Annotated in this window: 59 protein-coding genes, 2 tRNA genes, 1 other RNA gene, 1 pseudogene and 1 other annotated feature; of the genes and pseudogenes, 32 read left to right on the top strand and 31 right to left on the bottom strand. The window is 39.4% G+C overall.

The genetic code is table 11. The annotated features are described in order from the left end of the window. Positions 1 to 448: 448 nt before the first annotated feature. The 3 genes from SPD53_RS07160 to SPD53_RS07150 all read right to left on the bottom strand — a co-directional run bounded on the left by SPD53_RS07160 (position 449) and on the right by SPD53_RS07150 (position 2,137). Complete coding sequence (locus SPD53_RS07160; RefSeq protein ID WP_336252097.1) at positions 449 to 892, bottom strand: VOC family protein; 444 nt, start codon at positions 890 to 892, stop codon at positions 449 to 451. Positions 893 to 1,018: 126 nt separating this feature from the next. Next, the gene (locus SPD53_RS07155; protein WP_336252133.1) at positions 1,019 to 1,843 is read right to left on the bottom strand and encodes a helix-turn-helix transcriptional regulator; all 825 of its coding nucleotides are present in this window, start codon (positions 1,841 to 1,843) and stop codon (positions 1,019 to 1,021) included. A 171-nt stretch (positions 1,844 to 2,014) separates the two neighbouring features. Then, positions 2,015 to 2,137, bottom strand: coding sequence for a nucleotidyltransferase domain-containing protein (locus SPD53_RS07150; RefSeq protein ID WP_336252096.1), 123 nt, complete (start codon positions 2,135 to 2,137; stop codon positions 2,015 to 2,017). A gap of 213 nt (positions 2,138 to 2,350) precedes the next feature. Between SPD53_RS07150 and SPD53_RS07145 the strand changes: the two genes are divergently transcribed. Next, complete coding sequence (locus SPD53_RS07145; protein ID WP_336252095.1) at positions 2,351 to 2,920, top strand: Uma2 family endonuclease; 570 nt, start codon at positions 2,351 to 2,353, stop codon at positions 2,918 to 2,920. A 355-nt stretch (positions 2,921 to 3,275) separates the two neighbouring features. On the opposite strand, the gene SPD53_RS07140 is transcribed toward SPD53_RS07145, so the two are convergent. From SPD53_RS07140 to dnaX, 4 genes are all read right to left on the bottom strand, one after another. Continuing rightward, the gene (locus SPD53_RS07140; protein ID WP_156855300.1) at positions 3,276 to 3,500 is read right to left on the bottom strand and encodes a YaaL family protein; all 225 of its coding nucleotides are present in this window, start codon (positions 3,498 to 3,500) and stop codon (positions 3,276 to 3,278) included. 15 nt (positions 3,501 to 3,515) lie between these two features. Beyond that, positions 3,516 to 4,112, bottom strand: coding sequence for a recombination mediator RecR (recR, locus tag SPD53_RS07135; protein WP_156855301.1), 597 nt, complete (start codon positions 4,110 to 4,112; stop codon positions 3,516 to 3,518). A gap of 180 nt (positions 4,113 to 4,292) precedes the next feature. Beyond that, positions 4,293 to 4,607 carry a YbaB/EbfC family nucleoid-associated protein gene (locus SPD53_RS07130; RefSeq protein WP_156855302.1) on the bottom strand — a complete coding sequence of 105 codons (315 nt, stop codon included), beginning with the start codon at positions 4,605 to 4,607 and terminating at the stop codon, positions 4,293 to 4,295. A 43-nt stretch (positions 4,608 to 4,650) separates the two neighbouring features. Next, positions 4,651 to 6,345: a DNA polymerase III subunit gamma/tau gene (gene dnaX / locus SPD53_RS07125; RefSeq protein ID WP_336252094.1), complete on the bottom strand. Its 1,695-nt coding sequence runs from the start codon at positions 6,343 to 6,345 to the stop codon at positions 4,651 to 4,653. A gap of 216 nt (positions 6,346 to 6,561) precedes the next feature. Between dnaX and SPD53_RS07120 the strand changes: the two genes are divergently transcribed. The 13 genes and pseudogenes from SPD53_RS07120 to SPD53_RS07060 all read left to right on the top strand — a co-directional run bounded on the left by SPD53_RS07120 (position 6,562) and on the right by SPD53_RS07060 (position 14,485). Next, the gene (locus SPD53_RS07120; protein ID WP_156855304.1) at positions 6,562 to 6,729 is read left to right on the top strand and encodes a hypothetical protein; all 168 of its coding nucleotides are present in this window, start codon (positions 6,562 to 6,564) and stop codon (positions 6,727 to 6,729) included. Between the two features lie 198 nt (positions 6,730 to 6,927). Further along, positions 6,928 to 7,347, top strand: a complete 420-nt coding sequence (locus tag SPD53_RS07115; RefSeq protein ID WP_336252093.1) for a hypothetical protein — start codon at positions 6,928 to 6,930, stop codon at positions 7,345 to 7,347. 11 nt (positions 7,348 to 7,358) lie between these two features. Next, positions 7,359 to 7,748, top strand: a pseudogene (locus SPD53_RS07110) (GrpB family protein); the annotation flags it as partial. 60 nt (positions 7,749 to 7,808) lie between these two features. Beyond that, complete coding sequence (locus SPD53_RS07105) at positions 7,809 to 8,819, top strand: aminoglycoside phosphotransferase family protein (RefSeq protein WP_336252092.1); 1,011 nt, start codon at positions 7,809 to 7,811, stop codon at positions 8,817 to 8,819. A 28-nt stretch (positions 8,820 to 8,847) separates the two neighbouring features. Next, positions 8,848 to 9,378: a GNAT family N-acetyltransferase gene (locus tag SPD53_RS07100; RefSeq protein WP_156855308.1), complete on the top strand. Its 531-nt coding sequence runs from the start codon at positions 8,848 to 8,850 to the stop codon at positions 9,376 to 9,378. Positions 9,379 to 9,608: 230 nt separating this feature from the next. Further along, entirely contained in the window at positions 9,609 to 9,779 is a 171-nt protein-coding gene (locus tag SPD53_RS07095) for a hypothetical protein (RefSeq protein ID WP_198042583.1), read from the top strand. A 90-nt stretch (positions 9,780 to 9,869) separates the two neighbouring features. After that, on the top strand, positions 9,870 to 10,115 hold the full coding sequence (locus SPD53_RS07090; RefSeq protein ID WP_156855309.1) for a hypothetical protein: 246 nt from the start codon (positions 9,870 to 9,872) through the stop codon (positions 10,113 to 10,115). Between the two features lie 516 nt (positions 10,116 to 10,631). Next, on the top strand, positions 10,632 to 11,252 hold the full coding sequence (locus SPD53_RS07085; RefSeq protein WP_336252091.1) for a hypothetical protein: 621 nt from the start codon (positions 10,632 to 10,634) through the stop codon (positions 11,250 to 11,252). After that, the gene (locus tag SPD53_RS07080) at positions 11,252 to 11,767 is read left to right on the top strand and encodes a GNAT family N-acetyltransferase (protein ID WP_336252090.1); all 516 of its coding nucleotides are present in this window, start codon (positions 11,252 to 11,254) and stop codon (positions 11,765 to 11,767) included. The genes SPD53_RS07085 and SPD53_RS07080 overlap by 1 nt, the downstream gene beginning before the upstream one ends. Before the next feature lie 49 nt (positions 11,768 to 11,816). Next, positions 11,817 to 12,221, top strand: a complete 405-nt coding sequence (locus tag SPD53_RS07075) for a DUF4181 domain-containing protein (RefSeq protein WP_156855312.1) — start codon at positions 11,817 to 11,819, stop codon at positions 12,219 to 12,221. Positions 12,222 to 12,372: 151 nt separating this feature from the next. Then, complete coding sequence (locus SPD53_RS07070) at positions 12,373 to 12,585, top strand: helix-turn-helix transcriptional regulator (RefSeq protein WP_156855313.1); 213 nt, start codon at positions 12,373 to 12,375, stop codon at positions 12,583 to 12,585. Then, positions 12,582 to 12,971, top strand: coding sequence for a hypothetical protein (locus SPD53_RS07065; RefSeq protein WP_336252089.1), 390 nt, complete (start codon positions 12,582 to 12,584; stop codon positions 12,969 to 12,971). Before SPD53_RS07070 ends, SPD53_RS07065 begins: the two co-directional genes overlap by 4 nt. A gap of 134 nt (positions 12,972 to 13,105) precedes the next feature. Further along, a complete protein-coding gene (locus SPD53_RS07060; protein WP_336252088.1) occupies positions 13,106 to 14,485 on the top strand; it encodes a DHA2 family efflux MFS transporter permease subunit in 1,380 nt (459 codons plus the stop codon). 402 nt (positions 14,486 to 14,887) lie between these two features. Here the strand turns inward: SPD53_RS07060 and SPD53_RS07055 are convergent, their stop codons facing one another. From SPD53_RS07055 to tadA, 3 genes are all read right to left on the bottom strand, one after another. Then, entirely contained in the window at positions 14,888 to 16,063 is a 1,176-nt protein-coding gene (locus tag SPD53_RS07055) for a GNAT family N-acetyltransferase (protein ID WP_336252087.1), read from the bottom strand. Between the two features lie 318 nt (positions 16,064 to 16,381). After that, positions 16,382 to 16,647: signal recognition particle sRNA large type (gene ffs / locus SPD53_RS07050), an RNA gene on the bottom strand. Between the two features lie 70 nt (positions 16,648 to 16,717). Continuing rightward, positions 16,718 to 17,179, bottom strand: a complete 462-nt coding sequence (gene tadA / locus SPD53_RS07045; RefSeq protein WP_156855317.1) for a tRNA adenosine(34) deaminase TadA — start codon at positions 17,177 to 17,179, stop codon at positions 16,718 to 16,720. 137 nt (positions 17,180 to 17,316) lie between these two features. Between tadA and SPD53_RS07040 the strand changes: the two genes are divergently transcribed. Beyond that, entirely contained in the window at positions 17,317 to 17,847 is a 531-nt protein-coding gene (locus SPD53_RS07040) for an isochorismatase family cysteine hydrolase (RefSeq protein ID WP_442946182.1), read from the top strand. Between the two features lie 48 nt (positions 17,848 to 17,895). Here SPD53_RS07040 and SPD53_RS07035 read toward each other — a convergent pair whose 3' ends face one another. The 19 genes from SPD53_RS07035 to dnaA all read right to left on the bottom strand — a co-directional run bounded on the left by SPD53_RS07035 (position 17,896) and on the right by dnaA (position 41,181). Next, positions 17,896 to 18,411 (bottom strand): type 1 glutamine amidotransferase domain-containing protein, encoded by a 516-nt coding sequence (locus SPD53_RS07035; RefSeq protein ID WP_336252085.1) that lies wholly within the window; start codon positions 18,409 to 18,411, stop codon positions 17,896 to 17,898. 73 nt (positions 18,412 to 18,484) lie between these two features. Beyond that, complete coding sequence (locus SPD53_RS07030; RefSeq protein ID WP_336252084.1) at positions 18,485 to 19,012, bottom strand: hypothetical protein; 528 nt, start codon at positions 19,010 to 19,012, stop codon at positions 18,485 to 18,487. A gap of 46 nt (positions 19,013 to 19,058) precedes the next feature. After that, positions 19,059 to 19,493, bottom strand: a complete 435-nt coding sequence (locus SPD53_RS07025) for a hypothetical protein (protein ID WP_336252083.1) — start codon at positions 19,491 to 19,493, stop codon at positions 19,059 to 19,061. 312 nt (positions 19,494 to 19,805) lie between these two features. Beyond that, the gene (gene acsA, locus SPD53_RS07020; RefSeq protein ID WP_336252082.1) at positions 19,806 to 21,521 is read right to left on the bottom strand and encodes an acetate--CoA ligase; all 1,716 of its coding nucleotides are present in this window, start codon (positions 21,519 to 21,521) and stop codon (positions 19,806 to 19,808) included. Positions 21,522 to 21,785: 264 nt separating this feature from the next. Beyond that, positions 21,786 to 21,858, bottom strand: a tRNA-Arg gene (locus SPD53_RS07015). 106 nt (positions 21,859 to 21,964) lie between these two features. Next, a complete protein-coding gene (gene proC, locus SPD53_RS07010) occupies positions 21,965 to 22,780 on the bottom strand; it encodes a pyrroline-5-carboxylate reductase (protein WP_336252081.1) in 816 nt (271 codons plus the stop codon). Between the two features lie 609 nt (positions 22,781 to 23,389). Further along, positions 23,390 to 23,482 (bottom strand) — tRNA-Ser (locus SPD53_RS07005). A 162-nt stretch (positions 23,483 to 23,644) separates the two neighbouring features. Continuing rightward, positions 23,645 to 24,913 (bottom strand): serine--tRNA ligase, encoded by a 1,269-nt coding sequence (serS, locus tag SPD53_RS07000; RefSeq protein WP_336252080.1) that lies wholly within the window; start codon positions 24,911 to 24,913, stop codon positions 23,645 to 23,647. Positions 24,914 to 24,974: 61 nt separating this feature from the next. Further along, positions 24,975 to 25,205, bottom strand: a binding site (T-box leader). Between the two features lie 101 nt (positions 25,206 to 25,306). After that, the gene (locus SPD53_RS06995) at positions 25,307 to 26,644 is read right to left on the bottom strand and encodes a D-alanyl-D-alanine carboxypeptidase family protein (RefSeq protein ID WP_336252079.1); all 1,338 of its coding nucleotides are present in this window, start codon (positions 26,642 to 26,644) and stop codon (positions 25,307 to 25,309) included. A 223-nt stretch (positions 26,645 to 26,867) separates the two neighbouring features. Beyond that, complete coding sequence (gene guaB, locus SPD53_RS06990) at positions 26,868 to 28,343, bottom strand: IMP dehydrogenase (protein ID WP_336252078.1); 1,476 nt, start codon at positions 28,341 to 28,343, stop codon at positions 26,868 to 26,870. 190 nt (positions 28,344 to 28,533) lie between these two features. Next, the gene (locus tag SPD53_RS06985; protein WP_336252077.1) at positions 28,534 to 29,748 is read right to left on the bottom strand and encodes a carboxylate--amine ligase; all 1,215 of its coding nucleotides are present in this window, start codon (positions 29,746 to 29,748) and stop codon (positions 28,534 to 28,536) included. 255 nt (positions 29,749 to 30,003) lie between these two features. Continuing rightward, positions 30,004 to 31,113, bottom strand: a complete 1,110-nt coding sequence (locus SPD53_RS06980; RefSeq protein ID WP_336252076.1) for an HD-GYP domain-containing protein — start codon at positions 31,111 to 31,113, stop codon at positions 30,004 to 30,006. A gap of 85 nt (positions 31,114 to 31,198) precedes the next feature. Next, positions 31,199 to 33,754, bottom strand: a complete 2,556-nt coding sequence (gyrA, locus tag SPD53_RS06975; protein ID WP_336252075.1) for a DNA gyrase subunit A — start codon at positions 33,752 to 33,754, stop codon at positions 31,199 to 31,201. Positions 33,755 to 34,115: 361 nt separating this feature from the next. Further along, positions 34,116 to 36,035, bottom strand: a complete 1,920-nt coding sequence (gyrB, locus tag SPD53_RS06970) for a DNA topoisomerase (ATP-hydrolyzing) subunit B (protein WP_336252132.1) — start codon at positions 36,033 to 36,035, stop codon at positions 34,116 to 34,118. A gap of 405 nt (positions 36,036 to 36,440) precedes the next feature. Beyond that, positions 36,441 to 36,707 carry an extracellular matrix regulator RemB gene (gene remB, locus SPD53_RS06965; RefSeq protein WP_336252074.1) on the bottom strand — a complete coding sequence of 89 codons (267 nt, stop codon included), beginning with the start codon at positions 36,705 to 36,707 and terminating at the stop codon, positions 36,441 to 36,443. 20 nt (positions 36,708 to 36,727) lie between these two features. Then, positions 36,728 to 37,849, bottom strand: a complete 1,122-nt coding sequence (recF, locus tag SPD53_RS06960) for a DNA replication/repair protein RecF (RefSeq protein WP_156855328.1) — start codon at positions 37,847 to 37,849, stop codon at positions 36,728 to 36,730. Positions 37,850 to 37,854: 5 nt separating this feature from the next. Continuing rightward, positions 37,855 to 38,073 carry a S4 domain-containing protein YaaA gene (yaaA, locus tag SPD53_RS06955; RefSeq protein ID WP_156855361.1) on the bottom strand — a complete coding sequence of 73 codons (219 nt, stop codon included), beginning with the start codon at positions 38,071 to 38,073 and terminating at the stop codon, positions 37,855 to 37,857. Between the two features lie 439 nt (positions 38,074 to 38,512). Then, positions 38,513 to 39,649 carry a DNA polymerase III subunit beta gene (gene dnaN / locus SPD53_RS06950; protein ID WP_156855329.1) on the bottom strand — a complete coding sequence of 379 codons (1,137 nt, stop codon included), beginning with the start codon at positions 39,647 to 39,649 and terminating at the stop codon, positions 38,513 to 38,515. A gap of 185 nt (positions 39,650 to 39,834) precedes the next feature. After that, on the bottom strand, positions 39,835 to 41,181 hold the full coding sequence (dnaA, locus tag SPD53_RS06945) for a chromosomal replication initiator protein DnaA (protein ID WP_336252073.1): 1,347 nt from the start codon (positions 41,179 to 41,181) through the stop codon (positions 39,835 to 39,837). Positions 41,182 to 41,825: 644 nt separating this feature from the next. On the opposite strand from dnaA, the gene rpmH reads away from it, so the two are divergent. The 11 genes from rpmH to SPD53_RS06890 all read left to right on the top strand — a co-directional run bounded on the left by rpmH (position 41,826) and on the right by SPD53_RS06890 (position 52,361). Continuing rightward, entirely contained in the window at positions 41,826 to 41,960 is a 135-nt protein-coding gene (rpmH, locus tag SPD53_RS06940) for a 50S ribosomal protein L34 (RefSeq protein ID WP_156855331.1), read from the top strand. A 118-nt stretch (positions 41,961 to 42,078) separates the two neighbouring features. Further along, on the top strand, positions 42,079 to 42,423 hold the full coding sequence (gene rnpA / locus SPD53_RS06935) for a ribonuclease P protein component (protein WP_156855332.1): 345 nt from the start codon (positions 42,079 to 42,081) through the stop codon (positions 42,421 to 42,423). 84 nt (positions 42,424 to 42,507) lie between these two features. Beyond that, on the top strand, positions 42,508 to 43,287 hold the full coding sequence (gene yidC, locus SPD53_RS06930; protein ID WP_156855362.1) for a membrane protein insertase YidC: 780 nt from the start codon (positions 42,508 to 42,510) through the stop codon (positions 43,285 to 43,287). Continuing rightward, positions 43,284 to 43,898, top strand: a complete 615-nt coding sequence (gene jag, locus SPD53_RS06925; protein ID WP_156855333.1) for an RNA-binding cell elongation regulator Jag/EloR — start codon at positions 43,284 to 43,286, stop codon at positions 43,896 to 43,898. Before yidC ends, jag begins: the two co-directional genes overlap by 4 nt. A 256-nt stretch (positions 43,899 to 44,154) precedes the next feature. After that, a complete protein-coding gene (mnmE, locus tag SPD53_RS06920; protein WP_156855334.1) occupies positions 44,155 to 45,531 on the top strand; it encodes a tRNA uridine-5-carboxymethylaminomethyl(34) synthesis GTPase MnmE in 1,377 nt (458 codons plus the stop codon). A 378-nt stretch (positions 45,532 to 45,909) separates the two neighbouring features. Then, positions 45,910 to 47,793, top strand: a complete 1,884-nt coding sequence (mnmG, locus tag SPD53_RS06915; RefSeq protein ID WP_156855335.1) for a tRNA uridine-5-carboxymethylaminomethyl(34) synthesis enzyme MnmG — start codon at positions 45,910 to 45,912, stop codon at positions 47,791 to 47,793. 41 nt (positions 47,794 to 47,834) lie between these two features. After that, on the top strand, positions 47,835 to 48,551 hold the full coding sequence (gene rsmG / locus SPD53_RS06910; RefSeq protein WP_156855336.1) for a 16S rRNA (guanine(527)-N(7))-methyltransferase RsmG: 717 nt from the start codon (positions 47,835 to 47,837) through the stop codon (positions 48,549 to 48,551). Positions 48,552 to 48,798: 247 nt separating this feature from the next. Next, positions 48,799 to 49,659, top strand: a complete 861-nt coding sequence (gene noc, locus SPD53_RS06905) for a nucleoid occlusion protein (RefSeq protein ID WP_156855337.1) — start codon at positions 48,799 to 48,801, stop codon at positions 49,657 to 49,659. A 203-nt stretch (positions 49,660 to 49,862) separates the two neighbouring features. Continuing rightward, complete coding sequence (locus SPD53_RS06900; protein ID WP_156855338.1) at positions 49,863 to 50,636, top strand: ParA family protein; 774 nt, start codon at positions 49,863 to 49,865, stop codon at positions 50,634 to 50,636. Further along, positions 50,617 to 51,453: a ParB/RepB/Spo0J family partition protein gene (locus tag SPD53_RS06895; protein ID WP_336252072.1), complete on the top strand. Its 837-nt coding sequence runs from the start codon at positions 50,617 to 50,619 to the stop codon at positions 51,451 to 51,453. Before SPD53_RS06900 ends, SPD53_RS06895 begins: the two co-directional genes overlap by 20 nt. Before the next feature lie 203 nt (positions 51,454 to 51,656). Continuing rightward, positions 51,657 to 52,361: a DUF554 domain-containing protein gene (locus tag SPD53_RS06890; protein ID WP_156855363.1), complete on the top strand. Its 705-nt coding sequence runs from the start codon at positions 51,657 to 51,659 to the stop codon at positions 52,359 to 52,361. Between the two features lie 55 nt (positions 52,362 to 52,416). Here SPD53_RS06890 and SPD53_RS06885 read toward each other — a convergent pair whose 3' ends face one another. Then, positions 52,417 to 52,641, bottom strand: a complete 225-nt coding sequence (locus SPD53_RS06885; RefSeq protein WP_156855340.1) for a hypothetical protein — start codon at positions 52,639 to 52,641, stop codon at positions 52,417 to 52,419. A 150-nt stretch (positions 52,642 to 52,791) separates the two neighbouring features. Continuing rightward, entirely contained in the window at positions 52,792 to 53,409 is a 618-nt protein-coding gene (yyaC, locus tag SPD53_RS06880) for a spore protease YyaC (RefSeq protein WP_156855341.1), read from the bottom strand. 78 nt (positions 53,410 to 53,487) lie between these two features. On the opposite strand from yyaC, the gene SPD53_RS06875 reads away from it, so the two are divergent. The 6 genes from SPD53_RS06875 to rpsR all read left to right on the top strand — a co-directional run bounded on the left by SPD53_RS06875 (position 53,488) and on the right by rpsR (position 57,462). Next, entirely contained in the window at positions 53,488 to 54,501 is a 1,014-nt protein-coding gene (locus tag SPD53_RS06875; RefSeq protein ID WP_336252071.1) for a YkvI family membrane protein, read from the top strand. 84 nt (positions 54,502 to 54,585) lie between these two features. Continuing rightward, the gene (locus SPD53_RS06870; RefSeq protein WP_156855343.1) at positions 54,586 to 54,780 is read left to right on the top strand and encodes a DUF951 domain-containing protein; all 195 of its coding nucleotides are present in this window, start codon (positions 54,586 to 54,588) and stop codon (positions 54,778 to 54,780) included. A gap of 260 nt (positions 54,781 to 55,040) precedes the next feature. After that, entirely contained in the window at positions 55,041 to 56,141 is a 1,101-nt protein-coding gene (gene ychF / locus SPD53_RS06865; RefSeq protein WP_336252070.1) for a redox-regulated ATPase YchF, read from the top strand. A gap of 156 nt (positions 56,142 to 56,297) precedes the next feature. Continuing rightward, on the top strand, positions 56,298 to 56,585 hold the full coding sequence (gene rpsF, locus SPD53_RS06860; protein WP_156855345.1) for a 30S ribosomal protein S6: 288 nt from the start codon (positions 56,298 to 56,300) through the stop codon (positions 56,583 to 56,585). A 15-nt stretch (positions 56,586 to 56,600) separates the two neighbouring features. Next, a complete protein-coding gene (gene ssb, locus SPD53_RS06855; protein WP_156855346.1) occupies positions 56,601 to 57,137 on the top strand; it encodes a single-stranded DNA-binding protein in 537 nt (178 codons plus the stop codon). A gap of 91 nt (positions 57,138 to 57,228) precedes the next feature. Then, a complete protein-coding gene (rpsR, locus tag SPD53_RS06850; RefSeq protein ID WP_188856948.1) occupies positions 57,229 to 57,462 on the top strand; it encodes a 30S ribosomal protein S18 in 234 nt (77 codons plus the stop codon). The last annotated feature ends 209 nt before the right edge of the window (positions 57,463 to 57,671 follow it).

Raw genomic sequence — 57,671 nt, 5'->3', positions numbered from 1 at the left:
GAGGTAGTTCGATGTTGCCTCATACGTGAGCGAACTTAATTGAACTTCCTTTTTACCAGAATGAGATACTTATTTATGAACAAAAATGGCTCCCTGATCGTAATTTTGTAGGTTGATTTTGGCATACTGAATAGCAAGTAAAACAAATCAGAGCTACATTACGAAAGGAGCCATTACAATGAAGAATACCGCAACATGCGTTGGTTTAGACGTCTCGAAGGAAGAAATCGCTGTCGCAATCACTAAGAAAAGCCTAGATACTACGGTATGATTCCTAACACACCAGTGGCCTTAAGTAAATTAGGAAATAAACTAGGAAATATTGAGTATCTAAAAGTATGTTATGAAGCAGGACCAACTTTGACCATTTTCTACTGTTGTTCCTAAACAATCGCGCTCTTTTGTGGAAGATGTAAAACTATAACAGAGATCACGCAACAACATAGTGCTACTCGATTTCCTCAAGCGGTATATCCTTTATATGTGTTGCGATCCACCAAATGTGCCCAAATGGATCCGTTACACCCCCACGTCGATCACCTTCCGGATGATCTTCTACAGGCATCAGTTCCTTTGCACCTGCATCAATAGCTTGTGCAAAAAGAGCATCTACGTTCTCGACATAAAGAAAAAGATGTATTGTAGTTCCTCCAAGAGACTCAGGGCTCTTCATAATTGAGTGTCTCGGAAACTCGTCCACAATCATAATTCGTGAATCTCCAATCTTAATCTCCGCATGCCGAACCTTTCCACTCTTGTCTGTTACACGCATCAATTCAGTTGCTCCAAACGCCTTTTTGTAAAACATTATGGCATCGATTGCATCCTTAATAATCATGTACGGTGTCACAGCGTGATGCCCCTCCGGTATGGCTTTTGTTTTAGGTGTCATAAAACATTCCTCCCATTGATTAAAATGTGAATGCATTTATCCCCAAATTAGGTCAACTACAGGGAACAATCGCATCAAATTTATTCTAAATCACATTGGAACGAGTTGTATTGTAAAAAAATGACCCTACCTGCCAAGCGAAACATGATTTTTATGTTTACCTTGATGCAAGTGATAGGTTGTTGGGCTAAAGCCAGAAAAAGACCGAAAGTCGTGGATGAAATGTGCTTGGTCATAATAGCCGCAGATTAAAGCAATATCTGTCCAATCGACTGGTTCCCCACCTTCGATAAGACGAAGTACATTCTGGAAGCGTTGGACACGACAAAATTGTTTGGGTGTCAATCCGACTTCTTCCTTGAATACCTGAATAAATCGCCGTGAACTCAAACCGATTTGTTCAGTCACATCAGCAATTTTCCATTGATGGGGGAAACCCTGAAATTTCTTTAGTGCGAAAACAACAGCTGGATGGTTTAGGGAAGCTTGAGTCAGCACCCCCATTAAGTATTGCTCGAGAATTTGGAATTTAGCAAGCGGCATTTCGGTATTAAGGAGCTGTTCACGCATTTCGGTAGCTTTTGTTCCCCAAAGCTCCTCAAACGACACATGCTCATTACGCAATTCATCAGCCGGTAGGTTAAGAAATGGGAAAGCACCACCGGGCTTAAAATGAACCCCTATGGTTGACGCTTGACATGCTGTGTCGATAACAGCAAAATTTGAATGCGGACCAGAGATCAAGCTTCCACGTAAACTTTTGAACTGTTCATGATTCTTTTGATCGTATACATTAATCAAGTCTTCTTTAAGATTGATAATCAATTCCATAGACCCGTCCGGAAGTACTCGCTCCATTTTGTGAGGTGGGTGATAGCCTTTATATAGCCAAAAAATATTTATATAAGCCGACAAGGGGGGATGTGGACGGTATGTACGAAAAAGAGTCATAACAATCACTACCTTCAATTGTTTCTAAATAACATATACCATATTTTCAGTTTACGTCAAAGCATGGATTTTTTAAACTCTTCTCAGCAAAGATACCCTTTAGAATCACCGGTGAAAAATATTTAAGAAAATCATGTGCAAATACATTGACCAGAGTGATAAATATTACTATTACCATCCAAGGCGAAGGGTGCAATGGAATCGAAGAGACATTGATACTATCACATCAATGTCGCTGGAATCTTTTTGCTCCTTGTGGCTGTAGGAACCGAAACAAACCAATTCGCTTAACATCATATATTTCTTTCCATGTATTTAAGTTTTTTAACAATTCATCAAAGATTTCTTGTTGAGATAACTTAACATCCCCAATCACCTGTAGCTTTGAAATAAAGTTTGATTAAAAACACATTGTAAATTCCTGTTTTGGATGGCAAAATTAATAGGTGTATATAATTTATTTATAATAAGAATTCGGCTATAATTTAAATAAGGATGGTGATTGATTTGAGTTTAACAGACAAAAATTTCAACACCTATGAAGAATTCGAAGAGAAACAACAACAAACGGATAAAATATTGGAATATATTGATGGAATTATTTACATGTCTCCATCTCCAAGTATAAAACATCAAAGGATATCGTCTTTTCTTCACGGAGAACTTCATAATTCATTAAAAAATAGCGGTTGTGAAGTGTTTTCTGCACCAACGGATGTAATGTTTGAACAAAACGAGAATAATAAAAATAAAAATAAAAGAGTTGTTCCTGACTTATTTGTGACATGTAATCCTGAAAACTTCACTGAAAATGAATATGTAGGAGCACCAGAATTTATCATTGAAATATTAAGTCCATCAAATAAATCTCACGACTTAGTAAGAAAGCTAAATCTTTATATGGAACATGGAGTTAAGGAATATTGGATTGTTGATCCAATGGAAAAACGCATAATGATTTATACACTTGATGAAAATGCAGAGGTGCAATTTGATTTAGTCAACGAGAACGAGATAGCGACTTCTAGACTATTTGAAAACTTTAAAATCGAAACTAAAAATTTGTTTTTTGATTAAATACAAAAGTTAACAAACAACAGCAAATATCTCGCTGTTGTTTGTTTTAATGTTAGTCCACGGAACATCTGTAAAAAACTCGCGTTCGATTAACTTTAGTATGAAAACCCACGGATATTAGGATGCTCACCGTCGTAGAGTATTTTTGCCTTCGTGGCGTGTGCTTAACGATTAAAGTACCTACACATACCCTCGGTATAAGTTCCGAAAAACTTGACATGGGGCCACTGCGTGTATGCTTCTGCAGCCAAGACGCCAAATGAAAAGATATCTGGCTGCACCTGTGAGGTTATCACAGCATCTTTATTTTATAGTTTCTTATCTTTGAACAAAAAACAGACGTCCAGGCGTCTGTTCATTTCTTATCTTGTACATATAATGCATTTACATTGCGGCGTCTTGCTTCGCGGAGCAAGTATAAGTATTTTGCCTGTGCGACTTGTTCTGCGGCTATACTTTCCAAGGTCCGATCGATGCTTCTCATCCCCAGCTCGCGAATTTGCTTCCATTCCCTTTCTAAAGCAAAAATACTATCAAGTAACTCCGTATCTATATGTTTCTTTTTCAGCTTTCTTGCCATGTTCTTCACCCAATCTTATAAATCTCTTCTTCCTTCTAATGCCCTTGATAGTGTCACTTCATCCGCATATTCCAAGTCTCCGCCTACTGGAAGTCCGTGGGCGATTCTTGTCGTACGAATGCCAGATGGCTTCACTAATCGGGAAATATACATTGCAGTTGCTTCCCCTTCTATATTGGCATTGGTCGCCAGAATCAGCTCTTCAACCTCTTCATCTTTCAAGCGATTTATTAGATCAGGGACATTGATATCTTCTGGTCCAATTCCGTCCATCGGCGAAATTGCACCGTGAAGAACATGATATTTACCATTGTATTCCTTCATCTTCTCCATTGCGATGACGTCTTTCGGATCTTCCACCACACAAATAATCGACCCATCCCGACTTGAATCCGAGCAGACTGCACAGATTTCCTTATCTGTAATATGACCACAAATCGAGCAGTGGGTCAGTTCGCGCTTCGCATTCACTAATGCATTCGCGAAGTCCAAGACATCATCGTCCTTCATATTCAAAACATAAAAAGCCAGACGAACAGCAGTTTTCGGGCCAATTCCTGGCAATTTCATAAAGCTATCCATCAGCTTTGATATCGGTTCTGGGTAATACATTCATTATGCCTCCTAAACGATAAGGGCAAAAAGCACCTGCTTAATACAAAGACGCAAGCACCCGTTTAGCAACGAGTTTGAAGTTTACTAGCTGCTGGGTGCTTGGCCGGACGTGTAAAAACAGGTACTTCAAGCCGAAAGCGATTCATACGAGTGAGGTTACCCGTCGAAACGCGTTTATTAAAACATTCCAGGCATATTTAAGCCTTTTGTAAACTGTCCCATCGTTGCTTCTGTTTTATCATCGATTTGCTTCAACACATCATTCGTTGCGGCGATGATTAAATCTTGCAGCATTTCAACATCATCTGGATCGACTACTTCTTCTTTAATTTCTACATCTGTGACTTCTTTTTTGCCATTCGCCGTTACAGTTACCATACCACCGCCGGCAGAAGCCTCAAACGTCATTTCATGTAGTTCTTCTTGCGCCTTCATCATTTTCTTTTGCATTTTCTGCATTTGTTTCATCATATTATTCATATTTCCTCTCATGGAAATACCTCCTCATTATCATTTCTTTTTTTAAAAAAGAGTCTTACTCTTCTATTTCTAATAAATCATCACCGACAAGTTTCCTTGCTTCTTCAACGAGCGGGTCACTTTGTTCCGCTTCATTTTCCTCAGGCTTATCCTTTTCATGAGAATCGAGGAATGCTTGCCTGACCTCCAGCCAATTTGCCTCAGGGATTGGAATAATTTGCAGCTGTTTTCCTACGACACTTGCGAGAACAGATTCAACCAATTCCCGATTATCGAGGAAAAGATTACAGTGAATCTCATATTTAAATGCAACAACGAGCGCGTCCGGTGAAGCTGCAACCGGTTTACTGTCCTGAATCGTTGCATGGGCCGGGGCATTCGTGCCTTTAAGCCTTTCTAAAAAGTTCGCCCAGTTTCCTTGTACTTGGCGTAACTCCTGCTTCTCCGCTTCCCTTAAAACAGCATAGATCTGTTCAGTTGGAACTTTAAAGCTGCTCTTTGATCCACGGGACGGAGCACGTCTTTGCTCGCGCTGTGGTACCGGCTCACTTGCAGCGGCCGGCGGCTGTTCCTTCATGCGGGCAAGTTGCTTCTCAACCTGTGCAAGCTTCTCGGTTAAACGAAGTACCTCATCACTTGCCACTCCAGCTTGATTCCCTGCAGCATCAGACCCATTCGTAATCGTTAAAATCGCTATTTCAATATATACTTTCGGACTGTTGCTCCACTTGATTTCCTGCTGGCATGTGTTCAGACGGGTGATCGCCTCTTGAATCCAGTCAACCGGTGTTAGCTCTGCCAATTCACGGAAAGCTTCATCGACCCGGGCGCGCTCAAGCATTCCTTCCAAGTCCGGATTACTCTTATAGAGCAGCAGATCACGCATGAAGTAGATGAGATCGTACACGAAACGTCCAGGGTCTTTCCCTTCCTGGATGATCGTATCGAGCAGCTTGATTGCATGCTGTACATCCTTTTCTACCATTGCTTTTATAATTTCCGTTAAAATTCCTTGAGAAACCCCGCCTGTTACAGCGAGCACATCCTCTAACGTAACCTCTTCACTACTATAGGAAATCGCCTGGTCTAGAATACTTAGCGCATCACGCATCCCACCTTCTGCCGTCCGGGCAATCGCATCCAGTGCTTCGTCAGTCACGTTCTGTTCATCTGTTTGAACGATTGTTTTCATCCGGCCGACAATTGCTTCATTGGATATTGGTTTAAAATCAAAACGTTGACAGCGGGAAATGATTGTCAGTGGAATTTTATGTGGTTCGGTCGTCGCCAAAATAAACACGACATGCTGTGGTGGCTCCTCCAAAGTTTTTAAGAGCGCATTAAATGCGTTCACAGAGATCATATGAACCTCATCAATAATATAAACCTTATAGGAAACGGCACTCGGTGCATATTTTACTTTATCACGGATTTCTCGAATATCATCGACACTCGTGTTCGACGCAGCGTCAATCTCAATAATATCGGAAATCGACCCATCCTGAATCCCGCGACATGCATTACATTCATTGCACGGCTCTCCATCTGGATTTTGTTCACAGTTAATCGTTTTCGCAAAAATCTTCGCTGCACTCGTTTTTCCTGTTCCACGAGGTCCGGTGAATAAATAAGCATGCGAAAACTTCTGCTCACGGATAGCATTCTTCAGGGTACGTGTAATATGTGTTTGTCCAACAACGTCCTCGAAGACTTGAGGCCGCCAAACGCGATATAAAGCTTGATAGCTCATGATACAGACTCTCCTCTACATTCTACTTCTAATTATACCCGATTTAGGGGGTGAATGTGAACTGATGAAGGGTAACATCCTGAAAAACTTAGAGGAGGGGTTTCATTTTCTATTTTCTTTTCATTTAGAAACTATTTCTTTAAACTATCATTTCATGTAGACTGAAATTACCGAATACATGAAATGATTATGTTCAACCAGAAAGGAGTTAATAAAATGGAGATCATCCTCATGTTTGTAATAGGGTTAATCATCGTGATTATAGCTGTACTTGGCATAATTGGAGGATTGACTCAACGAATGAAAAAACCGACGGATGAATTAAGGGAAAAGATAATGGAATTGGAAAATAGGGTGCAAGATTTAGAGAAAAAGCAAAAATGATTTCCGGGGGAGCCTTGATGCCAGGATAAGGAAACAAGTAATACAGTTATTCTCATTATGCCGAGAAGATCAATTACAATACTAACCAATATCCCGCTGTCATATATGATGCCTATGAATATAATCATCTGTTTGAGGGCATGAACAGATACGCTTAAATCAGCAAAGATTTTTTGACCGGAAAAGAAAGGGGAAGAAATGGTAAAAAGCAGATTCAATTTAATACTGTTTATCACTATAATGTTGCTCACTGGTTGTTCTGGACAACAAATTACAAAGGCTGAAGGAAGTAGTAATACATGGGAATCTACAATAAATTATGAACTAGGTGAACATGAAAAGATTGGAAATGGGACGTTGGAATATCTAGGCAGCGATCAACTACGGAACTTTTCATATGAAATAAATTATCCTAAATCATTTCGTATTGGAGCATCCGGTGAACACAGGGATTTAGATGGGTCCTTCACTTCTTTTCCATTAATTATCGATCTGCCTGATTTTGATGTTGACAAATTGCGTGATGAGATTAGCAATATAACAATTACAGTAGCATGGGAAACAGTGACTGGTGAGTTATTTGAAGAAGAAATAGAGTATACAGTCGAATCCAAGTAAGGAGGGAGCCTATGCTCGGACTACCAAAAGGAGCAGTCTATTTAATTCCGTGGTCGGAAAAGTGGGAGCGAGAATTTGAATTGGAAAAAGAAAGAATAGAAACTCAAATTGGTAAGTATATTGTTGGCATTCACCATATCGGGAGTACAGCAGTAAAGCATTTATCTGCCAAACCGATTATAGATATTGGTATCGAACTTAGAAGCTTTTCGGATGGAGAGTTGTGTGTTTCACCATTAAAAGAATTAGGTTATTCCTATAAGGGAACGAATATTTTACCGGAGCGACACTATTTTAATAAAGGCGAGCCGAGAACACACTAAATTCATATGTACCAACAGGGAAGCCAATTTTTACAAGAACAATGGAATCATCCGCAAGCAGACTTTATTATCGATGATTTGCGGGAAATACCCTCTATTCTAGGGAATTTAAACAAAATAAATAATAGGTGAATTAACATGACGTCTAAAATAATTTTTGCATCCAAAAAGCTTGGTACCATACATCATAACCAGCTTCAAGCAATGCTTGATCGATTTAATCTAGGCACTCTCATTTCATCCAGAAAAACAGAGCTAGGTGCAATGGGGCAAACGATGTTCGTTTCCTCTACAAAAGGGGATTTTATTTTAAAAGGAAATCCGCTTTATCACGGACAATTGGAAGAAGAAAAGTTTTTTATTGAAAATATCGAGAAAAGAACAGATACGCCGGTTCCAATTCCTTATCTCATTGATAAGTCTTCTGATATTTTCGGTTGGAGTTACGCCCTTATGCCACACTTACCGGGGGAGCATATCGATTCTGCACAGTTGAAAAATACACTCACGAAAGAAAACAAATTACAAATAGCTGAATCAATCGCTAGCACATTAACTATCTTCCATAAATGGAAAGTAGCTGACTTTGGTGAGCTTCATATAGAAACAATGAAGATTACTCCTCTTAAGCCTACCTATACCGACTGGATTTTCCAGCGGATAATGTTCTGGCTGGAAGACGCGAAAAAATATTCAACAATCACCGATGAAGATATAGAGTGGTCTCGGTCACTACTAGCAGAGGCTAAGGAAGCCTTTCATAGCCTGGACTCACCAACCTTTATAATGGGAGATTTCAAGCCTGGTAACTTCCTTGTAAATTCAGGGGAAAGCGGATGGCGCATTAGTGGTGTATTTGATTTTACAAATTCTTATTTTGGAGATCCGGTTTCAGATTTAATTAAAATGGTGACCTATTACCTCAATCATAATGAAACAGGGATTGCAAAGCATATGCTAAATAAATATTTTGAAGGATGGAGTGGTAGGAATTTCATAAAGAGTCGCTTAAAGGTACATATGCTACACCAGAGAGTTTTGGATTGGGGTAATGGAAAGGCAACGAAAACAGCTACTTGGGATGATTCTATATCCTTTTCCGAATGGGCAGCACCTTATACGGAATTAATAGCTAGTCTTGTAGATTAAGATGACATGGATAAAAGGGGAATAGTCTATGGCTGTAACGGGAGACAATATTAAGGCCTGGGTCAGAACAGGAAAATTAGAAGATGCACAAGCTTTATTAAATATCCAAAAAGAAGTGGTTGCAGAAAATGAATATTTGATCACGGTATCGAAGGAATTCGGAAATACTTTAAAAGATCAAATACAGTGGATGAAGAGAATTTTAGAAAATGAGAGGGAAACAATTTTAGTTGCTGAAATAGAAGGGAAAATTATTGGCTGGTTAGTCATTCAATCACCAAAACGGAAACGATTGCTTCATACCGGATCATTCGGAATGATGATCCAGAAAGATTACCGGGGACTGGGCATTGGTAAGGCGCTCATTAACGAGCTATTGCGGTGGGCGGAAAGGAATCCCTTGATTGAAAAGGTAAGTCTTGGGGTATTTTCAACAAACATACGGGCGATTTCTTTATATAAAAGTATGGGATTTGTCGAAGAGGGGAGGAAAATTAAGGAGATTAAATTAAATGAAACGGAATATGTAGATGATATTCTTATGTATAAATTAGTTTAAGACTTTTTTTATAGCAGGAAACTATAAAATAAAAATGCTATGGAACTTAGGTACGAGGGCGAAAGAAGCTGTGGAAAGCCTTATATTTAGCGATACGACCACTAGTAGCTAATATTCCGATACTGAGTAAACACTGTGTTCATCTAATCATTCAAAATAGGATGTTTGAGTAATTCTAATAAAACAAGAGCATTTTGTAGATAATTAAAGTATTAGGGAGGTGATTACACATGAATAACTGGTTTTACGTTATATATGCTGTGCTATTAGCGGGACTATCGATAGTTACGGGAGAAATCGTCACATTTGTTATGCTCGGGTTTATTTTATTAACCTTGCAAAATATCCATTCGACTTTAAAGAAGATACTGCATGCTAATTCAAAAGAATTCAAAAGTTAAAATATATTATTTGATAAACTATTAATTCATCTTAAATTTTTTTCTATTACATATTATGATTAGGGATTAATTGTTTAAGGAGGTTAAAGCATGCTATGGGAAGAGGTTCGGTTAACTTATCCAAATAAATGGGTTGTTTTTGAAGCGATTAAGGCTCATTCAGACAATAACTACCGGAAGATTGATGATATAGCTGTAATTGACTACTTTGACAATTCGATGGAAGCTCTCCAGAGGCATGCAAAACTACAAAAAGAAAAACCGAGACACGAATTATATTTTTTTCATACCTCCAGAAAAAAGCTTCATATTCAGCACCTCTTATTGCATGAATGAAATCTTAATTTTGCTCATTCGGAGGATTAGAGCAGCTCTTATTGCACGAATAAATTCTAATCTTGCTCATTCGGGGGATTAGAGCAGCTCTTATTGCACGAATAAATTCTAATCTTGCTCATTCGGGGGATTAGAGCAGCTCTTATTACACGAATAAATTCTAATCTTGCTCATTCGGGGGATTAGAGCAGCTCTTATTGCACGAATGAATTCAGAACTTGTTCAAATGGGCAATTAAAAGTTAAAACGTTTCTACTCCCTTGAGTAAGGTCTTGGAATCGTGACCAAAGCTACAATGAATTACTGGTTGTACTAATTATACCAGGGATAGCTTACTGTTTTAGACTGCGAAAGTTGAGTATTCAATAAATATAACTCGCGATAGACAAGCGACATAGGGGGAGGAAGGCAATTGGTTGGGCTGGTTTCATACACGTTTCCATTCTAATAATTTGGATGGTCATTCATCTTATATTTAATCAGTTAAATCCTGTGGCCATCACTGATAAAGCCACAATGGCACAGACAGGCATCACATATTACAGTCGTTTTCCAGGTCTTTTAGGTTTTGACCACGGAAGTAAAGCCTTAGTCATGTTGCTATCCGTCCTTTTACCGATTGGTCTGTACGTCCATTTTAAAGAATTGAAAGAGTTTCGATTAAAAAATACTATCGCATTAGTTGCGGGCTGTTCCGGATTTATTTTGTATGGAGTATCCCTGATGCTCCAAGCAGTGACCGTCGAATATGCGTTTAACTTGTACCGCACAGCGGAAGATGCGGTGACCCATTCTTTTGCTGTTCTGTTATATGAGTGGGCCATGCTTGAAGGCGGGCTTTCGGTTAGTTTGTATATTCTAGCCAACCTTTGTTTAAGCTGCTGGGTTATGATTCATTCGATCGGCTTCTATACATTCGATTCCTTGAAAAAGATTGGTATATTTGGATGTATCGTTGGAGCCACCCAGTTATTCGGTTATCTCGTCGCTTGGTTCTTCCTCATGCAAGCAAAACAAAATATGCACAATTTTAATGAAGCGATCGGGTTGTTATTTACGATTTGGATTGCGATGATTAGTTTTCAAATGATTCGAGGAAGAATCACGATAAAAGAAGATAGGAGTAGTATTTTATAATGACAATACACTTACAACCATGCAGCATAGAAAATCTGCACGAGCTTCAAGAAATTAGTTATGAAACTTTCAATGAAACATTTAAAGAGTACAATACGTCAGAAAATATGAAAGCTTATATGGATAAAGCTTATCACCCAGCACAATTGAAAAAGGAATTATCGAATCCATCTTCCCAATTCTTTTTCCTTTACTTTCATGGGGAGCTTGCCGGATATTTAAAGGTGAATGTCGGTGATGCCCAGACAGAGGAAATGGGTGAAGATTCTCTTGAAATTGAGCGGATTTATATACAAAAGGCTTTCCACAAAAATGGCCTAGGAAAATACTTATTCAATAAAGCTTTAGCAATTGCAGAATCCCTCCATAAAAAGAAAATCTGGTTGGGGGTATGGGAAAAGAATGAAAACGCGATTGCTTTTTATAAACGCTTAGGCTTCATTAAAACCGGTGCTCATTCCTTTTATATGGGAGATGATGAGCAAGTAGATTATATTATGACGAAAATACTTTAATATTTCGATGCAATGAACACAGATAATAGGTATTTTATGATATTGTAGGATGAATAGAGAGGAAGTGACCATCATTTTCATACTTTTTTATCATGCTCTACTCGTCCTCATCATCCTTTTTCTTGTCATCTTCCTAGTTGAAAAAGGACTAAACAAATTATTAGGGGTAAAGAAGCAGAAAATTTCTCGAACACCTGGTAAAAACGTCGATCGATGGGGAAAAACAATTATTGTTATTCCTTTCCTCGTTGCGATTCCATTTGTTGTTTTATCAGAAAGTTCGGCGGCGATGAAAGGATTTTGGATTCTGTATATGATTATACTTATCGGTTTTCAAGCCTTTTTGGAGTGGAAGTATTTGAAGAACTCCAAGCAGTATATCACAACGCTCGTCATTCTCGTTTTCGCCGTAGTTTTTATTTATAATTTAGAGAAATTCTTCTGGTTTTTATAAAGATGAATCTATCCTATAATATATTTCAACATCTGTTTCCACGTGGGGAAACAGATGTTTTTTAATGACAAAATGTAAAGTTCTATTTACATTTTTCATAACCTATGTTATAAAATAAGTAAAGACCTCTTTACATTTAGGCGGTGAAAAAATGCCTGTGAGAAACAATATACGAAAAATAAGGCGAGAGAGGGGGATTAAACAATTAAAGATGGCCGAGGATTTACAAGTAACACGGCAAACAATGACAGCAATTGAAAACAATAAGTATAATCCCAGCCTGGAACTCGCTTTGAAAATAGTAAAGTACTTTGAACTCCCGATCGAAGAAATATTTATATTAGAAGAGGAGGAGAAATTATGAAAAAGAAAAAGCTTCATAAGTGGGTATTTACGTTAGCGGGTATTGGTGGTTTGATCGGTATGACGTTTGGGCAGTTCATTTTTGGCAAGCTAGACTTTTCAGGAATTTTAGGTTCTCTATCAGCTGTTATTCTATTTTTTATCATTGATTTAGTGAAAAATAGAATGAAAAAAGATGACACGCCTGATTTTGATGAGCGGACAACTCATAATGTGGTAAAGTATTATGCCTATTTTTCCACTGGCTTTATTGCTGTAGCTTTTCTTTTGTTAGCTGCTGTCACTGCAAGTGGGCTAGAAAACGTGAACATCTCCTATTTATGGATTTTAATCTTTATTTATATGCTATCGAGCGGAATTGGGGCATTCATTGTCAGCAAAAAATGAATTGAAATATTTGAATTCGCCCTTCGCAATCAGAAAGCTTATACTTCATCTACAAAGCTTTTTCAAAATTGAAAGTACATGCTTCTATATCGGTGATTTGGGAGCTTGAATATACTGATAGAGGAGGATGTCTTTTGAGCAATAAAGAAAGAATCGAATCAAAGGGTGTTGTTGTTGTCATTATAACAGCAGCCTTTTTATTTACATTCAGTCAATTCTTGCTGATTACCGCTTATCCGACCATCATGCGGGAATTCGATTTGAATGCAACCCAAGTCCAATTGCTGACAACGGCATTTTTGCTTACGACTATTATTTTTATTCCGATGACAGGGTACTTATCCAATCGATTTACGTCAAAGTCGCTTGTTGTCTTTTCTCTTTCCTGTCTCCTCATTGGAACAATCATTGGTGGATTCGCTCCAGACTTTTATACATTAACATTTGCCCGGGTTGTCCAAGCAATTGGAGCAGGAATTATTCTGCCGCTCATCCAAACAATTTTACTAACCGTATTTCCCTATGAGAGAAGGGGATTCGCCATGGGTCTCCTCGGTGCAGTCGTTAACGTAGCCCCCGCAAGTGCACCATCCATTTCAGGAATTATTATTGATTTCTTTAGCTGGCGTTCGTTGCACTGGATGCTGCTTCCGATTGTACTTGTCACGTTAATCCTAGCGATATTTCTAATGGAGGACGTACTCGAAAAACAACAATCAAAGCTGGACTTTCCGTCCATCATTCTATCCGCTATCGGGTTTTCCTTTTTCATTTATGGTTTAAGTAATATTAGTGTACTCGGATTTTGGGATGTGTTAGTGCTTGTACCGCTAGGAATTGGATTAGTTGCGCTTATTTTCTTTGTCGCACGGCAATATCGATTACCTTTACCGATACTTGACTTGAGATTGTTCAATCATTCCACATTCCGCCTCATTATGATTCTTGTCTTCATCAACCTGATGTTATTATTATCTGCAGAGACAATCCTGCCGATGTTTGCGCAGGATGTGCTCGAGACAAATGCATTTTTATCCGGCTTTATCCTTGTGCCGGGAACCATTTTATTATCAATTATTAACATCGTTTCAGGGAATCTATTTGATCGGTACGGCACAAAACGTATTGCAGTCATTGGCTTTGCTTTCATTTCTGTATCGCTTTTATTACTGAGTACGGTAACAATGGAAAGCTCGCCCTATTGGATTATGCTGTACTTCTGTTTATTCATGGCTGGTTTCGGTTTAAACCTTATGCCACTCGTAACATTGAGCATGAACGTGCTTGATAATCAAGATATGGCTCACGGCTCTGCCATCGTGAACACAGTACGGCAATTCGGCATGGTGTTTGGGATTATCTCACTTTCTACCATCATCAGTATCACGACCTCTGTGATGGACGCACCATTCAAAGTCGGAACATACTGGGGAACGACATTTGCGCTTCTTGTGATGGCTGGGATTGCTATCCTTGGTACGGTACTTTCTGTATTTATTCGCGAAGAAAGTTAAAGGAACGAAAAAGGATGTTTCTAATAAAGGAGAAATATCCCTTTGTTGAATATACATAGTGGAGTAGACAGTACAGACAAAATTGTCCCATGTGGAACAATTGAAGGAATTCATGAAAAAAGTTTACTGGTATATCTATTTTTTGTTTCATTAAATGGGATTTTTTACTCTCATGACGTCTGTAATTTAGGAGAGTAATTAAGCCTTCAATTAGCAGGTACAAATGTAGTGGCATATTGAATGACTCATTAGATGATAAACACCGTAGAGGATATAGCATCCCTCTACGATGTTTATCATCTACCAGTATGCGATTTCCCTTGCTACTAAACTTATGGACTCGGTTTTCTACAACCCAACTACTTATTCTATTGTTCGTAAAATAGCCCACCAATCATTCAGTTAGAAAAAGTCTGGAAAATACGTCTGTTTTCTTGGAATAAGATGTTCTAATATTTCAATTGCTTGCGTGGTTCCATCAATCAGTCCCAAATGATATAAATCTTCTGGTCGTTGGTAGCCAAGCAGCATCGAAGTAAGTTGTTGCACTGTGCAGCTTATCATCGGGGCTTTTATATTATTCATGATTGGCTTGTAGCTAATATCAACCTTGCCATCGGTTCCCTGAAGAATGTATATTCCCGTATTCTCTTCTATAAAAGAATCTTCAACCCTAATCGATAATGAACCGAAATCTGTAGGGTTACTACGCATGTATTGTTTTAAAAAAGCTTCCACATCAACAATTCTTGCCATGAAGTACGGTATAATGTTTTGCTGGAAGCGCGGTTCATTCACGAGTAACGGCAATAAATCATTTTCTGGAACAACCATTTCTACCTTTTCAGCCATGGAGTCATGATTTGCGATAAATTGCAATAAAACCTTAAGTGCATTCGTTGTACAGTAGACAACCTCATCGACCTTGAACACCCGATCTTTTAGCTGATAAATAATATATCCTTCTGCTTGGTTCTCTTCATTATAGGAGACTGCAATCATACGCTGATCTTTTAGTACTCGTTGTTTCCACCATTTTTCATCTCGCAGGATGGCGCCATTATAATTCTTTATATACTTGCGGTAAATGGAGTCCAGTAAAGGTGTGTCGCTATTCGTTCTTCTGACATAGCCTTTCCCATCCCAATTCTGTTTTAAATTTTTCATTGGTATTTCGTAATACTTTTCTGCAAAAGCCATCTCCCAGCCATATTGACGGTAGAATGGAGCAGAGAAAGGATGGAGGAAAGAAATGGTCTGTCCTTGTGCTTTCATTGTCTGCAATGCATGAAGCAGAAGTTCCTTTACCATTCCCTTCCTGCGATATTCCGGCCATGTTGCGACTGAAGCTATCCCTCCCATCTGAAAGGGACTGTTATTAATAGATACAGATAATGGAATCAAATGCAGCTTAGCAGCGAGCTTTTCCTCATCCATCATTCCCCATATAGTATATCCTTCCGCTTCTTCCTTTTTTCGATGTAATTCCTCTTCTGTTAATTCATATTGGAATGCAAATTGGGATAATGAAAATACCTCGTCATAGTGACTTTGATTTAATTCAATGATTTTACCCATTTCAGTACCTCCTTAAATTTTAAACGATACATAATGAAACCATTTTAATAACGGTTGCTCGGATTTAACTTGAAGGAAAAAGTGACATATTCCGTATGTTAACCTGCAGTAGTGTCATAAGTAAATTTATCACTGCGATATAAAGTTTTCGTGTATTCTATTGCATTATTCGTCTTGTTGTTCAGACAACTTGTTTCTACAACAAGGAGGAGTATTAGCTCTACCGTTAGTTTATCATGATGCGATTGATAAATAAAAAACGACTCTAGACAACACCGTTTTGTGATGTCTAAAGTCGTTGCTCACGAAATATGTATACCGTGCACCTCACGTCGATACGACGTCCATATGCGCTTCTTAGCTTCATGGCTCGGCTTAGGCTTCCCCGCGGCACACACGAATGACCACTTACTGCTGCTTCCTTCCGGACCTGACAGGGTTCGTGGGTTCCTGTTGCGCAGGACCTGAACGTCAACACCAATTCACTAAGGCAGACCATACAGTCGCCATACCTCGGCAAGGGATTCAGCCTCGCTATAGCGGATTGCGAGTACAGGGCACCGCTACCTCCCCGCTTAGCACGGTAAGTCCCATTATAACGTTATCCTATTCAATTTGCAATGGAAAACATTTCATGAAACAACAAAGCTAGGATCACTTACTTTTCCTCTTCCGAAGTGCTTTGAAAAAGTCAGTAAGCAAGCTCGCACATTCTTCCTGCAGGACACCGCTCGTTACTTCAACTTGATGATTGAAACGTGGTTCGTCCAGTAGATTGAATAATGTTCCCGCACAACCTGCTTTCGGATCTGGAGCACCATATACAACACGTTTCATCCTTGACTGCACGATGGCCCCTGCACACATGGGACACGGTTCCAAAGTGACGTATAGTGTACAATCTTCCAGACGCCAGCTGCCTATTTTTTCATTTGCTGCTTCAATTGCAGTAAGCTCAGCATGAGAAAGAGTCTGCTGTGATGTTTCCCGGAGGTTATATCCGCTTGCAATAATTTCCCCCTTCAGGACGATTACTGCACCAATTGGCACCTCATCCACTTCTCTCGCTTTTAATGCTTCATTTATCGCTGCTTGCATAAAATTTTCATCAGACATAAATTAACCCAACATTTCTTTATAAGTTTGAATTTATCAGATAAGGAAATAATTAATTAAACATTCATTTTAGATGGACTAATAAAGTGAAACTCATTAATACGTGATAAACATTATTTCACAAAGGGGCAAAGATGATGCAAACTTTGGAAGATACGGCGGTTGTTTTCGTTGATATTATTAATGATTTTAATTTTTCCGGTGGAGATAAATTATTAAGGAATACAAAGATGATTTTACCAAACCTAATCAAGCTAAAGACATTTGCAAAGGAAAACGATCTGCCTGTCATCTATGTTAATGACCATTATGGATTATGGCAAGCAGATTTTAATAAAATTATTAGACAGTGTACGAATCATAATAGTAAAGAAATAATTGAAGCGCTAAAACCGGATAATGACGATTATTTCTTGATTAAACCACAGCATTCCGCTTTTTTCCAGACACCGCTCCATTCGCTGCTAACTGATCTAAATCGATATTCGCTCATTCTTGCGGGAATAGCAGGGGATATTTGTATTTTATTCACGGCAAAGGATGCTTATATGTACAAAATGAACTTGCATATTCCAAAGAACTGTATGGCGTCTGAGGAGAATGATACAAATGATTATGCACTCTATTTAATGCGTTCCGTCATGAAGGCAAATATTGAACCGATATAAGATTTGAAAAACACTCTCTCAAGAAAAAGACTTGAGAGAGTGTTTCACTTATTTCAATACATTCAATGATTCTCGAGTAAATGCTGGAATATCATCCGGCTGGCGGCTTGTTACGAGCTGGTTCTGGCAAACGACAACTTCCTCATCTCTTACTTTTGCACCTGCATATTCCATGTCGACTTGAATTGATTTATAGCCTGTTGCATCACGACCTTCAAGCGTTTTTGCCGTAATTAGTAACTGTGGTCCATGGCAGATCGCAAAGACCGGTTTTTTCTCATCCATGAAATGCTTGGCGAACTTAACAAATCGATCATCCGCCCGTAATTGGTCTGGTGAGAAACCACCGGGAATAAAGAGGGCATCAAAATCATTCGGATCCTCGTCATCAATTCCATATTCAATCGCAACCTTGGCGTTCTTCTGCTTACCAATGACCGTATCACCTTTCTTTGCACCGATTGTAACTACTTCATGTCCGGCATCTTCAAATTCCTTTGCCGGCTCTGTATATTCCGAGTCCTCAAATAGGTCTGTAATGACTGTAGCAATTTTTTTACCCATCATTAGCAACTCCTTTATTATGATTGTACATAATAAGGTTTTCCCATTTCATGATTTCTAAAACATTCCCATATTACTGGTACAGTGTATTTTCAAAGCTTGCAATTTTTTTGAGACGGCGATAAATTGCACCAGGCATCACGAATTTTTTATAAGACTTTCTTTTTCTTTTCTGCAGTAAATCCACTTGTCCTTCCGTGCCGAAGTAAAAGGCTTGCCAGATGAATTTGGAGCAATAATTAGCTTCCAACCGGGTTAAATCACGCACATACGTATAGCGTTGCACCTTGTCATAATGCTGCATAGCCCATTTTGCCGAGTGAATCGCTTCCTGTTCATTAGAGTGGCGGAGAATGGTGATTAATTCGCCCTTCCGGTGACGGGAAAGATAGATGGGCATACTGTCAGCGTGTCCAAATCCCTTCCAGCGATTCACATGATAAATACGGTAATTCGTACCGACAATTCCGGTATGCCCGACTAAAAATGAGGAAAGGGCATACTTATGGGAATAGAGCACGTCACCAGGCCGCATTTTAATATTTGTCCCTGGATAGTAATGGGTGATTGCAGCTTCTTCATCATTAGTTTTACGATTCATGTGTATCTTCCTTTTTTTCATCAACCGTTTAATATTTTGGAAACTGTTATAGACCATTGTATACGATATCCGCCGATTTCACCGGATTTTCCGTTTCCAGATAATAGTCTTCCGCTAACCAATAGCGTTTTTTATATTTTTCCAATATTATTTGGTTATCGCCCAGATATGTATCCCTTTTTACAATTCTAGCAAATCTTTTTTCCTTTGAACAATTTACAAAAACAATGAAGTCAAAATAAGTTTTCCATTCTTTCCTTTGAAGAAAAATACCTTCTATCAGGATGATTGAGTCTTCTGAGATAGATATTGTATTTCTTTTGTGTTGGTCGACTGATATATCATAACAGGGAAGGGTAAGCTTAGATTCGTTGTTATAAACTTTTTTAAATAACTCTTCTGTCGCTGTTTCTTGTTTTCTTCTCCTTCGCAAAAATGCCAGCACGATTAAAACAAAAGGAGAAATCAGGAAATACACCATAAACCGGGATCACATAAGAATTTAAAACCTTCCATTCTTTAAATGTCGATTTTACTTCATTTGGCAGTTGCTTATTTTGATTGTTATTCGTTATCATAGTAGGAGTTTTCTTCTATTTTGGTAGTAATACTAACCAAATCAACTATACCAAAAGTTGAGGTGTTTTTTCTTGTTTGAACGACCTTGTCAAGGTATATATTTCATCCGCTACGAGCGCTTCACAGATCTGAACGAATCAGATGTTTTTAGGTACGAAAGTTGAGTTAATAAAAAACCCTGCATCTTTATTTATGCAGGATTTTTTAACTTTATTCAGCTTTCTAATGTAGATGTATCTCCAGTCGGCAGTCCAAGTTCCCATGATTTCAAGAGACGGCGCATAATTTTTCCGCTTCTTGTTTTTGGAATCGTATCTTTGATTTCAATTTCCCTTGGTTCAGCATGCGCACTCAAACCAGTTTTAACAAATTTGCGGATATCTTGAAGTAAATCCTCTGATTCCTCATACCCGTCATTTAGTGTAATAAATGCTTTAATAATTTCTCCACGTTCTGGGTCAGGTTTCCCAATAACTCCAGCTTCCGCGACGGCAGGATGTTCAATGAGTTTTGATTCGACTTCAAATGGTCCAACCCGCTCTCCAGACGTATTAATCACGTCATCTAGACGCCCTTGGAACCAGAAATAACCATCTTCATCCCGGTAAGCACTGTCTCCGGAAATATACCAGCCATTGATAAAATAACTTTCGTATTTACCCGGGTTATTCCAAATCTGGCGCATCATGGCTGGCCACCCGGCTTTAATCGCAAGGTTACCCATCTGATTCGGCGGCAGTTCATTTCCCTCATGATCAATGATTGACGCTTCAACGCCAGGAATTGGTTTGCCCATAGAGCCTGGGCGAATCTCATTACACGGGAGATTCACAATCATTTGTGCGCCCGTTTCCGTCATCCACCATGTATCATGAATCCGTAAACCAAAGGCACGCAATCCCCAAGTAATCACTTCCGGGTTGAGCGGCTCACCAACACTTAAAATATGACGTAAAGCGGATAAATCATACTGTTTTACTTTATCTTCCCCATGGCTCACAAGCATACGAAGTGCTGTAGGAGCAGTATACCAAACCGTTACTTTGTATTTTTCCAATGTTTCATACCAAGATTCCGGTGTAAATCTGCCTCCGCGGACGACATTTGTCACCCCATAGAGCCATGGTGCAAAAATACCATAGCTTGTCCCAGTTACCCAGCCCGGGTCTGCCGTACACCAATATACATCATCCGGCTTCAAATCGAGGACCCACTCAGCTGTCGCATAATGCTGAATCATTGCGTTATGCACATGATAAACCCCTTTAGGCCTACCAGTGGAACCGGACGTATAATGCAGAAGCATCCCGTCCTCCAAATTGACCCATTCCATTTCAAATTCCTCAGGTGCAGCTTCCATCTCTTCTTCAAAACTGATGAACTTTCCTTCTTTATTTGAATCCTCACCAACAATTATAATGTTTTCCAAGTGAGGGAGTTCCGTATAAGGGACACGCTCTAATAGTTCGGCTGTTGTAATAAGCATGCTTGCTTCACTATCTTCTAACCGATCGCGTACGGCCTGCTCCATAAATGCTTCAAAGAGTGGTCCGGCAACTGCACCTGTTTTTAAAATCCCAAAAAAGGCGGCATAAAACTCTGGACTGCGCGGCATGAAAAGAAATACACGGTCTCCCTTACGTACGTTATATTTTCGAAGTACATTCGCAAACTTGTTACTGTGCTTACTTAATTCAAGAAATGTGAATGTTTCCTTCCGGTCCGGGCTCGAATAAATCAATGCGAGCTTGTCCCTTTTCTCCGGGTCTTCTGCATGGCGATCCAACGCTTCATATGCCATGTTTACCTTTCCCGTCTGCTGCATACTAAGATGCTGCTTCACATCTTCCCAAGAAAAGTTCTCTCTGTATGCTTCATAATCCTGTAAGTTGTAGTTCCCTTCTCTTGCGGGAATTGGTTTCATATCCATCATTCACCTCTCCTTTACTTGTAACCGTTAACATTTCTTATTACATAAAATAATGTAAATCTTTTACGAACTTAAATCCATTTTAGAACATTTTGTGACACTTTAAAAGTAATTTAGCTGAATAGTTTCGAAATCAGTCCTCTAAAAGAAGAAAATCACAGAAAAAATTCCTCCTGTGATTTTTAATAATTGATTATTACGATATGAGTTTGGTCACAAAATAAAAAATCATTTATCCACATGTGGATAAATGAAAAATTAAAGCGGCCCCGGCAGGATTCGAACCTGCGACGCACAGTTTAGGAAACTGACGCTCTATCCCCTGAGCTACGGAGCCATAGTGAAGAAAAATAGTTAACATTATTATTATACAAAAGTTAGGAAGAAAAACCAAGAGCAGAAAGTAAAGACAGGGTAATTTTTTCCCTGTCTTTTTTCTATACTTAAAACGTTCTCCCAAGATCAATGGAGCGATTTCGGGCGCTTTCGATACAGGAGATAATAATTTTCTCAAATTCATTTGCTTTAAGCGTTTCTAACCCGGCTGCAGTTGTTCCGCCTACACTCGTAATATTTTCTCTTAAAACTGACGCTGGTTCCCCGGACTGTTCCAACATCTTCCCAGCACCTATAATGGTCTGGGTAATAAGTGCATCAGCCGTCTGTTCGTCCATACCGGCTTCTAGCGCTGCTGTCGTCATCGCTTCGACAAAGTAATAGATAAATGCTGGGCCGCTCCCAGAAATGGCTGTCACCGTATGCATATCGTCCTCAGCAACGACCTTCGTTACTCCAATCGACTGAAATAACCTCTCCGCAATATTGATTTTCTCCTGATCGACATATTTTCCAGCTGCAATCGCAGTAGCCGAATAGCCAATCTGCGCAGATGTATTTGGCATTGCTCGGACGACAGCATTTCTTTTGCCAATTATCTCCTCTATTGTTTCTGTCATAACGCCTGCAAGAACTGAAATGATGAGCTGCTCTTCTCTTATAAATGGACGTATTTCATCGAGGGATTCCGCTAAATCTTTCGGCTTCATTGCTAAAATAACAACGTCTGCAAGATCAAGAAGTTTTTCTTTATCATAAGAAGTTTGCACTCCATACGTAGCCTCGATATTACCCAATCGCCCCTCATCCTGTTTATTCGTTACATAAATATCATTTTTATCTACTGTCTTCGTCTGCAGCATACCACCCATTATCGCTTCAGCCATTGAACCACAGCCTACAAAAACAATACGTTTACACAATTCGAACACCTCTTCTTTTCTTTTTCCTGATAAAGTGAAACTTCATTCAGTGGGGGATCCTTACCTCCCCACTGAATGTTAGTTGAACAGAATCAGGGATTTACGGACTGTTTATCCCCAGCCTTCACATATTGGGTTTCCCTCATGTTTAGAGGAGGGGGATTACAGACCGTTAATAGGTGATAAAAACTCACAACTAAAAAAGCTGATCCCATCCCTGAAACAAGGACGGAAGCAGCTCCGCGGTACCACCTATTTTTGGCAATAAATTGCCCTCTCTTCATTGATAACACAGTTTCCTGCGGTTAGTTTATCGCTAACGACTCCCAGGTAGGTTCATACAAGCTTGTGCGTAGGGATCTTTCAGCCGGTGAATCCCATTTTCTGTCGGACAGTTCTCATACTACTAGTCTGATCATCGTCTAGAGTGTATGTTATTTCTGTTAATAGTAAAGTGAATCGTGCGCTTTGTCAAGAGGGGATTTCAGAAGTAGGTATCGTTAATCATGATCTCCAACATTTCAAATCGTGAACTTGAGCGGAAAATAGCAAAAAAACGCTTCATTCAGTAAGAACAAGCGTTTCAAAGGATTGAAGATTTATAAAAAATGGAGGAGGTAGAGGGATTCGAACCCCCGCGCGGTTTGACCCGCCTTTCGGTTTTCAAGACCGACCCCTTCAGCCAGACTTGGGTATACCTCCGTAATCACAAGATATAATATACCATAAATATTTTATACTTGTCAATCCATTTCGTAAAATTTATGATAAAGTGAAACTCATTCAGTGGGGGGATTACAGACCGTTAATCCGTGATAAAAAGCACTAGCTGGACAATTTAGAGCCAGCCAGTGCCAACAAACTTTATTTAATAACTTCTTTTCCACCCATATAAGGAACGAGTGCTTTCGGTACGATAACAGAGCCATCTTCCTGCTGGTTATTTTCTAAAATAGCAGTAACCGTACGGCCAACAGCCAGCCCAGACCCGTTCAATGTATGCACGTATTCCGGTTTCGCGTTCGTATCACGGCGGAAACGGATGCCGGCGCGTCTTGCTTGGAAATCTTCAAAGTTAGAGCAAGAAGAAATCTCACGGTACGTAGCTTGACTTGGAATCCATACTTCAATATCGTATTTCTTCGCAGCAGTGAAACCTAAATCGCCGGTACACATGCTCATCACACGGTATGGTAATTCTAATTCCTGCAGAATTTTCTCCGCGTGACCGGTTAGTTTCTCTAATGTGTCATAAGAATCTTCAGGTTTAACAAAGTGAACAAGCTCAACTTTATTAAATTGATGCTGACGTATCAAACCTCTTGTATCACGCCCGGCTGAGCCCGCTTCTGACCGGAAATTCGCACTGTAAGCAACATATTGTTTTGGTAAATCGAGCATGATCTCATCACGGTGATAGTTCGTAACAGGTACCTCTGAAGTCGGGATTAAATAATAGTCCCACTCCTCAAGTTTAAATGCATCCTCTGCAAATTTCGGTAGCTGTCCTGTACCAATCATACTCATGCGATTAACAATATATGGCGGAAGAATCTCTTTGTAGCCGTGGTTATCCGCATGATAGTCCATCATGAAGTTCAATAATGCACGCTCAAGTCTTGCACCAAGTCCCGTGTAGAAAACAAAGCGGCTACCGGTCACTTTAGCGGCCCGTTCAAAGTCTAAAATCTTCAAGTTCGCCGCAATGTCCCAATGCGGCTGCACCTCGAAATCGAATTCCGGCTGCTCACCCCACGTACGCTGGACGACATTATCCTCTTCATCATCGCCAATCGGTACACTTTCATGAGGGATGTTTGGAATGGAATACATAACCTGTTCCAACTTTTCTTCTATTTCCTTCAAGTCTTTATCAAGTTTGGAAATCTCTTCACCGACTTGACGCATTTCCTGAATCGCAGCATCCGCATCTTTTTTCTCTTTCTTTAGCTTAGCTATCTCTTGTGTCGCAGCATTTCTCTTTGCTTTCAACTGTTCTGTTTCAGCAATCAATTTCCGGCGTTTTTCATCGAGTTCACCAAACGTATCCAGCTCTGATAAGTCTTCACCTCGGTGCTGAAGTTTCGCTTTCACTTCTTCATAATTGTTCCGTAAAAATTTCATGTCCAACATTTGCTTTTCCTCCTTTTATTTATTATTAAATATTTAAAATCAAAAAAACTCTCATCCCAATAATAGGGACGAGAGTTTATATTCCCGCGTTGCCACCCTTGTTGAAGAGATTATCTCTTCCGGCTTGATCTGCATTAACGGTGCAGAGATCCCGGGTTTATTTACTCTGGAACGAGTCCTGTTCGATAAACCAGTTCAAGGATGGATTCACAGCATTTCAACGTCGATTCACACCAACCATCGACTCTCTACAGAAGAAATAACCGCTACTATTTCCTGTCAGTACCTTTAATCCATCTGATTTGCTACCATCATAGCTGATTTACTTTAAAAAAGCAAGCATGTATAACATATCCTATCCTAAATCCGCAGCTCACATACACTTTACTTCGATTAAAACAATCCTTTGATCCAATCTACTGCTGTTGTAAAGACATTACCGAAGAAGTCACCAATTGCACCTAGAGTAAGCATGAACCAGTTCGCTTTTTCAACTGCTTCATCACTAACCACGTCAACAACGACGGATTCCTGATCAAATATATAACCATGGTCGGTTGCTTCACCTTCGTAAACAAGTGTTGCGGTACCGAGTTTTTCACCCTTCTCAATTGGCGCTACAATTTCTCCGTTATCATTTAATTTCTCTTCATCGATATTGTATTCCAAACTATATAACTCTGCTTCTTCAGACTGGATTGGAATAGCAATTCCTTCACTAATTGAGACACTTACTTCTTTTTCTTTTCCTTTAGCTACAGGAAGAGTTCCTTTATCTTCCAGCTGGTGACCAGCCGGGAATAATTCTTCAGATGCGAAATTATTGAAACCATAGTCGAGTAATTTTGCTGTTTCTCTGAAGCGCTCTTCTTTTGAACCAGTCTTCATTACAACTGTAATTAGACGGGTTCCATCTCTTTCAGCTGTACCAGTGAACGTATAGCCAGCAAGATCCGTATTACCTGTCTTCAATCCGTCGACTCCTTCATAATGGAAGGATTGTAAAAATGTTGCTTCATGAGGAAGCATCCAGTTTAAGTTTTCAATCTTGTAATCTTCAAATTCCACTTCTGTCTGACTAGAAATCTCTAAAGCTTCCGGAAAATCATTGACTAAATGATAGGCAAGCTGAGCTGCAGAGCGCGCAGATAGAAGGTTACTTGCATTCGGGTCCGTTCCCTTAGGCATGTCATCTCCCAAGGAATCATTATCCAAACCTGAGCTGTTTACAAATTTATATTCAGAAAGGCCTAATTCCTCAGCCTTATCATTCATCATCTTAACAAATTCTGTTTCTGAACCTGCGATTAATTCAGCAAGTGCAATCGTTGTCGCATTATCAGAGAAGACAGCCATCGCGTTATATAAATCGCGTACGGCATAATCTTTATCTTGTGTTAAACCAACTCCTGAAAAGAGCTCATTAGCTGAAATCTTATATGCATAATTGCTGATTTGAGTTGTTGTATCCCAGTCGATCTTTCCTTCATTGATCGCTTCAAGAACAAGATATTCCGTCATCATTTTCGTCATACTTGCTGGAGGAAGGGCAATATCTGCGTTTTTCGCATAAAGAACTTTTCCAGTCCCCGCATCAACTAAGATGGCAGACTCTGCATTTAAATCGAGGGTACTTTCTGCATGGGTTGTGAGCGGCTGTATCATGAACGATGTGATCAGTAGTACAAAGATGAGTATTCCTGACACAGTTTTTTTAGTTACTTGAATCAACTTATTTTACCTCCAACATGATTAAAAAGTTTATATTGTAGCACCTTGATATTCTACCATATTTTCATCAAAAAAAATAGACGGACCTCTGTCCTGATTTTATCATTTTTTATATCCATCCTACTTCATCCATTCTGCCTAATTTAGGATAGAAAAAAGCACCTATTTTTCTATTAGGTTTGCGTGTGACCTCAAGAAAAATAAGTGCTTGCTTTATCAAAAGTTATTGTACCGAATAGTTCGGAGCTTCTTTTGTAATTTGCACATCGTGTGGATGGCTTTCACGGAGGCCGGCATTCGTGATCTTGACGAATTGCGCATTCTTGCGTAATTCTTCAATCGTTGCTGCTCCACAATAACCCATTCCAGAACGTAAACCACCAATTAATTGATGGGAAATATCCGCAAGTGCGCCTTTATAAGGGACACGTCCTTCAATTCCTTCTGGTACAAGTTTCTTCGCATCTTCCGTATCACCCTGGAAGTAGCGATCTTTGGAACCTGCTTTCATAGCGCCAAGAGACCCCATACCACGGTAAACTTTATATTTTCTGCCTTGGTAAATTTCTGTTTCACCAGGGCTTTCCGTTGTACCCGCGAACATGCTACCGAGCATTACTGCATGTGCGCCTGCCGCAATTGCTTTTACAATATCGCCGGAATATTTGACTCCACCGTCGGCAATAACAGGTACATTGTATTCTTGAGCTGCTTTTGCACATTCATAAACAGCTGAAATTTGTGGTACACCGACACCTGCTACAACCCGTGTTGTACAGATCGAACCAGGTCCAATTCCAACTTTAACAATTGATGCACCAGCTTCAATTAAAGCTACCGTTCCTTCTGCTGTTGCAACGTTCCCTGCAATAATGTCGAGATCCGGATAAGCTGCTCGCACCTTTTTCAATTGGTTCAGTACACCTTCTGAGTGGCCATGGGCTGTATCAATTACAATGGCGTCAGCTCCTGCCTCCACGAGCTTCTCAATTCGGTTCATCGCATCTCCCGTTACACCTACCGCCGCTGCTACAAGCAATCTTCCTTGGGAATCCTTCGCAGAGTTCGGAAATTCGATAACTTTCTCAATATCTTTAATCGTGATAAGACCTTTCAGTATACCATTTTCATCTACGAGTGGAAGCTTCTCAATCTTATGCTGCTGCAGTAACTTTTCCGCTTCGTTCAATGTTGTACCTACTGGAGCAGTGACAAGATTCTCACTAGTCATCACCTTAGAAATCTGGATAGAATAATCCTGGATAAAGCGCAAGTCACGGTTCGTTAAAATACCGACAAGCTTTTGCTCCTCGATATCATTCACAATCGGTACACCGGAAATACGGAATTTAGCCATGAGATGTTCAGCGTCATAGACTTGATGCTCTGGTGTTAAGAAAAATGGATTCGTAATTACTCCACTTTCGGAACGTTTTACCCGGTCAACCATTTCCGCTTGTTCTTCAATGGACATATTTTTATGAATGACTCCGAAACCGCCTTGACGTGCCATTGCAATTGCCATTTCTGCTTCTGTAACAGTGTCCATTCCAGCACTAATGAAAGGGGACTTTAACTTCAATGTCTCGGATAATTGTGTTCCTAATTCCACTTCATTTGGCAGTACTTGTGAATGGGCAGGAATAAGCAGCACATCATCAAACGTTAAGCCTTCTTTCCCAAATTTATCTTCACGCATATTCGTTCTGGCCTCCTAATATATTCTTCAATCTTTCTCGTTTAGCTTAGCTATTTTTATTTACTTTACGCCAATTCTTGACGTTTTTCAACCAGTTCGAATTTAATAGGAATAGTAAGTAGATTCAAAATTCTCCTAGCTGGAATTTAGTACTTATGTTAGAAAAAATCCCCAGGATATTCTGGAGATTTTACCATTTATTATTTTTATATTTCCGGTAATAGTTAATTTGTCTGAGCAGCATATAGAATTTACGTTTGAAGCTCTTATCCTTTTTGTAAAAGAGGGGGTTACCCCATTTTTTCTCCTTAACAAGCCGCTTAACATCTTGCCTTACTGCTTCATTTTCGACAAAGTTATTTAACACAATCCGTGGTACAACGGAAAATAGATATTCCTCATTTAAATAAGTCGTCGGTTTTTCCTTATCATGGAGAACATCATCGACAATATACGTTGCCATATTATGTCCGAGTGCCGTTACATAATAACTGGACCGGCCTTGACGGATATTGACTTCAAAGATTTTAAATTTCCCGTCGCGCTCATCATACTTTATATCGAAATTGGCAAAACCGACATAGCCAACCGTCTCTAGAAATTGCTGTAATTTCTTCATCATTTCCTCGTTGTAACGGGTAAGAACAGACGTGTAGTTACCGATTGCTGTTGCGGTATGCTCTTGCAAAACAACTTGTCCAAATGTAACAAGTTCAGTCTTACTTTTCGAGTTTAAATAAAGAACCGAATCCCACATGTACGTATCGTCTCCCGGAATATAATCCTGAATAATCAGTTCATCCCGGTAACCGCTATTCTTAATCATTTGGATGACCTTATCTGTTTCTTCTGGCGTATTTACCCGATAGACCTTCTCTTGACCTGTGAACGGATGTTTATAATATTCAATTCCATTACTCGGTTTAATAATGACAGGGTATGTCATTTCTTCTGTGAACGGGCTATCGTCTTTACAGTCATAGAAGTATGTCGTCGGTGTATCAATTCCATACTCCTCGCAAAGTTTATAGAAGTTTGCTTTCTTCTGCAGCCGATTCATCAGGTCTTCGGATATATAGTTGAAACGATAATATTTCTTCAGTTCTTCTTCATTTTCAATAATCAAGCGGACGTACGCATCATTCGTACCAACGAGCACTAACGGATGATTGCGATTTTGTAAGTTTTCCGCGAGTTCTTTTAGAATCGGGACGAATCTTCCTTTATCCGTTATATCGGGATGTATGTCGATCCGCTCTGGGATTGTACTAAAGCTTGTAAATCCCATTTCCTGTTTGCCAACAAGAATGGGATGAATATCGTAGGCTTCATGGAAGGATATCGCCATATTATAGGCGTTAATATCCGTTCCAATGATGACTGGAGTAAAAGATTGATTATTCATAGCGCCTCCTGTTTCATTCGTAAAGATTATCTGTATTGATATTAGTATTTTATAGTTTCTTATACAATAAATAAGGGCTCAAACCTACCGAAATAATTATCAATCAGTGCTTTTAGAGGATTAGGGACTCTGTTATCTACCGGGAATGCTGGCTGGATGCTGCGATTTTCAGGTGATTAAACCTTCTCCATTACCACCAAGCTGCTCCACAAAGATACAATACTGCCTCAGGGGATTAACCCCCGCCAAACCCACCTAATCTAAAATAATCTCCTCAATTTGTAATTCAGGATTCATCTGTAAGCTAATGATTTCACCGGTTTCATGTAATTTCACTAAAGGAGATGCAGGGTGATCGTCATCAAAGTAAACAATTTCCCCTGTCTTATGATTCGTCAGGTGGACGGTTTTTCCGACGGCCCGCTTCGCCAAACTTTCAATAAAAGGATGGACAATCTTCAGATCTAACTTTGTATAACGCTCCTGAAATAGCTCATCCAGTGCTTTAAAAATGGATTGTTTCGCTTTATACATGCGGTCACTTGTCATCGCATGATATGAATCACAAACAGCTAGTATCCGGGCAAAGGTATTGATCTGTTCATTCCGTATCCCTAGTGGATAACCGCTCCCATCCATCCGTTCATGATGCTGAAGAATAGCGATTTTCCCTGTTTTCGATAAGCCAGTCAAATTTTCCACCATCCGGTAAGAGTACGTCGAGTGATTTCTCATATCTTGTACTTGCTGCTCGGTCAGTGGTCCGCCTTTTGTTAAGATATCAGAATCAATTCGGGTCATTCCAGCATCCGCAAGATAGCCGGCAACTCCAAGCTGAATCCATTCTCCTTTACGATAGCCTAACTCTTTTCCTAAGAATGCGGCGAGAAGACTGACAGCAACACTATGGTGATAAATATAATCTTCCGTTGCCCCATATTGATGCAGGGTGAATATTTCCATATCTAATTCCCCAATTCGTTCAAGCAGCGGCAGAATAGATTGTCTTACCTTTACCATATCGATGGGAACACCGTTATTCCAATCTGCGAAGAATTGTTTATAATCCCGCACTACCTCCAAGTAATGGGCAGGGAAGGAGCGAGACTCTTCTGCTTCAAGGTAAATATTCCTTTCCACGGGTTTTGACTGTTCCTTAAACTTTACATGTTCTTTCGCGATAAATGCTTCACCGTTTTCTAACTTATTCGAGACTTCTACGGATTCAATTAGAAATTTATGTAAGACGGTAATATGTTCATTCGTTAAAATCGTTCCCTCTTTCATAATCGGGTGACCAGATTTACCCTTCACATCCCGTAAAAGCACGGTACCTGCAACTAATTGGGTTGGATGTACACGCATACTCCTGCCTCCAATTTTAAATGGGAAAAGTGACCCGCCTAAAACGTATATTGTATCCGTTTATCCCGAGTCACTTTCAACACCGTTATTCTTCTATATCTTCATCATTTAGATCTTCATCCATTGCCGATGTTTCCGCGATGTCGCTGTCATGGTCGATTACCGTTTCCGTTTCACCTTCTGACGAGGAGTCATCTTCTTTAATTTCCAAATCCTCTTCATCATCAATCTTAGCAACGGTCGCAACCTGCTCCTTATCTTGCAAGCGAATGAGACGAACTCCCATTGCATTTCTTCCCGTTTCGGAAATTTCTTCAACCGGGATCCGGATTAAGACACCGGCAATCGTTATGAGCATCAGGTCTTCTTCACCTGTCACTGTTTTTACCTTCACGACTTTACCAGTTTTATCCGTAATTCTGCATGTCAGGACACCTTTACCGCCACGGTTAATTCTACGGTACTCTTCTTCAGGCGTCTGTTTTCCGTAACCATTCTCTGTTACATGAAGAATGTTTGCACCAGGCTCAATGATTTCCATCGAGACGACTTCATCATCATCCCGTAAGGAAATACCTTTCACTCCGGCTGCTGTTCTTCCCATCGGGCGAATCTGCTCTTCTTCAAAGCGGATCAGATAACCATTTTTAGTTGCAATCATAATATCTTTCTTCCCATTAGATAAACGAACGGAAATCAGTTCATCTTCATCACGTAGATGAACAGCAATCAAACCGCCACGACGGATGTTCGCAAACATGGAAAGTGATGTACGTTTCGCAATTCCAAATTTCGTCGTAAAAATAAGATACGCTTCTTTATCATACTCTTCCACCGCAATGACTGCATTGATCCATTCGTCATTTTCCACTTGCAGTAAGTTGATGATTGGAATTCCTTTTGCAGTTCGGCTGAATTCAGGAATTTCATATCCTTTCAAGCGATAAACCTTTCCGCGATTCGTGAAAAAGAGGATCGTATCGTGGGTCGAACAAGAGACGAGTTGTTCAACAAAGTCGTCTTCATTCGTTCCCATTCCTTGAATACCTCGGCCGCCCCGGCGTTGTGTACGATACGTCGAAGCTGGCAAGCGTTTAATATAGCCGTGATGGGTGAGGGTGATGACGATATTTTCTTCCGGAATCAAGTCCTCATCCTCGAAAAAGCCAATCCCACCAGCAACAATTTCTGTACGACGTTCATTACTGTAACGCTCTTTAATTTCCGTTAATTCTTCACGGATGATTTCAAGTACTTTCTCTTCATCAGCAAGGATTGCTTTCAACTCAGCAATTAGTGCGAGCAATTCACTATATTCATTTTCAATTTTTTCCCGCTCCAAGCCAGTTAAGCGTTGGAGTCGCATATCAAGAATGGCCTGGGCTTGTTTCTCTGATAAATTGAATTGTGTCATTAACCCTTCACGGGCAATTTCAGTTGTTTTCGAATTACGGATCAAGTTAATGACAGCATCAAGATTATCAAGCGCAATCCGCAACCCTTCTAAAATATGAGCACGTGCTTCTGCTTTCTTCAATTCAAAAGCAGTACGCCTTTCAATGACCTCAACCTGGTGGGTGAGATAATGCTCGAGACACTGTTTAATATTTAATATTCGCGGCTGCCCGTCGACAAGTGCTAATGTGTTCACACCAAATGTCGTTTGCAAGGCAGTAAATTTATATAAATTGTTTAAAATAACATTCGCATTGGCATCCCGGCGGATTTCCATGACAATACGCATACCTTCACGGCTTGATTCGTCACGTAAATCGGTAATGCCGTCAATTCGTTTATCACGGACAAGCTCGGCAATCTTTTCTACGAGTCTCGCTTTATTCACTTGATATGGCAATTCGGTCACGATGATTGTTGACTTGCCATTCGCATGCTCTTCAATATCAACTTTTGCTCGCATTGTAATCGAGCCTCTGCCTGTTTCATAGGCTTTACGAATACCACTTCTGCCAATGATAATTCCCGCTGTTGGGAAGTCTGGTCCCGGTAGATATTCCATCAATTCCTCGATTGTAATCTCTTCATCCTTCGATAAAGCGAGGACTGCGTCAATTGTCTCACCTAAGTTATGAGGCGGGATATTCGTTGCCATTCCGACCGCAATCCCTGACGTTCCATTCACTAGCAAATTAGGAAAACGGGCAGGGAAAACAGCTGGTTCCCGCTCTGAACCATCGTAGTTATCTCTGAAATCAACCGTATCTTTATTCAAATCACGGACTAATTCCATTGATATTCTTGATAGTCTTGCCTCAGTATAACGCATTGCCGCAGCTTGGTCACCATCAACCGAACCAAAGTTCCCATGACCATCGACAAGCATATGACGATAGCTGAAATCCTGTGCCATCCGCACCATCGTGTCATAAACGGCAGAATCGCCATGCGGGTGATACTTACCGATTACTTCACCGACGATACGGGCGGATTTTTTATATGCTTTATCCGGGGTCATGCCTAAATCATTCATCGCATAGATGATCCTGCGGTGAACCGGCTTCATGCCGTCGCGTACATCGGGTAAAGCCCTTGATACAATAACACTCATTGAATAATCAAGGAAAGATGTCCGCATTTCCTGACTAATATTTATTTCCTGTACATTCCTGTGTTCTTCAGCCATTTCTGTTACCTCCTAGTCGGGAAAACTCATTTTCCCCGTAGAACAAAGGCGCAAGCGCCCTTGCAGGTTAAAAACGCGACGTCCTGTCGCAACACCTGCACTAGCACATCCTGTGCGTCGTAGCAACGTACAAACTGGAGCACTCCGGAATGAGATAAAGGAAACACAACGAACGATAGTGAGTTGATGTTGACTTATCGATTGGAGGAGTGTGAAGTTTGCTAGTTGCTGGGCGCTGGAGCCGGACGTGGCTAATGCCAGTGTTCATAGTTATCCACAGCACTTTGTTCTTATAGTTTTCTATCTACAGAAGAAACGAAAGAGGGGAGCAAATTGCCCCAGTCCTCTTCATTTCCAAATTCTATATATCCAAGTTTTGAACGTATTTTGCATTTTGTTCAATATAGTTTCGGCGCGGTTCTACATTATCGCCCATGAGCATATCAAAGACCTGATCCGCTTCAATCGCATCTGTCAGCTGCACTTGAAGCAAGGTGCGGTTCTCTGGATTCATTGTTGTTTCCCAAAGTTGATCTGCATCCATTTCACCCAGTCCTTTATAACGCTGGATAATTGGCTTTGGTGCTTCCGGCAGTTCAGTCAATGACTCTTGCAATTCCTCGTCACTATAAACGTATTGCACATTTTTCCCTTGTTTAATTTGGAAAAGGGGTGGCTGTGCAATATAGATATATCCGTGATCAATTAATGGACGCATATACCGGAAGAAGAAGGTAAGCAGCAAGGTGCGGATATGAGCACCATCCACATCAGCGTCCGTCATAATTACGATTTTATGATAACGTGCTTTTTCAATATCGAATTCTTCACCAATGCCTGTACCAATCGCAGTAATCATTGAACGGATTTCTGCATTAGATAAGATTCGGTCGAGTCTTGCTTTTTCCACGTTTAGAATCTTACCTCTTAGCGGCAGGATTGCTTGGAAATGTCTGTCCCTACCAGCCTTAGCAGACCCACCGGCAGAGTTCCCCTCCACGATATACAGCTCACTAATAGATGCATCTTTCGAGGAACAGTCGGCAAGTTTACCTGGTAAATTCGAAACTTCAAGCGCACTCTTTCTTCTCGTAAGCTCCCTTGCCTTTTTCGCAGCAAGTCTTGCCCTTGAAGCCATCAGGCCTTTATCGACTATAATACGGCCAACCGTTGGATTCTCAAGGAGGAACGTTTGGAACGTTTCACTGAAAACTTGATCGGTAACTGTACGTACTTCACTATTTCCTAGTTTGGTTTTCGTTTGACCTTCAAATTGCGGGTCCGGGTGCTTGATCGAGACAATTGCGGTCATTCCTTCACGAACATCGTCCCCGGTCAAGTTTGTTTCATTTTCTTTTAATAATCCGTTTCTACGAGCATATTCATTAATTACACGGGTTAAAGCAGTACGGAAACCAACTTCATGTGTTCCACCTTCATACGTATGAATATTGTTAGCGAAAGAATATAGATTCGAGGCAAATCCGTCATTGTACTGGATCGATATTTCAACTTCAATACCTTGGGTAGAGCCGTTAGCATAAAACGGTTCATGAAGTACATCTTTATTCTGGTTAATATATTCAACGTAAGAGTTGATTCCGCCTTCGTAGTAATAGCTGACAGGCTCTCTGTCTTCTCGTTTATCTTCTATTGTGATTGTAAGGCCTTTATTTAAAAAGGCGAGTTCACGGAGACGCTGCTCTAATATTTCAAATTCAAATTCCGTTGTATCTGTGAAAATCTCCGGGTCTGGTGTGAAATGGATTTCTGTTCCTTGAATCTCAGTTTCACCAACGACACCGAGTTCTTTCACGACTTTACCTTGTTCAAAAGCAATAGAGTAGATTTTCCCATCACGGTGTACGTATACTTCAAGACCGCTGGAAAGAGCATTTACAACGGATGCACCAACGCCGTGGAGTCCACCGGAAACTTTATAACCGCCACCACCGAATTTACCGCCGGCATGAAGAACCGTCATAATGACTTCAACTGCTGGTCGGCCAGTTTTCTTTTGGATGTCAACGGGAATTCCACGACCATTATCTTTTACGGTGATGCTGTTGTCTTTTTCAATGATCACTTGGATGTGGTCACAGTATCCGGCAAGGGCTTCATCGATACTGTTGTCGACAATTTCCCAGACAAGGTGGTGGAGTCCTCTTGCACTTGTGGATCCGATGTACATTCCGGGACGTTTACGAACCGCTTCGAGGCCTTCTAAGACCTGAATTTGTTCGGCGTCATAGGATTGATTATTAGATACATTTTCTTCCATAAATCTCTCACTCATTTCTATTTTAAAAGCTTACTTAAATTTATTTTGCAGTATGGTGACTTTCTTTCTAGGGTCCGCATTCCTGGCCCCTCTTTCTTTCCGTGGACGGCTGGTTAACCCAGGCGCACTGGGCATGACCGTTCTTAGCAGGCCTCCCATTGAAGTCTCAAGGTATCGGGAATGCTCCCGGAAAACTCTTATATCCTACATCAGTCTAAAGAGAAATTAATAAAGTGAAACTTCATTCAGTGGGGTTTGGGGTATCCTTCCCCCCCACTGAATGTTAGTTGAACAGAATCAGGGATTTACGGACTGTTTATCCCCGGTCTTCACATATTGGTTTTCCCTCATGTTTAGAGGAGGGGTATTACAGACCGTTAATACGTGAAAAAAATTAGAAAGATGCTAGTAATAGTCTTCCATGTGTTTGATGGTTGCTTTAATGCTTGTGCGTTTTTTTAGGGTTGCTACCGATAGAGTGCTGACGTAGGTTCCTTCTGTTGTGACCATCATTGATTTCGCATGGTTAGTAGGTCCCTTTAGTGTTTTTTCCTGATTGGCATTTTCTATCATTTCTTGTAAGAGCACAGATGAGGAGATGAGCTCGTAATCAATTATTGCAATAATTGTTGAGGATTGTATGACATTCCCATTTCCTATATCAATAAACATAAGGTAAGTTAGGACCTCCTTTAGTGCTTTTCTACAGTTACAGTTCCATTTGTTACTCGGAACAATTCTGCTTCTTTCAATGTTTCATGATGAATACCATCAACGCTTGTTGTCGAAACAAAGGTCTGTACTTTTCCTTGAATGGTATTTAATAAATGGGATTGTCTAAAGTCATCCAGCTCACTTAATACATCATCTAACAGTAAAATCGGATATTCGCCGACTTCATGGTGAATCAATTCGATTTCTGCGAGTTTTAAAGAAAGGGCGGTTGTACGTTGTTGCCCTTGGGAGCCATAGGTCTGAACATCCATTCCATTCACGTAAAAGATTAAATCATCGCGGTGGGGACCAATCAGACTTGTTCCACGTTCGATTTCCTTTTCTTGTATCTCTTCGAATTTATTCTGAAAAGCCGTTTCGATTTCTTCTTCGCTATCCTGTTCAGATACATCGATACTTGCATCGTATTTAATTTCCAGCTCTTCAAGTTCTTGACTGATTTGATGATGAAGCGGTGCTGCCCATTTTCTTAACAGTTTTAAAAAGCTGAACCGTTTCGCTAAAATGATCGCAGCATGCTGGATCAACTGGTCGGTAAGGATCTCAAGCATGGTAACTTGGGTACTGCCTTGACGTTGTAATTGTTTTAGAAGAGAATTACGCTGTTTTAAAATCTTTTGATACTGTGCTAAATGATAAATATATGTCGCCTGGATTTGCCCGAGTTCCATATCAATAAAACGTCTGCGGGCTTGGGGAGGACCTTTTACAAGTGTCAAATCCTCGGGGGCAAACATGACGACATTGAGTGCACCAATGAAATCACTTAATCTGCGTTGTTCCAGATGATTTAGTTTCGCTTTCTTTCCCTTCGTCGAGATAACCATCTCCAGGGGAAGGACCTGACTTTTCTTTTTTACTCTACCTTCTATTTTAGCATATTCTTTGTCCCATTGAATAAGTTCTTTTTCCTTCGTTGTCCGGTGAGACTTTGTAAAGGCTAGACAATAGATTGCTTCCATGAGATTTGTCTTGCCTTGGGCGTTCTCCCCGATAATGACATTGACCTTATCATCAAAAGTAAGGGTGAGCTCATCATAATTTCTAAAGTTTTTAAGGACTAGCTGTTCGATATGCATGCAATCTAGTCCTCGGCACTTACGATATAAGCATTTCCTTCGATTTCGACCGTGTCACCTGGATACAATTTCCGGCCGCGGCGATGTTCCAATTCTCCGTTTACATTAGCTCCGACATCTTTTAGATAGGCTTTGACCATACCGCCGGATTCAAGGATATTAAGAACTTTAATCAACTGACCAAGCGTTATATATTCCGTTGTTATGTTTACTTTTTCCTGCATATCATTCATCACCATGTTTTCTTTTCGTCTTATGAAAAAAAATGGAATAGCATTTCCTGTAAAAGACTTGTTAGTTTTAGTATTTACCGTTAAAAACTCTATAAACCTATTTTACTAAAGTTTTCACCATTTTGAAAGGTAATCCACTGGGGAGGGGCAAAAACTTCTCAAAATGGCTTATTTTTTGTTTTAAATTGAACAAAGGTGCGGGTGTCTATCCAGGTGCAAACTTATTTTTCTTCAGCTGATGTTGACTTTCTTCACGAAGATTATAATTGCTCCTAAGCTCCGCATAAACGTTCGGCAAATTTTCAATTGAAGGATTGTTAAGTTCAGTACTGCGCAAAGCTTGTCCCATCACTTACGCCTTTGTTCAATTAAGCAAAAAACCTTTATCCACATGTGGATAAAGGTTTTTTTTCACTTAGTCTTTATAAAATTAATAGGTCCGGACTGGTAAAATTAATTGTAAAATCGAGTCATCTTCTTTTGGAATGATTACAAATGGGCGCATAGCCCCGGTAAAGTCGATAATCACTTCATCATATTCCATTGATTTTAGTGCATCCATCATATATTTTGAGCTGAAAGAGATCTTCAATTCTTCTCCTTCAATCGTTTCTACAACAATTTCCTCATGAACATTTCCTACTTCCGGTGAGTTACTTGTAATCTCTACAATGGAGCTTCCTTGTGTTGTAAGTTTAACGACATTATTTCTTTCTTCTCTTGCAAGTAGAGAAGCTCTATCGATTGTATTTAATAATTCTTTTGTATTCACGACGATTCTTGTTTTTCTTTCTTCTGGGATAAGTCGAGAAGTTTCCGGATAATTTCCATCAAGTAAACGGGAGAGGAAGCTTAAATGCTTCGTCCTGAAAAGAATTTGGTTATTCGTTACATTGATTTCAACGGTTTCTTCGGTATCATCCAAGATTTTATTTAATTCATTTAAACTTTTTCCAGGTACAACCACATTATGAAACGCAACTTCAGCCGCTTCAATAGCTGTTTTTCGCATTGCTAAGCGGTGACTGTCTGTTGCCGTGAAAGTAAGTTCATTATTCTCTAATTTAATATTTACACCAGTTAATATTGGACGTGTTTCCATCGTTGATACGGCAAATACAGTCTGTTTGATCATATTTTTAAATAAAGGAATCGGCATTTCAAAACTTGTCTCTGCTTCAAGTCTTGGAAGATGCGGATATTCTTCTGCGCTTTGACCAACAAGCGTAAATTCTGATTTACCTGAACTGATTTTTACTTGATAGTTTTCCTCTACAATGAAATCCACGGTATCTTGTGGTAATTTCCTTACAATATCAGGGAAATATCTCGCTTGAAGCACAATTATTCCAGGTTCAATATTTTCAACATTTACATTTCCATTTTCTTCACTAGGAATAAAAGATTCGATCGAAATATCGGAATCACTTCCTGTCAATGTAATACCGTGAATGCTTGCTTCAATTTTCATTCCAGAAAGAATTGGAATGACAGGTCGTGCAGAGATTGCTTTCATTACATCTTGAACAGCAGTTATTAATAAATCTCGTTTGATTGTAAATTTCATGAATTTATCCTCCTAGCGGAAGTTCTCTCTATATATATTATTTATTATAAAAAACAGTAATAATAGTAATAAGGCCTGTTGATATGTGGATAAGTATCTTGATATCTTGTTTCGTATAGTTTTACACATGTTGACAATCTGTTTATAATTGTGAAAGCTTATAAACAGTATACACAGGTATCCCGTTAAATTGATTTGATCGTTTCTATTATTTCATCGATTTCTTGACTGAAAGAAGTATCATCTGCAATCATTTTTGAAATCTTTTCATGGGCATGTATAACAGTTGTATGATCACGCCCCCCAAACTCGTCTCCAATTTTCGGTAAAGAAAGATCAGTCATTTCTCTTGAGAGATACATGGCAATTTGCCTTGGAAAAGCGATTGATTTTGTCCGTTTCTTCGCAGCAAAGTCTTCCATACGAATATTATATTTTCTTGAAACGATTTCTTGAATTCCTTCGACGGTAATTTCTTTTGGCTTATTGCTAGGAATAATATCTTTCAATGCTTCCGCGGCAAGGGCTGCATCAATATCTTGATTGACAAGAGAAGAATAGGCAACAACACGTATTAATGCACCTTCTAATTCACGAATGTTCGTATTGATTTGATTTGCAATATAAAGCATGACTTCGTTCGGTATTTCAAGCCCTTCTGCTTTTGCCTTTTTATTTAAAATTGCGATTCTCGTCTCGAGATCCGGTGGGGTTATATCTGTTATGAGGCCCCATTCAAAGCGGGAACGCAATCTGTCTTCCAATGTCGGAATTTCTTTCGGTGGACGGTCACTAGAGATGATAATTTGCTTACTTTCTTCATGTAATGCATTAAACGTATGAAAAAATTCTTCTTGAGTTGATTCTTTTCCAGCAATAAATTGAATATCATCTATTAATAGGACATCAATATTCCGATATTTATTGCGGAAGGCATTCGATTTATTATCCATGATTGCATTGATGAATTCGTTCGTGAATTTCTCAGAAGTGACATAGGCGACCTTCGCATTAGGATTATGCTCTCTTACATAGTGGCCAATTGCATGCATTAAATGGGTTTTCCCAAGCCCAACTCCACCGTATATAAATAGCGGGTTATAAGCTTTCGCGGGAGCTTCAGCTACAGCTAGGGAAGCAGCATGCGCGAACCGGTTCCCAGCTCCGATTACAAATGTATCAAATGTATACTTTTCATTCAGCATGGAGTTAGGGAAGTCATTGTGGTTCGAAGGTGAAGTTGATTCTTGTCCTGTTTGTTTAGCTTCTTCAGCAGGTGGTGAAGGATCAGGAATAATGAACTTTGTTTCAAGTTTTGATCCAGTTACTTCTTCCAACACTTCATTAATGACATTCGTATATTGGTTTTCTAGCCAATCTCTCGCAAATTCATTCGGTGCAGATACAATCAAAGTTGTCTGGTTTAGCTCTACGGCTTCTGTATTTTTTAACCATGTATCATAACTTGGTTTACTGACCTTTTCTTCAATTTTTTCTAATGCAGCTTGCCACAGCTCTTCAATATTTTCCAATTGGGAATTCACTCCTTTCTGTGTTGATAGGTTATATAGTGGTAGATTTTGTAGACAGGTTAAAATAGCCTCCTTTAATTGCCAAACTGGCAGAAAAAAAGGAGGTGAATGCCAATCTTTTTAATAAAAAGCCTGTGGATGAATGAATATGTAGTCCTTAAAGTTTAGCATGATTTATAAACTATATCCACAATTCTGTGGAAAAAATAATAAAGAAACTGTGAATGACTATCCACAAAGATATCCACAGCCTGTGAATAAAATTTAAGCGCTATTAGTTTTCCACAGATGAAAACATAATAATAATACCAGATAAAAACTAATGGTGCAATGGTTTTTCGACAGTTATCCACATAACTCCCCGCATGTTTATAAAAAAGTATCAACATGCGTTTATCATGTGAGTAAATTGTCGATAGTAGTCGAATAATCTGGTTGGTTGAAAATCAAGGGTGTGTATAAGTTGTTAGTAGGTTATAATGCGGTTTTTGTGTTGTATAACAAGTGGAAATGAAGTGAGGAAGAGCGTGGTAAAATTTAATGTTGACATGAGGTATGTGTATTACGTATAATTATTAAGACCGTCTACTGGATTAGTTAAAAATTAAACTTTAGATATTAGAATCCCTAGGGAGGTGCAGTAAATGAAAAGAACATACCAACCAAGTAACCGTAAGCGTAAAAAAGTACATGGCTTCCGTGCACGTATGGCTACAAAAAATGGACGTAAAGTTTTAGCACGTCGCCGTCGCAAAGGAAGAAAAGTATTATCCGCATAAGCCACTGACAAATCAGTGGTTTTTTTATTAGAAAAGTGGAAGCGCTCATTTGAGGACTTCCTTAAATGAGTGCTTCATAAATATAAGACAAGCTAGAGAGCAATAAAGGTGAAGTGTAATGAAAAAAGCATATCGGATTAAAAAAAATAACGAATTTCAATACATATTCAAGCACGGAAAATCATTCGCAAACCGTCAGCTTGTCATTTATTATGCCGAAAAACCGGGACAAGAACACTTTCGGATTGGCCTATCTGTCGGGAAAAAAATCGGTAATGCCGTGAAAAGAAATCAGATTAAACGCTATTTGCGCCAAGCCTTTCATGAACTGGAAGCAGACATTAAACCGACAGTAGATATGGTCATTATTGCGAGGCAACCTACGAAAAATATGGGCTTCTATGAAATGAAGAAAAGTTTAAGTCATTTATTATATAAGCAGCGACTTTTGAAAAATAAATAAAAAACAAGTTAAACATAGAATCTTATTCGCAATTAGGATAAAATAGCAAATAGAGTTTCACGTACAAGCTAAGGAGGAAAAATGTTGCGCAAAAAATATATACTGCTATTTGCGATGATCGGACTCGCGCTGATGCTTGCAGGCTGTAATGAAATCGATCAACCAATCACTGCAGAAAGTGAAGGAATTTGGAACACGATTTTTGTATATCCGCTTTCATGGGTCATCATAAAAATAGCTGAAATCTTCAATAATAGTTATGGTCTTTCAATTATTATCGTTACTATATTAATTCGTCTATTAATTTTACCATTAAGTATAAAACAAATAAAAAGTTCAAAAGCAATGCAGGAAATCCAACCGAAATTGCAAGAGCTGCAGAAAAAATACAGTTCCAAAGATGCTAACACCCAACAAAAACTACAGCAGGAAACGATGGAGCTGTTCCAGCGAAATGGTGTGAATCCGCTGGCAGGGTGTTTACCAATTTTTGTTCAGATGCCGGTCTTAATTGCGATGTTCCATGCAATCAGACGGACAACAGAAATCAGTCAATACAATTTCTTATGGTTCGAACTCGGTTCACCAGACTATGTTTTACCATTTCTCGTTGCTGGATTCACATTCCTCCAGCAAAAGATTATGATGTCAACAAATACAGCAGCATCGCAGAATCCACAAATGGCGATGCAAATGAATTTAATGCTTTATATGATGCCAATCATGATTGGTGTTATGTCGTTCTTCTTCCCAGCAGCACTTGCGCTATACTGGGTAACAGGTAATATCTTTATGGTTTTACAAACATTACTAATCAATAAACCAATGATGACGAATACCGATACTGGAGGAGACAAAAAGTGAGAGAAATAACTGCTAGCGGTTCAACAGTTGAAGAAGCTGTACAATCAGCTCTACAGCAGTTAGACACGACTGAGGACCGTGTTGAAATTGAGATTATCGATGAAGGTAGAAAAGGAATTCTTGGTTTAATTGGAGCAAAGCCGGCAATCGTTAAAGTTAAGGTAAAACTAGATCCAATTAAGGAAACGGAGAATTTCTTGAAAGAAGTTACAAGAAATATGAATGTTAACGTTGAAATTACATCAACGGTAGAAGAGAATCATGTAACTTTCCAAATGGATGGCGAAAATATCGCAATTCTCATTGGGAAACGCGGACAAACACTCAATGCCTTACAGTATTTAGCTCATCTTGCAATCAATAAACAGAAAGAAACATATTATACCGTAACCTTGGATGCGGAAGGGTACCGAGAGCGCAGACGCGAAACGCTTGAATCGCTCGCCCATAAAATGGCGGATAAAGCGAAACGCTTAAATAAAAAAGTCGCACTCGAACCGATGCCAGCTTTTGAAAGAAAAATCATTCATAGCGCACTCCAAGAATCAGATGGCATCACAACCTATTCCGATGGACAGGAACCACACCGGCATATTGTGATCAAACCATAAATAAATAAACTTGCAATCACCCTTGAAAACAGGGTGATTTTTTTATGCCTTAAAAATTGGGACATGGGGTCAGAGCATTTGTCCCAATTTGATTATCCACATGTGGATAGTATGCAATAACTTCAAATCGTTATCATCCAAGAAAAGTTGATGTGGATAACTTTATTTTCTTGGTGATTTGTGTTATTCTTTTTTGTTAGTGACGTTTACTAGATAATGCACTAATTTAATGATAAAACTAGTTGGAGGTGTAGCAATGACGACAGATACAATTACTGCGATTTCAACACCAATTGGAGAAGGTGCAATTGCGATCGTGCGTTTGAGCGGGCCGGAAGCAATCACCATCACAAATGAACTTTTTACAGGTAAGGATCTTCGTGAGGTAGCAACCCATACAATTAATTATGGGAGAATTATCGACCCTAACACGCGCGACATTGTAGATGAAGTAATGGTTTCTGTTATGCGGGCACCGAAAACTTTTACGCGTGAAGATATAGTAGAAATCAATTGCCATGGTGGAATGGTAGCAGTTAATAAAGTATTAGATATTATATTGTCAAAAGGAGCACGTCTGGCAGAGCCCGGGGAATTTACAAAACGTGCTTTTCTTAATGGAAGAATAGATTTATCGCAAGCGGAAGCTGTCATGGACTTGATCCGCGCGAAAACAGATAAAGCAATGTCTGTTGCAGTGAAGCAAATGGACGGGAGATTATCGAAACTGATTACTGAATTACGTCAGGAACTTCTCGAAACCGTTGCTCATGTGGAAGTAAATATCGATTATCCGGAATATGATGATGTTGAAGAGATGAGTCATGAAATGATGCGGACGAATTCAAGAGAAGTCCACAAGCGGATCAATGAGCTGCTTGAAGTGGCCAATCAAGGGAAAATACTCCGTGAAGGGATTGCTACTGCGATCATAGGCCGTCCAAACGTTGGAAAATCCTCTTTGATGAATACCCTCGTTCAGGAAAATAAAGCAATTGTCACCGATGTTCCAGGAACAACTCGTGATATAATTGAAGAATATGTGAATGTCCGCGGTGTACCGCTTCGTCTCGTTGATACTGCAGGTATTAGAGAGACAGAAGATATTGTTGAAAAAATCGGTGTCGAGCGTTCCCGTCAAGTATTGCAAGAATCGGATTTAATCCTTTTCGTATTAAACTTCAATGAAGAGTTAACAGAAGAGGATATGAAATTATTCGAAACGGTACAAGGACTTGATTATATTGTAATCGTCAATAAGACTGATTTGGAACAAAAAGTTGACCTTGAAAAGGTGAAGGAATTAGCGGGAGACCGTCCAGTAATTACGACTTCTTTAGTAGTGGAAGAAGGAGTAGATAAGTTAGAAAAAGCAATTGCGTCAACCTTTTTCGAAGGTGAAATCGATACAGGCGATATGACTTATGTCTCCAATATTCGCCATATCCAGCTCCTTAAGCAAGCAAAGCAGGCGCTTGAGGATGCCATGGAAGGAATTGAACTAGGAATGCCACTTGATATTGTTCAGATTGATGTAACGAGAACGTGGGAGATTTTAGGTGAAATTGTTGGAGATACAGCAAGCGACAGTCTCATCGACCAGTTGTTTTCTCAATTCTGTTTAGGAAAATAAAACCTTGTTTAGAGGATAGTATAAAAATCATATAAATGTTCAATTGTGGATGAAAATATTTTAGGCCACGTCCAGTTCCAGCGCCCAGCGACTAGCGAGACTTCCTTCACCTCATGACGCGATAATTCAACATCAGCTCGAAACTAAAGGAAGGCCGCTTAATTACGGGCTAAAGCTCAACAGACCCCTAAAGGGGCATGTTTCCTTTATCTCGTACGGGTAAAATAGGAAGTCCGTACGTCGCTGCGACGCACAGGATGTGCTAGTGCAAACGCTCTTCGGTGGGACGAGTAATCGCAGTCCCAGGCGTTGCGAAACGAATCGCGTTTTTAGCCTGCAAGGGCGCTTCCACTTTTGAGCATAGAAAGGGTGAATGAAATGAGTTTTAACGCAGGAAATTACGATATAATCGTTGTTGGGGCAGGCCATGCCGGGGTTGAAGCGGCAGTTGCTGCAGCAAAAAGAGGCGCAAAAACGCTGATGCTAACTCTTAATATTGATATGCTTGCATTTATGCCATGTAATCCTTCCATCGGCGGACCGGCAAAAGGGATTGTTGTTCGCGAAATAGATGCCCTCGGTGGTGTCATGGGGAAGGTAATTGATAAAGCATCCATTCAAATGCGAATGTTAAATACAAGAAAAGGACCTGCTGTACAAGCTTTACGGGCACAAGCTGACAAAACCGTCTACATGAAGGAAATGAGAAAACTGGTAGAGAATCAGGAAAACTTAACCCTTCGTCAAGGAATGGTTGATTCACTAATCATTGAGGACGGTATTTGTAAAGGTGTTGTGACGGAAACGGAAGCGGAATACCGTGCTGAAGCAGTTATCATTACAACAGGAACTTTTATGCGCGGAAAAGTATTAATGGGTCATTTGGAATATGAAAGTGGTCCAAATAATCAGCGTGTTTCCGTGAATCTTTCCGAAAATCTGGAGGAACTTGGTTTTAAACTGAAGCGATTCAAAACAGGTACCCCTCCACGGGTAAATAGTCATACGATTGATTACTCGAAAACGGAAATTCAACCAGGAGATGAGAATCCGCGTAATTTCTCTTATGAAACAACGACGAAAATTATCGACCAGCTACCATGCTGGTTAACACACACGAATGAAAACACACATGGAATCATTAACAATAATTTAGGACTTTCCTCCATGTATTCTGGTGTGAAGCGAGGGACAGGTGCACGTTATTGTCCATCGATCGAGGATAAAATTGTCCGTTTTGACGATAAACCCCGTCATCAAATTTTCCTTGAACCTGAAGGAAGAGATACGGAAGAAGTTTATGTTCAAGGGTTATCGACTTCTCTACCGGAAAACATTCAGTATGAAATGATTAAAACAATCCCAGGACTGGAGAAAGCAGAAATTATGCGTCCAGGCTATGCAATTGAGTATGATGTCGTCACACCAACACAATTATGGCCGACACTTGAAACGAAGAGCATCCCAGGTCTCTTTACCGCTGGGCAAATTAACGGTACATCCGGATATGAAGAGGCGGCTGGTCAAGGAATAATGGCAGGAATTAACGCTGCTTCAAAGGTCCTTGGAAAAGAACCCGTTATTCTTGACCGTTCGCAGGGCTATATCGGTGTACTTATTGACGACCTCGTAACAAAAGGGACGAATGAACCATACCGTTTATTAACATCCCGTGCCGAATATCGCTTGCTTCTCCGTCATGACAATGCGGATATGAGATTAACAGAAATCGGTTATGAAATCGGCTTGATCTCTGAAGAACGCTATAACAAATTAATGGAAAAGAAACGACTCGTAAAAGAAGAGCTGAAACGATTGAAAAAAATTATTATTAAACCAGAACAAGCGAATCATCTACTTGAGACAATCCATTCAACACCATTAAAAGATGCAACAAATGCATATGACTTGTTGAAACGTCCGGAAGTAAACTATAACTTTATCGATCAAATAATTGAATCGAACGAGGCATTAGATGAAGAAGCACGTGAACAGGTCTATATTCGGATCAAATATGAAGGATATATTAAAAAGTCGAACGAACAAGTCGAGCGAATGATGAAGATGGAAGATAAGAAAATCCCTGAGGATATCGATTATGACGAAATCAATGGCCTTGCTTCAGAAGCGAAAGAGAAGCTGAAGAGAATTCGGCCATTATCAGTTGGGCAAGCATCCCGGATATCCGGCGTAAACCCAGCCGACATTTCAATTTTGCTTGTTTATATTGAACAAGGGAATATAGCAAGAGTTGCTAACTAAACAAGCACGTTAACACGAGTGTAAAGGAGCGTAATCTTTAGATGAATCCAGAACAGTTTCGACAAGCACTCTCGGAGCAGGGGATTGAATTAACCGCTGAACAGATGAATCAATTCGCTATTTATTACGAAACCTTGGTGGAATGGAATGAAAAAGTGAACCTTACAGCAATTACCGCTGAAGAGGAGGTTTATTTGAAGCATTTTTATGATTCAATTACTCCTGCATTCTATCAAGATTTTTCCGGTGAACAAACAATTTGCGATATAGGTGCTGGAGCGGGATTTCCCAGCATTCCATTAAAAATTTGCTTCCCGCAATTGAAAGTAACAATCGTGGATTCCTTACAAAAACGAATTGTCTTCCTGAATCATCTTGCTACTGCGCTAGATCTTGAAGGCGTATCTTTTTACCATGATCGCGCAGAGAGTTTCGGGAAGAATGCAAAGTTCCGGGAGAATTATGATATTGTAACGGCCCGCGCTGTTGCAAGAATGTCCGTATTAAGTGAACTTTGCTTACCACTAGTGAAGAAAAACGGTATATTCGTTGCTTTAAAAGGAGCTCAGGCTGAAGAGGAACTCGAAATTGCAAAAAATGCAATTGAATTATTCGGTGGCAAAACAATTGATCAAAAAACGTTCACATTGCCACAAGAAGATAGCGAAAGAACAATCTATTGGATTGAAAAACGTAGAAAAACACCGAAGAAATATCCACGCAAACCTGGCACACCGAATAAAAATCCAATCGAATAAAACTTTTGCCCGCTGATGAACATTAGTGGGCAATTCTTTTTTTCCAGATAGGGATACGGTTAGATTGTACTTTATTAATGGAACACGTATAAATATTACGAAATAGGTCCTTTTATTACGTAATTATGGTAGAATATTAGAAGATAGAGAGATCAGAGACTCATAGAGTAAGATAAAATGTTTCACGTGGAACATTTTAACATCATGCACTAATTTAGCGTAAAAGTATGTAAGGTGGTGTCAACTAGTGGTGAGTCCTTTTAATCGGTTTTTTGGAATAGGGGATAAATCGAATTCGAAGGCTGAAGAAACAGAATTCCACCCTAATGAAGTCATCGAATTAGAAGTTGAAAAAATTGAACCAAACCGATTTCAACCAAGAACGATTTTCGATGATGAAAAGATACAAGAATTAGCGCAAACCATTCACACGCATGGAATGATTCAGCCAATTGTTGTAAGAAAGCTGGATGGGGAACGATACGAACTCATTGCTGGTGAGCGTAGATGGCGAGCGGTAACTTTCCTGGAATGGGAGCAAATACCAGCAATCATTCGTGAAATGTCCGATACGGAAACGGCTTCTGTAGCTTTAATTGAGAACCTTCAGCGGGAGGAGCTTACAGTTATTGAGGAGGCAAGGGCATATGCCCAATTATTGGAGCTTCATTCCTTGACACAAGAAGCACTTGCACAACGTTTAGGTAAAAATCAATCAACGATCGCAAATAAATTAAGGTTGTTAAAGTTACCTGAACCTGTTCAAGAAGCGCTTTTACAAAAAGTGATAACTGAAAGACATGCACGGGCGCTTATTAAAGTGAAAGACGAAACAAAGCAATTGGAAATTCTGCAGTTGATTATCGAACAAGACCTGAATGTGAAACAGACGGAAGAAAGAATAGCTGCATTGAATGAGAAAAATGAAGCCCCGAAACGGAAACGGGCCCAATTAAAAGGAATTAATAAAGATATCCGCATTGCAATGAACACGATCCGTCAATCCCTCTCGATGGTTTCCGATACCGGAGTCAAAGTCGAATCGAATGAGCAGGAGATGGATGACTACTATCAAATTACGATTAAAATTCCGAAAAATAATCAGTAATGATACTTGTAAATTGCTTGTATCCATTTAGAATACCCATCTTTTCGCTTGAGATGGGTATTTCTGCAAGAATTTAAGCAGCTTAATCCACTCGATTATTCACTAGTAAGTTCGAATCAATTTCTATAAGATTAATAAATTAATAGTCTAACTCTAGTATTTAATGATAAAATAAATAGTATATTTTTTAGGTAGGTGTCAACATGGGAAAAATAATGTCCATCGCAAATCAAAAAGGTGGCGTCGGAAAAACTACATCTTCAGTCAACTTGAGCGCGGGACTGGCTTCTTTAGGAAATAAAGTTCTTCTGATCGATACAGACCCACAAGGTAATGCAACAAGTGGGGTAGGGGTTAATAAAGCCGATGTGTCGCACTGTATTTATAACGTACTTGTTGAAGAAGTTCCTGCAGAAGATGTAATTGTTTCCACTGATATGGTCAACTTAGATATAATACCTGCAACGATTCAACTTGCTGGAGCAGAAATAGAGTTAGTACAGATTATGTCGAGAGAAATGCGGTTGAGTAAAGCATTAGAACAACTTCAAGAGGAATATGATTATATCATTATCGATTGTCCACCATCATTAGGTCTTCTTACGCTTAACGCATTAACCGCCTCCAACTCCGTCATCATTCCAGTACAATGTGAGTATTACGCTTTAGAAGGGTTAAGTCAGCTCTTAAACACCATTAGACTTGTACAGAAGCATTTAAACAAGCATTTGATGATTGAAGGTGTTTTACTAACAATGCTTGATGCACGAACAAACCTTGGAATTGAAGTCGTAGCCGAAGTGAAAAAATATTTCCAGGAAAAGGTGTATAAATCTATCATTCCACGAAATATAAGATTGAGTGAAGCACCGAGTCACGGCCAGCCAATTATAAACTATGATCCGAAGTCAAAGGGAGCAGAAGTGTATCTTGAATTAGCAAAGGAAGTGATGCAGAGTGGCGAAAGGGTTGGGTAGAGGTCTAGAAGTGTACTTTCCCGATATGGGTGAGCAAGAAGAACATAGGGTCGAAGAAATAGCAATCAGTGAATGTCGCCCAAATCCGTATCAACCAAGGAAAACATTTCATGCGGATGCGATTGAAGAATTAAAGACAAGTATTTTAGAATACGGAATTATCCAGCCTTTAATTGTACGAAAAAGCATCAAAGGTTATGAAATCGTAGTAGGGGAGAGACGATTTCGTGCAGCGAAAGAAGCTGGCATGGAAACTATTCCAGTCGTCGTAAAAGAACTTTCCGATGAGCGAATGATGGAACTTGCTTTGCTAGAGAACTTGCAGCGGGAAGATTTGACTCCGATAGAAGAAGCCCATGCTTATCGCAATCTAATGGATGAGCTCAAAATCACTCAAGAAGAATTGTCAAAACGTCTTGGGAAGAGCAGGTCCCACATTGCTAATACTGTTCGATTATTATCTTTGCCGGAACAAGTTGTTGCTTATATTAATAATGGTGAGTTGTCCATGGGCCATGGCAAAGCATTAATTGGTTTAAAAGATAAAGGTAAATTAATGCAGCTTGTTAATAAAATCCGTAAAGAGAAGCTGAATGTAAGGCAAGTGGAAAAACTTGTCATAGAATTAAATGAGAAGAAGCAGGTGCGCAAGGAAAAACCGAAGAAAAACGTATTTATTCAAGAACGAGAAGCAATTCTGCGTGATCGGTTAGGAACATCTGTCACGATAAAACAAGGAAAGAAAAAAGGTAAAATTGAAATTGAATTTTACAATGATGATGATTTGCAACGCATCATCGAATTTCTTGAAAAATAAGAGGAAGGACCAACGACTCCATTGTTGGTCCTTCTTTATCCATTTAAATGAAAATCACGTAAGGATCAAAGGCGGTCAGCCCAAAGGCAATCTTTAAAAGTGAACTGATCATTAAAGATGTTCCACGTGAAACATTCGGATAGGTGTAAGCATTTCTTTTTATGTTCCACGTGGAACAAGTAAATAACATGAAGGTGTAAATGATGGTACTGTTTGGAACAATTGTGAATGGATTATTAATTGTAATCGGAAGTATTTTTGGGATGTTTTTTACTCGCATTCCAGAGAAATATAAAGAAACGGTTATGCACGGGATTGGGCTTGCTGTTATCTTGATTGGTTTACAAATGGCCTTTTCCACTGAGAATATTGTAATTGTCCTCATTTCTTTATTGTTTGGTGCAATAATAGGGGAGTTCTTTCGGATAGAGGATGCTTTAAACAGATTGGGTATGTGGTTAGGAAGTAAATTCACGACAAAAGATGATACAATCAGTGTTTCTCAAGGATTTATTACAGGAACGATGATTTTCTGTATCGGTGCGATGGCGATAATTGGAGCACTTGATAGTGGAATAAGGGGAGACCATGAAGTTCTTATTACAAAAGGTATTATTGATGGTTTTACAGCACTCGTTTTAACGACGACATTAGGATTTGGCGTTCTCTTTTCCGTTATCCCGCTTATACTATACCAAGGTGCGATTACTTTATTTGCTACCCAGATTGAAAAGTGGGTGCCAGAAGCTATGCTGGAAGGATTAATACTTGAAATAACATCGGTCGGGGGTTTGCTGATTGTTGCAATCGGTTTAAATTTATTGAAAATCAAAGAAATCCGAGTTGCCAACTTAATGCCTGCACTATTACTTGTTGTACTGATTTATTATGCTTTTCAATTGTTTTAGATTACATAAGATAGACAAAAATAGAGTCACTATACAATGTGGCTCTATTTTTTGTCTATTTTAACTGATCTACGAATTTTTTAGCGTCAATTAACGAGAGACCTTTTTCCTCACGTACATACTTTACAGTTTTCACATCGCCAACCGTGGCAATCTTTTCTTTTACCGATTGAATGAATTCCTCATCATTCTCTATGTGAAGCGATTGTTTGTTCTGCTCCTCCAATCGATTTATTTGTTTACTTTGTCCATAAATAAGCAGAAGAAGAACACCGTTCATGATTAATGAAACGATAACTACCCATTCTATATTGATGATAAAACCTCCAGTCAGAGTTTTTTAGATAATAAAGTGTACTATTATCTATGACTCTAACAAGAGAATACAAATAAATAAAGTTGAAATCAAGGAAGAGTAGGGTAAATGATATTAAATCATTTGATTTCTTTCCGGATGATTGCGTAGAACAGCAGGGCGGATAAAACTAGGACTTAGTTGTTGATCGATGATATTAAGTAATTCAGCGATCGTTTCCGCCATGTCCATCACCATCGATAATCTTGTGCTTTGTAAAACTGCGTGATCCATAAAACCACCAGAGTTCACAACCCCTGTAAGATGAATATCCCCAATCTCCGGTAGTGCTTTCTTTAAAGCTGCACCAGGCTTTAAAGGTCCAATACCTGTTATTAAATGCCCAATCGACGTATTTCTCCCTAAACAGGCATCGACTGCAATAATGAATGGATGTCGATGCTTATTCTTAATTTCAGCGATATATTCCATTAAATTTGTCGCATGAACCGGTTGATGGAGGGTGCCATAAATATTAAAGTGTTGTGGTTTTTTTGCGGTCAGTAATGTGCCGGTTAAAGGTCCAAGCGCATCCCCAGTCGAACGGTCGGTTCCAATACAGACGACAATGTATTCGCGCGGTAATCTAGGGAACCAGGAAATAATCTTTTCGCTAACTTTATCGATAACTTGTTCTTCATTATAGTGAATTCGATAGTTGAAATTCTTTTGCTCGGACGGTTTCTGATTCATAGCTTATCCTCCAAAAACATATTGGTATAGTATATGGCATTTTTCTGAAAACTATACATCGTGAGCGGAGGAATAAGGATGGTTCGTGCAGGGATGAAAAATATGTTTCTAATAACAGGTGCAGTAATGGGGGCTGGTTATGCGTCTGGGAGGGAAATCTGGCAATTTTTTGGTGCGGGAAGTGGACTTGCTATTCTTTTGTTCACGGGTTTCTTTATATTATGTACGATAACGATTTTAAATATCAGTTATAAATTACAGAGTACGAATTATGTGCCAGTTCTTCATCAATTAACAGGAAAGAAGTTGGCAGTTGTTTATGATTATTTAATCTTCATTTATCTTTTTTGTGTAACTGTCGTGATGATTGCTGGGAGTGGGGCGACGTTTGAGTCATTTGGAATCCCGTTCTGGTGGGGAACTATCTTTATTTTTGCAGGTCTTATGATTATTTTTAGTAAAGGAATTGGTGAATTATTAAATATTAATCAATTATTAATGCCATTATTGATAATTGCGCTTTTTGTTATTTTACTTGTTTTCATAAAAGGAGAAGAGATATCATTTCAAAGTAATTGGGATAGTCAGGATAACTGGACGGCCGCTTTTCCATTTACTGCATTAAATATTTTACCGTTAATTGCCGTTCTGGGGGCAATCGGCAATCGAATTAAATCCAAAGGGGAAATATATATTGCTTCGATTTCAAGTGGTCTCATTCTTGGGTTTATCACGTTTATTTATAATACAAGCTTAACGGAGCTTGCCAAACAAGTGGAATTACCTGCTATCCCGCTTTATTTAATCATTAATAATTATGGACAAGTTGTAATCGTCGTGATGATGCTCATGCTTTGGCTTGCAATATACACAACGGCTGCAGCGACCTTACTCGGAATGATTACTAGAGTAAATAAAAAATACGGTTTTTCTTTATTAAAAATGGCTACGATTATGTTAGTGATTATGCTCCCATTCAGTCTCATCAGCTTTACCCAACTTGTTGCTTTTATTTACCCACTATACGGAATATTGAATTTATATATATTAGTAAAATTACTCCTTTATCCAATAGGGAAGAATAATAGGTGAATATTAATTGTAACAAACACTAAAACATAGGTATAATAGAGATAGACTATTTCACGTTGTACGAATGAAAAAGGAGGCATCAGATTGGCGGATAAAGAGTTTGCATTAAATGATATTGTCGAAATGAAAAAACCGCATCCTTGTGGAGAAAACCGCTGGAAGATCATCCGTATGGGTATGGATATCCGAATCAAATGCCAAGGTTGCGATCACAGCGTCATGATCCCTCGCCGGGAATTTACCAAAAAACTGAAAAAAGTCCTCGAGAAAGCCGAATAAATTCGGGACAAGAGGGTTGGAGCATTTGTCCCTCTAATTTTTCCGCAAAAGAGTTAAATTTGATAAATATCTGAATTAGATAGTATGATAATAGAAGAGTAGTCTAGGAAAACGTAAATATTGCACGCAAATGATAAAAGTAGGTACAATTTGTTACCTATTTTTCTTTTTTTAGTTTTTTCCTTTTCCTATTACTTATACTATACTTAGAGTAACGAACGCGTTCGTCACGAAAGAAATCCTTAAGGAGTGGAATTTTAATGAGCCTTACAGCAGGAATCGTCGGGCTTCCGAACGTTGGAAAATCTACATTATTCAACGCTATTACACAGGCAGGGGTTGAAGCAGCAAACTATCCGTTCGCAACAATCGATCCAAACGTCGGTGTAGTGGAAGTACCTGATGAGCGTCTAGATAAATTAACTGAACTTGTAAAACCGAAGAAAACGGTACCGACCGCATTTGAATTTACGGATATCGCTGGAATTGTAAAAGGGGCAAGTAAGGGAGAGGGACTTGGTAACCAATTCCTATCCCATATTCGTCAAGTGGATGCCATTTGTCAGGTCGTCCGTTGTTTTGAAGATGAGAATATTACCCATGTATCTGGAAAAGTCGATCCGATTGATGATATCGAGATCATTAACTTAGAATTAATCTTAGCAGACTTGGAAACTGTAGAGAAACGTTATCAGCGGGTGGAAAAGCTGGCTAGACAGAAGGATAAAGATTCAATACAGGAATTTGAAGTATTGTCCAAGCTAAAAGAAGCACTCGAAAATGACCAGCCAGCACGTACAGTCGAATTCAATGAAGATCAGGACAAAATTGTAAAAGGACTGCATCTCCTTACAAACAAACCAATCCTATATGTTGCAAACGTGAAAGAAGATGAAGTTGCTGACCCTGATGCGAATGAAAATGTGCAAAAGGTGAAAGAATATGCCGCGAAAGAAAATGCAGAAGTCATAGTTGTTTGTGCAAAAATTGAAGAAGAGATTGCTGAACTGGAGCCTGACGAAAAGGACATGTTCCTAGAAGAACTGGGCATTGCAGAGTCAGGCCTTGATAAGCTTATCAAAGCCTCCTACAACTTATTAGGCTTTGGCACATACTTTACTGCAGGTGAGCAGGAAGTGCGCGCTTGGACGTTTAGAAAAGGAATTAAAGCACCGCAAGCAGCAGGAATTATCCATACAGACTTTGAGAGAGGATTTATCCGTGCTGAGACGGTATCTTATGATGATTTGTTAGAAGCAGGTTCAATGGCAATTGCAAGAGAAAACGGGAGAATCCGTTTAGAAGGAAAAGATTATATTGTTCAGGACGGCGATGTGATCCATTTCCGCTTTAATGTGTAATGCTCTAGGATAAACGTAAAAAAAAGGATCTCGAAACCTTGTTTAATGAAAAATAGTTTGGTATAATATCTTATTGTGAGTAATTATATTTTATAAATTGCTCCTTGCTCCCAGAGTTATTCTGGAAGCCGCTAAGACCAAAAGGAGGTGTAACGGATGAACAAATATGAAACCATGTATATCATCCGCCCAGACATTGAAGAAGAGGCGCAAACAAATCTAATTGAGCGTTTCAACAAAATTCTTACAGATAATGGCGCGGAGATCACAAAAGTTGATGAGATGGGCAAACGTCGTCTTGCTTATGAAATCAATGAGTACCGCGATGGATATTATGTTGTCATTAACTTCACTGGCGGTGAAGAAGCAGTTAACGAATTCGACCGTCTAGCTAAGTTCTCTGATGATATTGTCCGTCATATGACAATTCGAGATGAACAATAATAAGGAGTGGTTCTGATGTTAAATCGTGTCGTATTAGTAGGCAGGTTAACAAGGGATCCTGATTTACGTTATACACCAAACGGAATAGCAGTGGCTAACTTCAATATCGCAGTGAACCGTCCTTTTTCTAATCAGCAGGGAGAACGTGAGGCAGATTTTATTAATGGTGTCGTGTGGCGCCGCCAAGCGGAAAACCTTGCAAACTTTATGAGAAAAGGCAGTTTGATCGGTGTTGATGGTCGTTTGCAATCACGTACGTATGAAGATCAGGATGGTAAAACCGTTTATGTAACTGAAGTTGTTGCAGACAGCATTCAATTCCTGGAGTCAAAAAATGCTTCTCAAGATAGAGGCGGTGGTGCACCAGGATACCAGCCGAACCAGAACCAATTTCAAAATCAAAATCAAAGTCAGTTTGGTGGACAAGGCCAGTTCCAACCAAGCCCGAACCAAAATCAAGGCCAGGGTCCGAGTCAAGGTCAAGCAACGGAAGATCCATTCCGCAATAATGGAGAACCAATTGACATTTCGGATGATGACTTGCCATTTTAATAGTAATTAGAATCACTTGTAAAATTAACTTAACTGTTCGTGATGAACATCAATAATACAATAAACAATAAAGCAAAGGAGGTAATCGCTCATGGCAGCTCGTCGTGGACGTGGTGGTAGACGCCGTAAAGTTTGTTATTTCACAGCTAACGGTATTACCCATATCGACTATAAAGATGTTGATTTATTAAGACGTTTCATTTCCGAACGTGGAAAAATTCTTCCTCGTCGTGTAACTGGAACTTCTGCAAAATATCAGCGTAAACTAACAGTAGCTATCAAACGTGCTCGCCAAATGGCACTTCTGCCGTTTGTTGCGGAGTAAGATAAAAATAAACACCTCAAAACGATTTCGCTTCGTTTTGAGGTGTTTTTATCTTTCTTAATCACTACTTCTTACTTCCATGTTCCGGATACGGATTAGCCGGTTATACATATCCATTAAAAATCCGAGCCCAAACATGAAGAATAAAGTACCAATACCGATCCCAGTCATTTCTGAACGATATAAAATAATGACGATACTAATTACTA

The organism is Oceanobacillus sp. MO10714A (genome assembly GCF_037072045.1).
Taxonomy (GTDB): domain Bacteria; phylum Bacillota; class Bacilli; order Bacillales; family Amphibacillaceae; genus Oceanobacillus; species Oceanobacillus indicireducens.
This window is presented reverse-complemented; position numbering and strand designations above follow the sequence as displayed.

Bases quoted from the DNA above. Each gene is read 5' to 3' on its own strand.
- SPD53_RS07160 (WP_336252097.1), bottom strand. From the start codon at position 892: ATGACACCTAAAACAAAAGCCATACCGGAGGGGCATCACGCTGTGACA.
- SPD53_RS07155 (WP_336252133.1), bottom strand. From the start codon at position 1,843: ATGACTCTTTTTCGTACATACCGTCCACATCCCCCCTTGTCGGCTTAT.
- SPD53_RS07150 (WP_336252096.1), bottom strand. From the start codon at position 2,137: ATGTTAAGCGAATTGGTTTGTTTCGGTTCCTACAGCCACAAGGAGCAA.
- SPD53_RS07140 (WP_156855300.1), bottom strand. From the start codon at position 3,500: ATGGCAAGAAAGCTGAAAAAGAAACATATAGATACGGAGTTACTTGAT.
- recR (WP_156855301.1), bottom strand. From the start codon at position 4,112: ATGTATTACCCAGAACCGATATCAAAGCTGATGGATAGCTTTATGAAA.
- SPD53_RS07130 (WP_156855302.1), bottom strand. From the start codon at position 4,607: ATGAGAGGAAATATGAATAATATGATGAAACAAATGCAGAAAATGCAA.
- dnaX (WP_336252094.1), bottom strand. From the start codon at position 6,345: ATGAGCTATCAAGCTTTATATCGCGTTTGGCGGCCTCAAGTCTTCGAG.
- SPD53_RS07120 (WP_156855304.1), top strand. From the start codon at position 6,562: ATGGAGATCATCCTCATGTTTGTAATAGGGTTAATCATCGTGATTATA.
- SPD53_RS07115 (WP_336252093.1), top strand. From the start codon at position 6,928: ATGGTAAAAAGCAGATTCAATTTAATACTGTTTATCACTATAATGTTG.
- SPD53_RS07105 (WP_336252092.1), top strand. From the start codon at position 7,809: ATGACGTCTAAAATAATTTTTGCATCCAAAAAGCTTGGTACCATACAT.
- SPD53_RS07100 (WP_156855308.1), top strand. From the start codon at position 8,848: ATGGCTGTAACGGGAGACAATATTAAGGCCTGGGTCAGAACAGGAAAA.
- SPD53_RS07095 (WP_198042583.1), top strand. From the start codon at position 9,609: ATGAATAACTGGTTTTACGTTATATATGCTGTGCTATTAGCGGGACTA.
- SPD53_RS07090 (WP_156855309.1), top strand. From the start codon at position 9,870: ATGCTATGGGAAGAGGTTCGGTTAACTTATCCAAATAAATGGGTTGTT.
- SPD53_RS07085 (WP_336252091.1), top strand. From the start codon at position 10,632: ATGGCACAGACAGGCATCACATATTACAGTCGTTTTCCAGGTCTTTTA.
- SPD53_RS07080 (WP_336252090.1), top strand. From the start codon at position 11,252: ATGACAATACACTTACAACCATGCAGCATAGAAAATCTGCACGAGCTT.
- SPD53_RS07075 (WP_156855312.1), top strand. From the start codon at position 11,817: ATGAATAGAGAGGAAGTGACCATCATTTTCATACTTTTTTATCATGCT.
- SPD53_RS07070 (WP_156855313.1), top strand. From the start codon at position 12,373: ATGCCTGTGAGAAACAATATACGAAAAATAAGGCGAGAGAGGGGGATT.
- SPD53_RS07065 (WP_336252089.1), top strand. From the start codon at position 12,582: ATGAAAAAGAAAAAGCTTCATAAGTGGGTATTTACGTTAGCGGGTATT.
- SPD53_RS07055 (WP_336252087.1), bottom strand. From the start codon at position 16,063: ATGGGTAAAATCATTGAATTAAATCAAAGTCACTATGACGAGGTATTT.
- tadA (WP_156855317.1), bottom strand. From the start codon at position 17,179: ATGTCTGATGAAAATTTTATGCAAGCAGCGATAAATGAAGCATTAAAA.
- SPD53_RS07040 (WP_442946182.1), top strand. From the start codon at position 17,317: ATGCAAACTTTGGAAGATACGGCGGTTGTTTTCGTTGATATTATTAAT.
- SPD53_RS07035 (WP_336252085.1), bottom strand. From the start codon at position 18,411: ATGGGTAAAAAAATTGCTACAGTCATTACAGACCTATTTGAGGACTCG.
- SPD53_RS07030 (WP_336252084.1), bottom strand. From the start codon at position 19,012: ATGAATCGTAAAACTAATGATGAAGAAGCTGCAATCACCCATTACTAT.
- SPD53_RS07025 (WP_336252083.1), bottom strand. From the start codon at position 19,493: ATGGTGTATTTCCTGATTTCTCCTTTTGTTTTAATCGTGCTGGCATTT.
- acsA (WP_336252082.1), bottom strand. From the start codon at position 21,521: ATGGATATGAAACCAATTCCCGCAAGAGAAGGGAACTACAACTTACAG.
- serS (WP_336252080.1), bottom strand. From the start codon at position 24,913: ATGTTGGACATGAAATTTTTACGGAACAATTATGAAGAAGTGAAAGCG.
- guaB (WP_336252078.1), bottom strand. From the start codon at position 28,343: ATGCGTGAAGATAAATTTGGGAAAGAAGGCTTAACGTTTGATGATGTG.
- SPD53_RS06985 (WP_336252077.1), bottom strand. From the start codon at position 29,748: ATGAATAATCAATCTTTTACTCCAGTCATCATTGGAACGGATATTAAC.
- SPD53_RS06980 (WP_336252076.1), bottom strand. From the start codon at position 31,113: ATGCGTGTACATCCAACCCAATTAGTTGCAGGTACCGTGCTTTTACGG.
- gyrA (WP_336252075.1), bottom strand. From the start codon at position 33,754: ATGGCTGAAGAACACAGGAATGTACAGGAAATAAATATTAGTCAGGAA.
- gyrB (WP_336252132.1), bottom strand. From the start codon at position 36,035: ATGGAAGAAAATGTATCTAATAATCAATCCTATGACGCCGAACAAATT.
- remB (WP_336252074.1), bottom strand. From the start codon at position 36,707: ATGTTTATTGATATAGGAAATGGGAATGTCATACAATCCTCAACAATT.
- recF (WP_156855328.1), bottom strand. From the start codon at position 37,849: ATGCATATCGAACAGCTAGTCCTTAAAAACTTTAGAAATTATGATGAG.
- yaaA (WP_156855361.1), bottom strand. From the start codon at position 38,073: ATGCAGGAAAAAGTAAACATAACAACGGAATATATAACGCTTGGTCAG.
- dnaN (WP_156855329.1), bottom strand. From the start codon at position 39,649: ATGAAATTTACAATCAAACGAGATTTATTAATAACTGCTGTTCAAGAT.
- rpmH (WP_156855331.1), top strand. From the start codon at position 41,826: ATGAAAAGAACATACCAACCAAGTAACCGTAAGCGTAAAAAAGTACAT.
- rnpA (WP_156855332.1), top strand. From the start codon at position 42,079: ATGAAAAAAGCATATCGGATTAAAAAAAATAACGAATTTCAATACATA.
- mnmE (WP_156855334.1), top strand. From the start codon at position 44,155: ATGACGACAGATACAATTACTGCGATTTCAACACCAATTGGAGAAGGT.
- mnmG (WP_156855335.1), top strand. From the start codon at position 45,910: ATGAGTTTTAACGCAGGAAATTACGATATAATCGTTGTTGGGGCAGGC.
- rsmG (WP_156855336.1), top strand. From the start codon at position 47,835: ATGAATCCAGAACAGTTTCGACAAGCACTCTCGGAGCAGGGGATTGAA.
- SPD53_RS06900 (WP_156855338.1), top strand. From the start codon at position 49,863: ATGGGAAAAATAATGTCCATCGCAAATCAAAAAGGTGGCGTCGGAAAA.
- SPD53_RS06890 (WP_156855363.1), top strand. From the start codon at position 51,657: ATGGTACTGTTTGGAACAATTGTGAATGGATTATTAATTGTAATCGGA.
- SPD53_RS06885 (WP_156855340.1), bottom strand. From the start codon at position 52,641: ATGAACGGTGTTCTTCTTCTGCTTATTTATGGACAAAGTAAACAAATA.
- yyaC (WP_156855341.1), bottom strand. From the start codon at position 53,409: ATGAATCAGAAACCGTCCGAGCAAAAGAATTTCAACTATCGAATTCAC.
- SPD53_RS06875 (WP_336252071.1), top strand. From the start codon at position 53,488: ATGGTTCGTGCAGGGATGAAAAATATGTTTCTAATAACAGGTGCAGTA.
- ychF (WP_336252070.1), top strand. From the start codon at position 55,041: ATGAGCCTTACAGCAGGAATCGTCGGGCTTCCGAACGTTGGAAAATCT.
- rpsF (WP_156855345.1), top strand. From the start codon at position 56,298: ATGAACAAATATGAAACCATGTATATCATCCGCCCAGACATTGAAGAA.
- ssb (WP_156855346.1), top strand. From the start codon at position 56,601: ATGTTAAATCGTGTCGTATTAGTAGGCAGGTTAACAAGGGATCCTGAT.
- rpsR (WP_188856948.1), top strand. From the start codon at position 57,229: ATGGCAGCTCGTCGTGGACGTGGTGGTAGACGCCGTAAAGTTTGTTAT.